The 40,669-nt window shown below is 39.8% G+C and carries 40 protein-coding genes and 2 other annotated features; of the genes, 2 read left to right on the top strand and 38 right to left on the bottom strand.

Annotation, left to right across the window (positions count from 1 at the left end; all coding sequences use genetic code 11):
* Positions 1 to 312: 312 nt before the first annotated feature.
* Genes GPDM_RS13730 through zapA form a run of 5 tightly spaced genes read right to left on the bottom strand, consistent with a single transcriptional unit; the run spans position 313 to position 5,735 of the window.
* Positions 313 to 726, bottom strand: coding sequence for a DUF350 domain-containing protein (locus tag GPDM_RS13730; RefSeq protein WP_008432287.1), 414 nt, complete (start codon positions 724 to 726; stop codon positions 313 to 315).
* A 23-nt stretch (positions 727 to 749) separates the two neighbouring features.
* The gene (locus tag GPDM_RS13725) at positions 750 to 3,110 is read right to left on the bottom strand and encodes an endonuclease MutS2 (protein WP_008432285.1); all 2,361 of its coding nucleotides are present in this window, start codon (positions 3,108 to 3,110) and stop codon (positions 750 to 752) included.
* Between the two features lie 56 nt (positions 3,111 to 3,166).
* The gene (polX, locus tag GPDM_RS13720) at positions 3,167 to 4,876 is read right to left on the bottom strand and encodes a DNA polymerase/3'-5' exonuclease PolX (protein WP_008432284.1); all 1,710 of its coding nucleotides are present in this window, start codon (positions 4,874 to 4,876) and stop codon (positions 3,167 to 3,169) included.
* 56 nt (positions 4,877 to 4,932) lie between these two features.
* The gene (locus GPDM_RS13715) at positions 4,933 to 5,469 is read right to left on the bottom strand and encodes a CvpA family protein (RefSeq protein WP_008432281.1); all 537 of its coding nucleotides are present in this window, start codon (positions 5,467 to 5,469) and stop codon (positions 4,933 to 4,935) included.
* Positions 5,470 to 5,474: 5 nt separating this feature from the next.
* Positions 5,475 to 5,735: a cell division protein ZapA gene (gene zapA / locus GPDM_RS13710; protein WP_008432279.1), complete on the bottom strand. Its 261-nt coding sequence runs from the start codon at positions 5,733 to 5,735 to the stop codon at positions 5,475 to 5,477.
* Positions 5,736 to 5,817: 82 nt separating this feature from the next.
* Between zapA and rnhC the strand changes: the two genes are divergently transcribed.
* Positions 5,818 to 6,747 (top strand): ribonuclease HIII, encoded by a 930-nt coding sequence (gene rnhC / locus GPDM_RS13705; protein ID WP_008432277.1) that lies wholly within the window; start codon positions 5,818 to 5,820, stop codon positions 6,745 to 6,747.
* Positions 6,748 to 6,888: 141 nt separating this feature from the next.
* Here rnhC and GPDM_RS13700 read toward each other — a convergent pair whose 3' ends face one another.
* From GPDM_RS13700 to GPDM_RS13645, 12 genes are all read right to left on the bottom strand, one after another.
* A complete protein-coding gene (locus GPDM_RS13700; protein WP_008432276.1) occupies positions 6,889 to 7,845 on the bottom strand; it encodes a hypothetical protein in 957 nt (318 codons plus the stop codon).
* Between the two features lie 12 nt (positions 7,846 to 7,857).
* The gene (locus tag GPDM_RS13695; protein WP_008432275.1) at positions 7,858 to 8,298 is read right to left on the bottom strand and encodes a type II secretion system protein; all 441 of its coding nucleotides are present in this window, start codon (positions 8,296 to 8,298) and stop codon (positions 7,858 to 7,860) included.
* Positions 8,299 to 8,712 (bottom strand): type IV pilus modification PilV family protein, encoded by a 414-nt coding sequence (locus GPDM_RS13690; protein ID WP_008432273.1) that lies wholly within the window; start codon positions 8,710 to 8,712, stop codon positions 8,299 to 8,301.
* 167 nt (positions 8,713 to 8,879) lie between these two features.
* Positions 8,880 to 11,279, bottom strand: coding sequence for a phenylalanine--tRNA ligase subunit beta (gene pheT, locus GPDM_RS13685; protein WP_008432272.1), 2,400 nt, complete (start codon positions 11,277 to 11,279; stop codon positions 8,880 to 8,882).
* Between the two features lie 14 nt (positions 11,280 to 11,293).
* On the bottom strand, positions 11,294 to 12,331 hold the full coding sequence (pheS, locus tag GPDM_RS13680) for a phenylalanine--tRNA ligase subunit alpha (protein ID WP_008432271.1): 1,038 nt from the start codon (positions 12,329 to 12,331) through the stop codon (positions 11,294 to 11,296).
* Positions 12,332 to 12,369: 38 nt separating this feature from the next.
* Positions 12,370 to 12,596 (bottom strand) — a binding site (T-box leader).
* 45 nt (positions 12,597 to 12,641) lie between these two features.
* Positions 12,642 to 13,409: a TrmH family RNA methyltransferase gene (locus GPDM_RS13675; protein WP_008432268.1), complete on the bottom strand. Its 768-nt coding sequence runs from the start codon at positions 13,407 to 13,409 to the stop codon at positions 12,642 to 12,644.
* Between the two features lie 46 nt (positions 13,410 to 13,455).
* Positions 13,456 to 13,905 carry a small multi-drug export protein gene (locus GPDM_RS13670; RefSeq protein ID WP_008432266.1) on the bottom strand — a complete coding sequence of 150 codons (450 nt, stop codon included), beginning with the start codon at positions 13,903 to 13,905 and terminating at the stop codon, positions 13,456 to 13,458.
* Positions 13,902 to 14,405, bottom strand: a complete 504-nt coding sequence (locus GPDM_RS13665) for a hypothetical protein (RefSeq protein ID WP_008432264.1) — start codon at positions 14,403 to 14,405, stop codon at positions 13,902 to 13,904. The genes GPDM_RS13670 and GPDM_RS13665 overlap by 4 nt, the downstream gene beginning before the upstream one ends.
* On the bottom strand, positions 14,395 to 14,610 hold the full coding sequence (locus GPDM_RS13660) for a helix-turn-helix transcriptional regulator (RefSeq protein WP_039863441.1): 216 nt from the start codon (positions 14,608 to 14,610) through the stop codon (positions 14,395 to 14,397). The genes GPDM_RS13665 and GPDM_RS13660 overlap by 11 nt, the downstream gene beginning before the upstream one ends.
* A 408-nt stretch (positions 14,611 to 15,018) precedes the next feature.
* Positions 15,019 to 15,981, bottom strand: coding sequence for a nuclease-related domain-containing protein (locus GPDM_RS13655; protein ID WP_008432260.1), 963 nt, complete (start codon positions 15,979 to 15,981; stop codon positions 15,019 to 15,021).
* Between the two features lie 258 nt (positions 15,982 to 16,239).
* Complete coding sequence (locus GPDM_RS13650) at positions 16,240 to 17,328, bottom strand: M42 family metallopeptidase (protein WP_008432259.1); 1,089 nt, start codon at positions 17,326 to 17,328, stop codon at positions 16,240 to 16,242.
* Positions 17,329 to 17,403: 75 nt separating this feature from the next.
* The gene (locus GPDM_RS13645; RefSeq protein WP_008432258.1) at positions 17,404 to 17,889 is read right to left on the bottom strand and encodes a dUTP diphosphatase; all 486 of its coding nucleotides are present in this window, start codon (positions 17,887 to 17,889) and stop codon (positions 17,404 to 17,406) included.
* 95 nt (positions 17,890 to 17,984) lie between these two features.
* On the opposite strand from GPDM_RS13645, the gene GPDM_RS13640 reads away from it, so the two are divergent.
* On the top strand, positions 17,985 to 18,371 hold the full coding sequence (locus tag GPDM_RS13640) for a hypothetical protein (RefSeq protein WP_008432256.1): 387 nt from the start codon (positions 17,985 to 17,987) through the stop codon (positions 18,369 to 18,371).
* Positions 18,372 to 18,376: 5 nt separating this feature from the next.
* Here GPDM_RS13640 and GPDM_RS13635 read toward each other — a convergent pair whose 3' ends face one another.
* The 21 genes from GPDM_RS13635 to icd all read right to left on the bottom strand — a co-directional run bounded on the left by GPDM_RS13635 (position 18,377) and on the right by icd (position 40,556).
* Complete coding sequence (locus GPDM_RS13635; protein ID WP_008432255.1) at positions 18,377 to 18,655, bottom strand: DUF1294 domain-containing protein; 279 nt, start codon at positions 18,653 to 18,655, stop codon at positions 18,377 to 18,379.
* 371 nt (positions 18,656 to 19,026) lie between these two features.
* Complete coding sequence (gene rplT, locus GPDM_RS13630; protein ID WP_006831130.1) at positions 19,027 to 19,386, bottom strand: 50S ribosomal protein L20; 360 nt, start codon at positions 19,384 to 19,386, stop codon at positions 19,027 to 19,029.
* Positions 19,387 to 19,552: 166 nt separating this feature from the next.
* Positions 19,553 to 19,753, bottom strand: a complete 201-nt coding sequence (gene rpmI / locus GPDM_RS13625) for a 50S ribosomal protein L35 (protein ID WP_008432253.1) — start codon at positions 19,751 to 19,753, stop codon at positions 19,553 to 19,555.
* A 27-nt stretch (positions 19,754 to 19,780) separates the two neighbouring features.
* Positions 19,781 to 20,287 (bottom strand): translation initiation factor IF-3, encoded by a 507-nt coding sequence (gene infC, locus GPDM_RS13620; RefSeq protein ID WP_039863440.1) that lies wholly within the window; start codon positions 20,285 to 20,287, stop codon positions 19,781 to 19,783.
* Between the two features lie 83 nt (positions 20,288 to 20,370).
* Positions 20,371 to 20,511 (bottom strand) — a sequence feature (ribosomal protein L20 leader region).
* Between the two features lie 57 nt (positions 20,512 to 20,568).
* A complete protein-coding gene (gene thrS, locus GPDM_RS13615) occupies positions 20,569 to 22,497 on the bottom strand; it encodes a threonine--tRNA ligase (RefSeq protein WP_008432251.1) in 1,929 nt (642 codons plus the stop codon).
* A gap of 519 nt (positions 22,498 to 23,016) precedes the next feature.
* Positions 23,017 to 23,952 (bottom strand): primosomal protein DnaI, encoded by a 936-nt coding sequence (dnaI, locus tag GPDM_RS13610; RefSeq protein ID WP_008432250.1) that lies wholly within the window; start codon positions 23,950 to 23,952, stop codon positions 23,017 to 23,019.
* Positions 23,953 to 25,329: a replication initiation and membrane attachment family protein gene (locus GPDM_RS13605; RefSeq protein WP_008432249.1), complete on the bottom strand. Its 1,377-nt coding sequence runs from the start codon at positions 25,327 to 25,329 to the stop codon at positions 23,953 to 23,955.
* An 11-nt stretch (positions 25,330 to 25,340) separates the two neighbouring features.
* Positions 25,341 to 25,817 (bottom strand): transcriptional regulator NrdR, encoded by a 477-nt coding sequence (gene nrdR / locus GPDM_RS13600; protein ID WP_008432247.1) that lies wholly within the window; start codon positions 25,815 to 25,817, stop codon positions 25,341 to 25,343.
* Between the two features lie 113 nt (positions 25,818 to 25,930).
* Positions 25,931 to 26,314, bottom strand: coding sequence for an adenosylmethionine decarboxylase (speD, locus tag GPDM_RS13595; protein ID WP_008432245.1), 384 nt, complete (start codon positions 26,312 to 26,314; stop codon positions 25,931 to 25,933).
* Between the two features lie 315 nt (positions 26,315 to 26,629).
* Positions 26,630 to 27,649, bottom strand: a complete 1,020-nt coding sequence (locus GPDM_RS13590; protein WP_008432244.1) for a glyceraldehyde-3-phosphate dehydrogenase — start codon at positions 27,647 to 27,649, stop codon at positions 26,630 to 26,632.
* 100 nt (positions 27,650 to 27,749) lie between these two features.
* Positions 27,750 to 28,355, bottom strand: a complete 606-nt coding sequence (coaE, locus tag GPDM_RS13585; RefSeq protein WP_008432242.1) for a dephospho-CoA kinase — start codon at positions 28,353 to 28,355, stop codon at positions 27,750 to 27,752.
* A 9-nt stretch (positions 28,356 to 28,364) separates the two neighbouring features.
* Positions 28,365 to 29,234: a bifunctional DNA-formamidopyrimidine glycosylase/DNA-(apurinic or apyrimidinic site) lyase gene (gene mutM / locus GPDM_RS13580; RefSeq protein WP_008432240.1), complete on the bottom strand. Its 870-nt coding sequence runs from the start codon at positions 29,232 to 29,234 to the stop codon at positions 28,365 to 28,367.
* Between the two features lie 15 nt (positions 29,235 to 29,249).
* Positions 29,250 to 31,886 carry a DNA polymerase I gene (polA, locus tag GPDM_RS13575; RefSeq protein WP_008432238.1) on the bottom strand — a complete coding sequence of 879 codons (2,637 nt, stop codon included), beginning with the start codon at positions 31,884 to 31,886 and terminating at the stop codon, positions 29,250 to 29,252.
* A gap of 65 nt (positions 31,887 to 31,951) precedes the next feature.
* Positions 31,952 to 32,923, bottom strand: a complete 972-nt coding sequence (gene hflC / locus GPDM_RS13570; protein ID WP_008432236.1) for a protease modulator HflC — start codon at positions 32,921 to 32,923, stop codon at positions 31,952 to 31,954.
* Positions 32,923 to 33,888: an FtsH protease activity modulator HflK gene (hflK, locus tag GPDM_RS13565; RefSeq protein ID WP_008432235.1), complete on the bottom strand. Its 966-nt coding sequence runs from the start codon at positions 33,886 to 33,888 to the stop codon at positions 32,923 to 32,925. Before hflK ends, hflC begins: the two co-directional genes overlap by 1 nt.
* A gap of 172 nt (positions 33,889 to 34,060) precedes the next feature.
* Entirely contained in the window at positions 34,061 to 35,278 is a 1,218-nt protein-coding gene (locus GPDM_RS13560) for a carboxylate--amine ligase (RefSeq protein WP_008432234.1), read from the bottom strand.
* Positions 35,279 to 35,292: 14 nt separating this feature from the next.
* Positions 35,293 to 36,690, bottom strand: coding sequence for a two-component system histidine kinase PnpS (gene pnpS, locus GPDM_RS13555; RefSeq protein WP_008432233.1), 1,398 nt, complete (start codon positions 36,688 to 36,690; stop codon positions 35,293 to 35,295).
* Complete coding sequence (locus GPDM_RS13550) at positions 36,687 to 37,394, bottom strand: response regulator transcription factor (protein ID WP_008432231.1); 708 nt, start codon at positions 37,392 to 37,394, stop codon at positions 36,687 to 36,689. The genes pnpS and GPDM_RS13550 overlap by 4 nt, the downstream gene beginning before the upstream one ends.
* A gap of 75 nt (positions 37,395 to 37,469) precedes the next feature.
* On the bottom strand, positions 37,470 to 37,916 hold the full coding sequence (locus GPDM_RS13545) for a MaoC/PaaZ C-terminal domain-containing protein (protein WP_008432229.1): 447 nt from the start codon (positions 37,914 to 37,916) through the stop codon (positions 37,470 to 37,472).
* Between the two features lie 157 nt (positions 37,917 to 38,073).
* The gene (gene mdh / locus GPDM_RS13540; RefSeq protein ID WP_008432228.1) at positions 38,074 to 39,012 is read right to left on the bottom strand and encodes a malate dehydrogenase; all 939 of its coding nucleotides are present in this window, start codon (positions 39,010 to 39,012) and stop codon (positions 38,074 to 38,076) included.
* Positions 39,013 to 39,287: 275 nt separating this feature from the next.
* On the bottom strand, positions 39,288 to 40,556 hold the full coding sequence (gene icd, locus GPDM_RS13535) for an NADP-dependent isocitrate dehydrogenase (protein WP_008432226.1): 1,269 nt from the start codon (positions 40,554 to 40,556) through the stop codon (positions 39,288 to 39,290).
* Positions 40,557 to 40,669 lie beyond the last annotated feature (113 nt).

Here is a 40,669-nt window from a genome sequence, read left to right as displayed (position 1 = left end):
TTGCCCGAAGTCCCTTCGGTCACTGACTTTCCTGCGGAGAAACGGAGTGATGAGACCCCGCAGGAGCTTGCGACGAGGAGGCTCAGCACTTCGTCCGCGGAAAGCGTCCGCATGGAGCGAAGGATCCAGTATATAGGATAAGATGAATATTCATTCGTTAACTAACAAAATAATTCTTCTGTCTACAAGCTGAGCCAACTAAAAAGCTGGCTTTAATCCTTATAAAAGAAACAAAAAAATAACTCCTACAATCATAAAGATTGCACAAAAAACAAATAATATTTTAATGAGATTTTCCACAACGTCCAACTCCTATTGAATACTTGCGCCTATCACAAACGACAATCCGACAGAAATAGTTAGTGATATAAATCCAACTGAGCGATTATCTCGTTCAATTTCGTCATCTACTTTAAATTTCGGTGTCAAAAATTCAAACAAAACATAAGCAAAAATCAACAATGTAAAACCGTATATTCCCCATGCGACCATTTCAAACAATGAGTTATGCTGCTCAATTGAAAAACGAAAAATATTGGTTACTCCAAAGATCTTCCCCCCGGTCGCCATTGCTACTGCTAAGTTCCCTTTTTTAATTTGTTCCCAGTTATTGTACTTTGTGACCATTTCAAAAATTACCATGGCAACGATTAAACACAATACGACGACACTGAAATAGCCAGCTGATTCGACTAAAGGGTGTGTCCAAAATCTTGTTTCTGTCATTTCTTATGCTCCTCTTCGGAAACTTACTTTAATTCAGCGACAGTGACACCAGAGCCGCCTTCTCCTGCTTCACCAAAACGATAGCTCTTCACGCGTGGATGCTTTTTCAAATATTGCTGAACACCTTGACGCAAGGCACCTGTTCCTTTTCCGTGAATAATCGATACTTGATGGTAATTTGATAATAACGCATCGTCTAAGTATTTTTCAACACGTGCCAATGCATCTTCGTATCGTTCCCCACGCAAATCAAGTTCCATTTTCACATGGCTATCACGGTCTTTTAGGGTTGCCATCGTTCGCGTTTCTTTTTGTTTTTCAGGTTTAGTGAAAGACAAATCAGATTCAGGTAATTTCATCTTCAATATACCAATTTGAACAATCCACTCATTTTTAGATACTTTTTCAACTAACGTTCCTTTTTGTCCAAAAGAAATAACTTTGACTTCATCATTAGGTTGTAAAGGTTTTGCTTCATTAGCTTTGGCTGCTTTTTTCAAAATACGATTTTCAGGCATCGCCTCATCTAGTCGTTTTTTCGCATTGATCAGTTCATGCTCTTTAACTGATGAGCCTTGATTAAGTTGCATTTTACGCAGTTCCGATATAACGGACTCTGCTTCCGCTCTAGCCTCGTCCACGATTTTCCGCGCTTTTTCTTTTGCTTTTTCTTCTCGTTGCTCTTTTTTCTGCTCATATTCTTCAAGTTGTTGAGCTAGCTCTTTTTTCAATTGCTCTGACTCTGACAACACTTCTTGTGTGCGTTCTGCATCTTGTTCTGCTTCACGACGACTTTTCTCAAGAGATGCAATCATTGAATCGACAGCTTTACTATCGGTTCCCGTAAAGCTTTTCGCATGGCTAATAATATGCTCTGGCAATCCTAGTCGTTTTGAAATCTCAAATGCATTGCTTCGTCCTGGCACACCAATTAATAAGCGGTAAGTCGGACTTAATGTTTCCACGTCAAATTCTACACTTGCGTTCGCAACCCCTGGACGGTTAAACCCATATGCTTTTAGTTCAGGATAATGCGTTGTCGCGATCACACGAGCTCCTCTGCCGTGAACTTCATCTAATAACGAAATAGCGAGTGCAGCTCCTTCTTGAGGGTCTGTACCAGCTCCAAGTTCATCAAAAATAACTAGTGAATTTTCATCAAACTTCGTTAAAATATCAACAATATTGACCATATGAGATGAGAATGTACTCAAACTTTGCTCGATTGACTGTTCGTCACCAATATCTGCAAAAATTTGATCGAATACCGCAAGTTCGGAACCATCAAGTGCCGGCACTGGTAAACCAGATTGCGCCATTAACGTCGCAAGTCCCACTGTTTTCAACGTAACTGTTTTACCACCTGTGTTTGGTCCAGTAATGACAATCGCTGTAATGTCACGACCAAATTCAATATCGTTTGGTACGACTTCCTCTTTTGGAATCATCGGATGACGTGCTTTTTTCAAGTTTATATAGCCTTCAGTATTCATTGTAGGCTTTGTGCCTTTATGCGCGGACCCGTATTTTGCTTTCGCCAAGATCAAGTCAATTTCTCCGAGAACATCTACTAGTACAAATAGCTCGTGAGCAACTTCTTGCACTTGTGCTGACAGCATCATTAAAATACGATCAATTTCTTCTTTTTCTTTCATTTTTAAACGACGGACTTCGTTATTAGCTTGTACGACAGAGTCGGGCTCGATAAACAAAGTTTGCCCAGACGAAGATTGGTCATGAACAATGCCTCCGTAATGGCTACGGTATTCTTGTTTGACCGGAATTACAAATCGATCATTCCGTATGGTTACAATTGAATCCGACAACATTTTCGATGCATTTTTTCCACGCACTAAACTTTCTAAACGTTCACGTACACGGCTTTCTTGCGTTCGCAATTGTTGGCGAATTGAACGCAACTCTGTACTGGCACTGTCTAAAACACCACCATTGTCATCGATGCATACGTTAATCGCGTGTTCAAGTGCCGTTAAAATTGGCATTGATTCTTTTTTCTCTAAAAAATGAGGGATTTGTACAACGCCTTCTTCTTGAATGGTTTCAAAAAACTGACGCAAAATACGGCTTGCACGAACAGTTGATGAAACTTCCATTAATTCCATCGGGCTTAAGCTACCCCCAATTTGCGCTCTTCTCGCTTGAAGGCGAATATCAAAAATACCACCCATTGGGACATTGTTTTTTACACGCAAAACTTGTGCGCCTTCGTCCATTTGCTCTAACAGTCGATTGACTTCATTAATATCCGTAGACGGTAGTAAATTGTCTACGTGTGCTTTTCCGAGTGACGAAGTACAGTAACGAGCCACTTCATCTCGGATTTTATAAAACTCAAGTGTTCTTAATGCGCGTTCTGCGATCATTTAAGAACCTCCTAACTTTGAATATGTGATAAATCTTATCTTGGGTAACTGATTTGTTATTTCGACTTATTGATAAATGCTTTGAATTTCTCCAGTGACCATGTGTTGACTACAGTGTCTTTTTTCAACCATGCTTTTTGAGCATGCTTTACACCCGTTTCCATCACTTCTAATCCTTCAATTGCGTGAGCATCTGTATTAATAGCGACGGGAACGCCTTTTTCTTGCGCCATCACTAAATACGGAACTGCCAAATCTAAGCGATACGGGCTGGCATTTAATTCGACAATTTTGCCGTATTCTTTTGCCCAATCTAAAATCTGTTCAACGTCTGGATTATACCCCTCACGCTGCCCTACTATTCTCCCTGTCGGATGCGCAATCATGTGCACATTTGGGTTTTTCATCGCCGTCAAAATGCGGTCCATAATTTGCTCTTGTGGTTGTTGGAAACTCGAGTGAATACTAGCAATGACAAAGTCCAATTTTTGAAGCATATCGTCATCAAAATCTAAGCTTGCATCCGGTAAAATATCCATTTCTGTCCCCGAGAACACTTCAATTTCTGAGTATTTCTTGTTTAATTCACGAATTTGGCCATTTTGGTCAGTTAATCGTTCTGGTGTTAACCCGTTAGCCACTTTCAAGTATTGTGAATGATCGGTAATGACCATGTATTGGTACGATTTCGCTACACAAGCATCAATCATTTCGGTTAATGAATTAGCGCCGTCTGACCATGTGGTGTGCATATGCAGATCACTTACAATATCTTCAATCGTCACCAATTCAGGTAGTTCTTCTAAACGGTCGAGTTCTCGTCCATCTTCACGAACTGATGGCGGAATAAAAGGCAGACCAAAATGAGCGAAAAATTCGGTTTCAGTTGAAAACGTTTGGATGCTGCCGTCTTCTTGCTCGACACCGTATTCACTAATTTTTTTGTTTTGCGATTTAGCCAATTGGCGCATCTTCACATTATGATCTTTCGATCCGGTAAAATGATGCAGGGCAGTCACAAATTCTTCTGGTGCTACCAATCGAAAATCGACATCAATTGGTTCTAAAACTTCTACAGTGACAGACACTTTTGTGTCTCCAGACGCAATGGTCTCTTGAATTGGCAAAGCTGCTAGCAATTGTTCTTTAACTTTTGCAGGTTCAGCCGTTGCAATAATAAAGTCGATATCTTTACTTGTTTCTTTTGTCCGGCGGAAACTGCCAGCAACTGAAAACTCCGTGACTTCTGCAATCGAAGTTAAGACGTCTTTGATAAACGCCACGGTTTCTTCTGTTTTCCAAATAGGTTGACGGTCAGGTTTTGTTTCAAATTCATTTAGCTCTTTTAAAATTTTCTCTTCTGATTTCGGACCGAACCCTGGCAACTTTTGAATTTCTTCATTTAAACAAGCTGCTTTTAACGCTTCCATTGAGCCGATGCCTAGTTCTTTGTATAATTTGGCAATTTTTTTACCACCTAAGCCTTGAAGCTTCATCATAGGAACGAGCCCTTTTGGCACTTCTTCTTGAAGCTCCTCTAGAACCGTGGATTTATTATCGTTGATGAGTTCAAGAATCACGTCACCTGTTCCTTTGCCGATGCCTTTAAGTTTTGTCACATCTTCAATTTCATCCAAGCTACGCTGATCTAACTCTAACGCTTGCGCGGCTTTTCGAAAAGCCGACACTTTAAACGGGTTTTCCCCTTTAAGTTCCATGTATAACGCAATTTTTTCAAGTGTTCTGATGATGATTTTCTTATTCACCAAAAGCCCTCCCCGTTTCGATTAAAAAAACTTCCCTCGTAAGAGAGAAGTTCCTACTACATATAAATATACCACCATTCTTTTACTTTCTCCGAGAAATAAGGTGTGTGCTCAAGCATCGCTTGGGCAATTCCGGAATTCTCTAACTGGTTTTGCACTGCATCTATTGGAAGCAAGGCAAATACATAGACAAAAATAAATAATAGTATGTATGCTTCGATAAACCCTAATGCTGCACCAAGTATTTTGCTGAAAAAGCCAAGTACCGGTAAATACTTTAAAAAATCAAACATGGATGCAAGCAATTGCAACGCAAACTTAACCACAAAGAAAATAACCGCGAATGCTAATAGTTGATAAAATGTTTGGTCTAAGTCCAATTGATCGACTACTAGCGTAAACTGGGAATTTTCATTGATAGCTGGATATGGAATCCATAGAACAAAGTATTCAGATAAAGGTTTATAGTATTTATAAGCCGCGACTAAAGCAATTACAAAGCCAACCATATGAATCAACTGGACAACAAAACCTCTTTTTGCGCCCACGATGATGCCACCGATCAGTAAGACGAGTAAAAGTATATTAAGCATTCACGTCAACCTTTCAGTTTTTTCAATTCATTTTCTAATTGTTCTACTTGCTCTTTCAGTTTAAGATAGTCATGTACCGCATTTGATGCCGTCAAGACAGCAAGCTTCGCTTGATCTAGTGATGGATTCAAAGCATTAATCTCGCGCATTTTGCTATCCACCATCGATGCTACAAGACGCATATGACCAGAAGTTTCGGTTCCAACCATTTTATAGGTGTTGCCATAGATGTCAACGACCGTGTGAATTTTATGTTGCTCTGACAATGCAATATCCCCCTTTGGAATTCTATAATCCATCATACCATGAACACAAGCCGATTGTGAATCAAAGAAAGGTGACTCGTCCATGTCTAACACAGTTCTGAAACTATCAGAGGAACATCTTCTCCAAGTGATTGACCATTACCAAAAAAACAAAGTAGCATCCAAAAATCCATATGCACGATTCAGCGCAAAATTACCAGACACTGTGGTGACCGTATACACATCTGGAAAAGTCATGTTTCAAGGAAACGGCGCAGACCGTGAAGCCGCAAAATGGGGAACTGCCCCCGCTTCAGACAAAATTGTTTCCACAAAAGGCGATAAACTACCTGAAGGTTTTGCCAAACAGTCTGTTCTCGGATCTGACGAAACCGGTACGGGTGATTTTTTCGGTCCCATCACTGTCGCAGCTTGCTTTGTCCCTTCTGATAAAGTTGAACTCGCTTACGAACTCGGTGTGAAAGATTCTAAACAATTAACGGATGACTGGATGCGCAAAGTTGCGCCAGACTTAAAAAGAGCATTTGCTCATAGTGTGCTTACATTAAAAAACGACAAATACAATAAAGTTCAAGCACAAGGCTGGTCACAAGGAAAGATTAAAGCACTTCTTCACAACCAAGCACTCAAGCACGTACTTGCTAAAATTGCACCCGAGAAACCAGATGCGATTTTGATCGATCAATTTGCTGAACGTTCGATTTACTATAAGCACATTAAAGAAGAAACGGAAATTGTGCGGGAAAATGTCTTATTCTCTACAAAAGCAGAAGGTCTTCATGTATCTGTTGCTTGTGCATCGATCATTGCCCGTGTTGCGTTTCTTGATGAAATGGACCGAATGAGTACAGAAGCTGGCGTTACTTTGCCAAAAGGTGCGGGAAAAATTGTAGATGAAGCCGCTGCGAAGATTTTATTAAAGCATGGAGTAGATTATTTGAAAGGATTAACGAAATTTCATTTTGCGAATACGAAAAAAGCGATTGCGTTAGCTGGAAAGCGTCGGAAGTAAAAAGTCCAAAAAAGCTCTCTTGAACACTATATCAAATGAGCCGGCTACAATATTACGAGCTGGTATTTGATTTAGGCAAGAGAGCTTTTCTGTTTTCTATAAAATAAACTTACTACTGATAACCCCTCGCAGAAATAGTTATCAGTCTACAAAATAATCTACTTCTGTTTCACCATTAAAATCCCATATTGGCGTGAATGTACCTGGGTTAGAGCTAGATAAAATACACGTTTTCCCACTATCATAATACTGACTACCCGATGGAACAGAACTGAACTTTTTAGTGTTCATTTTCACTCCATTTACATATTCATTTCCTGAAACAAAAAACACGTTATTGCTAGAAGTTGCAGAGATACTTTTATAATATACATCCCCATACACAAAAGTATATATTTTATTAATAGATTTAATATCTCCTTTAACAACTAAATCTCCTCGTACTACTAAGCATGCATGATTTGTAAAATCCATATCTCCATTTATATAGAAGTTTCTCTCAATAATAATCCTATTCCCATTACCCTCTTTATTTGTTACATTTTTTTTCATCTGTAAACTTTGAGCAGTCTGTGTATAAGTTCCATTTTCAAAAATATAATTATTATCATTCACTACTTTTAGGGTATCATTATAATCATTTGGCTCTGGTATCTCTCCGGGATCTAATGTGCTTCCTCGCATGTTCTTCACATATAGTTTAGCTCTGATTTTATCTTCTCGATCCAAATAAGTCCCTTTACTCAGTACAGAAATCGAAAAATCTCCATTTGTTAAACTACATTGCACATTCGCTGTATTTACTACATAACCAGACTTGCCATCATCTGATGTCCCAGATACTGCTTTTGTTAAATCCGCGCATGAAAGGTTTACTTTTCGAGGATTCAACCTTATTATTTCTGCAAGTTCTGCTTTATAATGCAAAACACCCATTTCTGCTTGGTGTCTTGCGCCAACTTGTTTTTCTTTCATACTAAATTGTTTTGCTGCATTCATATTCATGGTAAATAAGCCCATCCCCATAATTGTAAAAAGAACAACGAGAAGCATAACAAATAGTAAAGCATAACCTTTCTCATTTCGAATTGGTTTCAATTAACCCACCTCCTATTTCAATTTACTAAACGAAGTTTGCACTTCAAAACATTGATTGTTTGAGCAAGTTTTCAAATAAAATGGCGAAACTTTAGTTCTATCGAAAACGACAACTACGGGTCCTGGTCCCGCCCCTGTCCCCATACTATATTGATAACCTGTCGAAATAATATTTTCATTAGAACCATCAATTTTCGAAATCAACAACTTACTTCCATCAATTCTAACTTTGAATTTTTGTTCAACCGCACTATCCTTTTCGTTCTTCAAATAACTCGCTCGTATTTGTTCAACGATTAAATTAGATTCTTGCTGAAGTTGCTGTCGACTCGCAGTGCGTTCAGATGAATTCGCCCCCGTTGAAAAAACAGACATTATAACAACCATAATGATACTTGTAATTACTAAGACACCTAGAAGTTCTACTAATGTAATTCCATTTTCATTTCTCATCTAGTTCACCTCATAAAACATTTCTGTTGTAAAAGCAGAATTAGGCTTACTGGCATTATTCTTAGCCAATACCACTATTCTCACTTTTTGTAATTTTGATTTAACAACACCTTGTGTTTTTTCAATTGTTATTGTGTATTCTGGATGCAATGTTCCAGAAGTAACTTTTGTAGCGTTTCCTGTGAATTTTTGCTGAGAACCTGTTAACTCAGTCAGTGATTTAACCTCTCTTACTTTAGCTACAACTTCTTCTCCAACCTGTACAGCCGTCAAAGTATCATGATTATTCGCAGTAAACTTTGCTGATTGAGTAAAAAAAGTCATGACGCTAACAAGAACAATTCCTAAAATCACTACTGCAGCTAGTATTTCTACTAAAGATATCCCACTTTCGTTTTTTATTAGCCTCTTCATAAGAGTACCCCCGTAATTCGTATTAGATAAATACTACCACATTTTTTTGCATATTGAAGCAAAAAAGTCCTATAAAAAGTAAATTTATTATACCATCATGCTTAAAATACTAAGAAAGGGAGAATCCAATTGGATTCTCCCTTTTTTTATATAAACTCAAACTTACTTTAGCTTCTTAGTTCTGCTCCAACATCTGTTAAGGCTGCTAATACTTTTTCATGCGCTTTTGTTACTTCTTCGTCCGTCAATGTTTTTTCAGGATCGAAGTACGTTAATGAGAAGGCTACTGACTTTTTGCCTTCTTCCATTTTGTCACCTTCGTAAAGGTCAAATACGCGAACGTCTTTTAATAGTTTACCACCAGCGCTGCGAATAACATTTTCGATCGTTGCAGCTTCTACAAATTTAGAAAGAACTAATGCAACGTCGCGTGACATAGACGGATAACGTGGAACTTGTGTATAAACTAACGCTTCTGTCTCAAGCGTTAATATAGCTGCTAAGTTTAATTCCATCACTACTGTCGTTTTCAAGTCACGCGCTTTTTGCTCAGACGGGTGCAATTGACCAATGACCCCAATACGTTGGCCATTTAATACAACAAACGCAGTTCTGCCTGGGTGCAAGTCGTCCATTTGACCGCGTTCGAATGTTAGCTCAACGCCAAGTTTCGCACTAAGAGCTTCTACAATGCCTTTCAGCACGAAAAAGTCGACTGGTTTTTTCTCGCCTTGCCAGCTATTGTCGAGCCACAGTCCAGTGATTGCCACTGCTAAATGTTCTTGTTCGTTTAATAGTTCGTCGTTGCCTTTTAAGAATACCGCTCCAGTTTCATATAACGCTACCGAATCCATTCTTCTAGCCGTATTATACGTAACTGATTCCAATAAATGCGGCAATAAGCTTTGACGCAAAATGCTACGCTCTTCACTCATTGGCATCAATAAACGTGTCGTTTCTGTTTTTTCCAACGCAAATTGTTTTGCCGACTTTTCAGACGTTAACGAATACGTCGTTGCTTGCAACAACCCTGCGCCTTCTAAAAAGTTACGAACAATGCGGCGTTTTGCTTGATAAGGTGTCAAGCCACCAGGAGTTGTTTCCGCTTCTGGCAATGTTGCAGGAATTTCGTCATAGCCGTGCAATCGCGCAATTTCTTCAATGACGTCTTCAGGAATTTGAATATCTTGACGACGAGTTGGTACAGAAATGACCAATTGACCGTTAACGGCTTCTGTCGTGAATTTCAAACGGTTTAAAATGTCTAACATTTCTTCAAAGGCAATTTTCATACCTAGACGGCTATTAATAAAGTCTGGAGATACTTTAACGATTTTTTCTTCTTTTGACACTTTATCGAATACAACAGAACCTGACAATACTTCGCCACCAGCTAGTTCAGACAATAATTGTGCTGCACGTTCAGCTGCTGGAATGACACGATTTGGATCTACGCCTTTTTCAAAACGTGAACTTGCATCGCTGCGAAGACCATGATCTTTTGAAGTTTGACGAACAGATCCTGACTCAAAATAAGCAGACTCGATTACAACAGTTGTTGTCGCATCACTTACTTCTGAGTTTGCCCCGCCCATTACGCCAGCAATAGCGACTGGTTTTTCACCATTTGTAATAACTAATTGATGAGCAGATAATTTACGCTCCGCGTCGTCTAAAGTTGTAATCATTTCGCCTTCTTTAGCGTGACGAACCGTAATATTGCCTGTTCCCAACAAATCATAGTCAAATGCGTGAAGAGGCTGACCATATTCCATTAGTACGTAGTTTGTAACGTCGACTACATTATTATGCGGACGAACCCCTGCAGCCATTAAACGTTGTTGCAGCCACATTGGCGATTCTTGTACTTTAATATTACGGACCACTTTAGCAACATACAACGGATTGGCTTCAGGTGCATCAACCGTTAACGTTAACATAGAAGCCGCTGTGTCTGCCGATTCTTGGTAGCTGATTTCCGGTAATTTAACTTCTTCAGATAAAATGGCACCAACTTCATAAGCTACACCTAACATGCTCATCGCATCTGCACGGTTTGGTGTTAACCCAAGTTCTAAAACCGTGTCATCTAAATTAAAGTTCGCAATAACATCCGATCCTGTTTCTGCGTCTTTTGGTAATACATAAATACCTTCAGCGTAAGCTTTTGGTACTAGCTTGCCTTCGATGCCAAGTTCTTGAAGCGAACAAATCATGCCATTCGATTCTTCTCCGCGAAGTTTCGCTTTTTTAATTTTTATGCCGCCTGGAAGTTTTGCTCCAGGACGTGCCACAATGACTTTTTGACCTTCTGCAATATTGGGAGCGCCACAAATAATTTGTGCTGTTTCTTCTCCAACATCTACTTGGCAAATTGATAATTTATCAGCTTCGGGGTGTTTAACACAAGATTCAACATAACCCACAACGACATTTGTCATGCCGTGTGAACGGTCGATCACTGCATCTACTTCGATACCTGAACGCGTTATTTTTTCGCCTAATTCAGCAGGTGGTAATTGTTGTGTATTTACATAGTCTTTCAACCAATTTATGGATACGAGCATGTTTTATTTCCTCCTTAAAGTTCTGTACGTTGGAATTGTGATAAAAAGCGAACATCGTTTGTGTAGAAATGACGAATATCTTCGACGCCATATTTTAACATCGCAATACGTTCTGGACCCATACCAAAAGCAAATCCAGTTAAGCGTTTCGAGTCATAACCGGCCATTTCAAGAACATTTGGATGCACCATTCCAGCGCCCAGAATTTCAATCCAGCCTGTTTTTTTGCAAACGTTGCAACCACTGCCTCCACATTTAAAGCATGAAATATCCATTTCAACAGAAGGCTCTGTGAACGGGAAGAAACTTGGACGAAGACGAATTTCACGATCATCGCCAAACATTTTCTTAGCAAATACTGAAAGTGTTCCTTTCAAGTCGCTCATGCGAATATCTTCTCCAATCACCAATCCTTCGATTTGTGTGAATTGGTGTGAGTGCGTCGCGTCGTCGCTATCGCGGCGGTATACTTTACCCGGGCAAATGATTTTAATCGGCTCTCCGCCTTTTGCTTCCATTGTCCGTGCTTGTACAGGAGAAGTATGCGTACGCAGTAAAACATCTTCTGTTATATAGAAGGAATCTTGCATATCACGAGCCGGGTGGCCTTTCGGCAAGTTTAGCGCTTCAAAGTTATAATAATCTTTTTCAACTTCTGGACCTTCTGCCACTTCGTAACCCATTGAAATAAATAAATCTTCAATTTCTTCGACAACACGCGTTAACGGATGTGCGTTCCCTGTTTTCACAGGACGTCCTGGCAATGTGATATCAATCGTTTCACTTTGCAATTTCGCATTGATTGCTTCTTCTTCTAAAAGAACCATGCGAGCTTCTAGTTGCGTTGTTACTTCTTCACGTACTACATTGACTAAAGCACCCATTTTCGGACGTTCTTCAGCTGGTAGTTTCCCCATGCCTTTTAATAAATCCGTAATCGGTCCTTTTTTTCCTAAATACGCAACACGAACATCATTAAGTTCTTTAACCGTTGATGCTTCGGCAATTTTTTCAAGCGCTTGTGTTTTCAATTCCTGCAATTGTGCTTCCATTTTTTCTCCTCCTTAGACAGTAAAAAGCCCCGTCCCAGAAAAGGGACGAGGCATTATTCGCGGTACCACCCTAGTTATTGCAAATCGCAATCACTCATTTACATAACGGCTCTTCACCGGCCCATCTTTACAGTATCACTACTGGTCCCGTTGGGCAGCTCGCGGGGTGAACTTCTGAGGCGTTTACATATCCACACTTCCAGTCAAGGTGCAGAATCTCTGTGATGTAAGGGCGCAACGTACTTTTCCCGTTCTTCGCTTTTACTTATTTACCTCTTCATTATACGAAAGTTCTCCAGTTTTATCAAACTTAGTTTTTTGGAACTAAGCTATACAATAAAATCCCTGTAGCGACTGCTACATTTAACGATTCTGCATTTCCGTATAGCGGAACCATCAAGTTTTGATCGGTTTGTTGCAAGAGAACCGGATCCACACCACTGCCTTCATTGCCAACAATTAACGCAAACTGCTCAAGCGTTTTTGCTTCGTGAACCGGCGTAGAGTTTTGAAGCGCTGTTCCAAAAATGGGAATGCCGCTCGCTTTTGTTTGTTCGGTCCATTCCATCAACTCCCCTTTAACGATGGAAATCTGGAAATGCGACCCTTGTGCCGAACGAACCGTTTTCGGGTTGTACGGATCAGCGCAACCTTTGCCTAGAATAACCGCATCAATGCCGCTCGCTGAAGCTGTACGAATCATGGTTCCGATATTCCCTGGATCTTGTACCGCATCAATCATCAATAGCTTTGTCCATGACTTTTGTTCGTCTTCAGTAAACTCGGGTTGCGCGCAATGTGCGAAAATACCTTGCGTGTGCTCGGTTTCCGAAATTTCTTTCGCCACAGTAGCAGTCACCGAATAATGTGCAACGCCTTCAATATCCCAGCCTTCTGGAATATCTACGCCTTCGCGCACGATTAGTGATTTCACAAGATCTTTTTTACGCAGTGCTTCTTCAGTTAAATGAAATCCTTCTACTAAGAATTCCGCGAATTTATCGCGCTCTTTCCGTGTAGTGCTAAGCTTTTTCCAATGCTTAACGAGTGAGTTTTGATTTGATTCAATTCTTTTCATTATACGTTCACGCCTTTATTTCAGAATAGCTCAAGTATAGCACAGCTTATATTTTATCCGTGAAGAAATCAAAACCAAGTGCTGTTAATAGGCCAAATGCTAGCGTCCACGCAGCAATGCTAATTGTTAGCCAAACAGTCGTGTTCTTTTTGGTTGCACCAAGTGTCATGCCGATAAATGCGGCAATATGGGTACCAATCAAAATGGGGCCAAGCAGCGCAAGACCTGGCAAGCCATATCGGTTCCAGATTTTTTTAGCACGCTCACTTTTTTTAGATGCTGCTTTGCCTTTTGCTTCTTGACGTTTCGTATACCAAACTTTGAAACGATCAAAGCCAACGATTAAAGCGAGCACTGTTGCCATGTTACCGACAAACGCCAAAACCATTACCCAAAATGGTGACAGTCCCCAAACGATGCCGAGCGGAATGACTACGGCGATTTCAAACCAAGGAATGGCTGCGCCTAAAAAGACTAAAAAGTATTCGGTAATCATTCATCTTCCTCCCTTAAATGCTTGCGAATTTCTCGGTAGTAAATGACGTATTGCAAAAATGCGACTACCAAAATAGCAAGCACAGTGTAAATACGGGATAGCGGTGAAAACATCGCAAATACCGCAAGTCCCGGTAAACTCCACGTCATAAATGTATAGACTTTTTGAGAGGCTTTTCGTGTAATATGGGTCATCCCTTCATCTTGTTCTAAATATTCGGGTGGGCGAATTGCAAAAGACGGGATTTTTTGTGTCGGATTCATTTTGTTATGTCGTCTTATTTTCATGTAAAAGACAAACAACATGATGAGGTATAAAACAATGGATCCTAAAATAATAAATCCTTGCACCAGTCCATATTCAACAAGGAAGCTTTGTTCAGTCTCAGTATTAACAATTTCAGTTGTTTCTGGTGAATTAACTCCAAACAAAAATAACCCCAATACCACAATAAACCCCATCATCCACAACGGATACTGCATGCGAAAATCATTTTTCATGTTTCTCGTCCTCCTCTAACCAAAATAAGTCGTTGACGTTTGTTTGTAACGCTTTTGCTAGTTTTAGCGAAAGTGTAATAGAAGGTGAAAATTCCCCTTTTTCAATAAAAGCAATAGTTTGACGCGTGACATCTACTTGTTTGCCGAGATCACTTTGTGTGAAGCCGTACCGAGCCCTGAGTTCTTTCACACGATTTTTGAGCATCTGCTTCATCCTTCCTTCTTGTATGTTCGGTTTATATAACATAATGTATACTATACTTAACATTAAGTCAATAATTATGTACATTTTTTTGTTTAGGATTTGTTTGTTTGTTTGTGGGATAAGTGAGTTTGTTTGCAGGATAGATGCCGTTGTTTGCGCTATCCATTCAGTTGTTTGCAACATATGGCAGTTTGTTTGCGCGATCCGACACTTTGTTTGCAAAACGCAAAAAAACTTGTCTTTACTCTTACTTGATAGGCTCTATTGCGCTATCTCTATCAATTCTAGTTTGAGAGTTTCATTGTTTGCGAGATGAGTGAGTTTGTTTGTGGGATAAACGCCGTTGTTTGCGCGATCCGATTCTTTGTTTGCAAAACACATAAAAAAGCTTCTCACCGGAGTGAGAAGCTAGTTTTTATTCTTTAATTGATAAGTTCGGTTGCGTAATGCTCCAGCCGCTTCAAAATCAAAAGTTGCTAACAAACGTGACGCAACAAATGAGGAGTCGATATTACAAAACTGCCTCAACTGTTTATTACTTATGTGAGTATGAACAAGCGAGAAATATTCTTGAACCGTAGTTTCAAGCGCGAGTGGGTCTACCGATTTACACAACTCACATACCCAACCGCATCGATTTTTCCGGATCATCTGATGGTTTTTGCAAGTAGCACAATAAATACCGGTTCGTAGCTCAGAAAAAGCTATCGTATATAACTGACATAAAGGGATGCGCTTATAAGGGGAGTGATGTTTTTGAAGAATTTTTTCGATTTTTGACAAATGGGGATGGGTAGCCAGGTCGGGGAAAGAGTTGAGTATATTGAATAGATAATCAATCAATTGATAGGTTTTGCAAACCGTATTATTTTGCGGCTTCGCAATAAATTCACATTGTTTGGAAGTGAAAACGACGATTCCTTTGATTGGCAAATTGATTTTATGGAGTTTAAAGAATTTTGTAAGAAAGCGAATATTTTTATTTAATTGAGTCGTGGGATCTTCCATCACTGTTCGTATACCTTCTAAATCGGTTCGGGAAAATTCACTTGTTTGGTTATCGAAATACAGTTGACCGCTAATGTTTTTCGACTCCATAATAATCGCGCCGCGTTCTGTCAGCAATAATCCATCTATTTGGATTTTCCATTCGCCAAGCGACAAGCAAACATTCTGCATAAAACGGTAATTTTCTTCTGGACTAAATTCAACTAACTTTCGTGCAAGTCTGTCCTCTCCTCGCTTTCCTGCAGCACTTCGGTACAACTCGATTTGTAGAAATTGGCGTTGCGGGTGATGTTCAGGCAACCGATGTAATAACCTTTCAAGCGACTCGGCTTGAGTGAGTAAAACGAGTTCTTTTTTGTGCATAGAGTACCTCCTATCAGAATAAATTGAGTATAGCATCTTTTTGAAAACCTGAAAATCTCCAAATAGTTGCTTTTCGCAAGCGAAAAGCGAAAAATCTATAGTTATTTGCGGGATTAAGTTAATTGTTTGCGGTATAGCCAATGTTCTTTGCGCTACTTCGCTGTTTGTTTGCGGCAATACAGTCTTTGTTTGCGCATAGTACTACTTTGTTTGCAAAACACACAAAAACCCTTCACCGAGGCGAAGGGTTTTCTGAATTTATTCAAATGTAATACGTGCGACTGTGTCTTTGTCGAGTTTTTTAATCACTTCAATGACCAACTTCACTGCGTTTTCATAATCGTCGCGGTGCAGTATGCCTGCATGCGAATGAATGTAACGCGTCGCTACACCGATAGCGAGAGCAGGAACGCCGTTCGCTGTTAAGTGAATCGATCCAGCGTCTGTTCCACCAGCTGCAATGGTTTCAAATTGATACGGTATACCCGCTTCTTCAGCAGTATCAACCACAAGTTCGCGTAAGCCGCGATGAGATACCATAGAAGCATCAAATAATAGCAATTGCGGGCCGTCACCCATTTTGCTAGTTGATTCTTTGCTAGTGATTCCTGGCGTGTCTCCAGCAATCCCTACGTCAACTGCAAAACCGATATCTGGTTGGATTTTAGCAGTTGCAGTTTTAGCCCCGCGCAAACCAATTTCCTCTTGGACTGTGCCAACTCCGTATACAACGTTCGGGTGGTCCACACCTTTCAGTCCTTTTAACACATCAATCGCGATAGCGCAGCCGATACGGTTATCCCAAGCTTTTGCCATCAATAGTTTGTCGTTGTTCATCACTGTGAATTCAAAATAAGGTGTTACCATGTCTCCAGGTGTAACCCCCCATTCTTTCACTTCTTCACGAGAAGATGCACCAATATCAATAAACATGTCTTTAATTTCAACAGGTTTTTTACGTGCTTCAGGAGTTAGAATATGAGGTGGTTTTGAACCAATAACACCCGTAATTTCTTTTCCACTACGCGTTGTAATCGTCACTCGTTGCGCTAGCATGACTTGTGACCACCAGCCGCCTACTGGTTGGAATTTCAAAAAGCCTTTTTCATCAATTTGCGTAATCATAAAACCAACTTCGTCTAAATGACCCGCTACCATAATTTTTGGTCCACCAGCTAATCCTTCTTTTTTAGCAATCAAACTTCCAAGACCATCCGTTTCAATTGAATCGGCAAATGGTTCTATGTATTTCTTCATCACTTCGCGCGATTGGCGTTCATTCCCCGGGATGCCATTGGCGTCGGTCAATTCTTTTAACATTAATTGTGTTTCATCCAATTTTGTCATTATTTCGACCTCCTAAATAATCCATTGCTTGTTTATTATAAAGGAATAACTACCAATTATCAAAACATTCGTTTATTAATAGCCGTCCTGCTGGCGATCGTAATTGGTTTTGTTTTTTTGTATATATGCTTCCAAGACGTCTTCATAGTTAAATTCAAGCGCACGAGCTAATCCGCCGTAACAACTCCATACTTCCATGTAATTGGACATCGAGTAATTTTCAAGAAATTTTTGAATAGCTTGTTGTGTGCGAAGGAATAACTCAGTCAGCTCTTTTTCGGCTATTGGATCTGGCCAGCTTTCTAACGTATTTAAGTTTTTCTCAATGCCGAGTGACAGCAAGAAATGGATAGAATCTACGTATTCTTCTAAAATAACAGAGCGTTCTGATGCGCCTTTCGTGCTCCAAAATTTAAAGCAGCGCGTTTCATTGGCAAGTTCTGCAAGCTCTACTAATAAAGCCAAACCTTTTTTTCGGAACACATCTTCATTAATATTTTGAGTTGATTGGATAAAGCGATCGAGTTCTTCTTGCATTTTAAACAATTCTTGCAATTTCATACTAACCTCTCCTTTATTCTATTAAATCGTGAAACCTATTTACTTTCAACTCGTATACTAATTAGTAGAAATATGTAAAACAGGAGGTAATTCAAATGGCTTTTCTTATACGCCTCATTGTATTGGCATTAATCATCTATTTATTTTATCGATTGATCCGTTATATCGTGGATCCGAAAAGGAAATTGGATGCCGCACTTGAAGCAGGAAATTATTATTTTTTAGATGATGTAAAAAACGTACAAAAAAACTTTTTCATCGCCCTTCGTGGTGTCTTGTTCGAAGGCGAAAAATATTTGGGCACTACAGAACAATCTTTTGAAGTGGTATCGATTTTCGTCTGGGTTTCGAACCCCGATCAATTGCAGGGCTTCACAAAAGAAGATTTCCATTTTCTCGAAAAGGAAATTTTGATGAACTATCCAGAAGCGCACATTAGCTGGAAAAATCCAATTGAGCGATTAATGAAACAAGATGAATAAAACATTTATTTCGTAAAGAAGTTTTGATAACTCCAAATTAAAAATGCACCATCGAGTATCGCTAAAACTAAAAACCCTATACGAAAATTGGTATGCTTAGTTTTATGGCGAAAAGCCATCATGCCAAGATACGCCCCAATTCCGCCTCCGAAAATAGCGACTGTCCACAAGTTTTTTTCAGGAATTCGCTGCCCTCGATGTTGCGCTTGGTGTTTATCAATTTTCATCATCACAAAAGCCATCGTTGTCAAAATCGCCATATACACAAAGATAATCAAAAACATTGGATTTTCCTCCATAAGAAAAGACTGACGAAAAATCGTCAGTCTTTTTTATTGTTGCGTTAAATGCCTATGCATCGCAGCTTTCTAGTTGTGTGAGGTCTATGGACTGCAATGAACAGGCACTTCCGCTTTTATTATCTAGCTGCAATGACCTGCTCCTCGGGTCATAAGCTGCCCTTCCTACGCGGCTAAAGCCACTAGGAAAGTTCATCTTATGCCTATCGGAGCAAAACGGTCATTTCCGCTTTTATTATCTAGCTGCAGTGCCTAGACCCTCGGGACTTAAGTCAGCCCACCTGTGCGGCAAAAAAACGCCGCTTCGGTGGTCCGTCTTAAGCCTGTCGGGTCTGAACAGGCACTTTCGCTTTTAATTACTTAGTTACTGCTTTTTTCGCTTGGTCAACCAATGCTGTGAATGCAGCTGCATCAGATACAGCGATTTCAGCTAGCATTTTGCGGTTGATGTCGATGCCTGCAACTTTTAATCCGTGCATTAAACGGCTGTATGAAATTTCGTTCATACGAGCTGCTGCGTTGATACGTGTGATCCAAAGTCTACGGAAATCACGTTTTTTGTTACGACGGTCACGGTAAGCATAGTTACCTGACTTCATTACCTGTTGGTTTGCTACTTTGAAAAGGATGTGCTTTGCACCATAATAACCTTTTGCTAATTTAATGACCTTTTTACGACGCTGGCGCGTCACTGTTCCACCTTTTACGCGTGGCATATCACATTACCTCCTGCTGAATATAAATAATTCGATTTTTTGTTGCATGTCTAGACTCAAGCACCCAGATTCTCGGGGTCATAAGTCAAAGTGGCTGTGCGGCAAAAACGCTGCTTCGCCCCTTCGCCTTATACCCGTCGAATCTATACGGGTGCATTAGCTTTTCTTATTTCATGTTATAGATTAATGATTTGATGCGTTTCAAGTCGCCTGAAGAAACAAGTTTCCCTTTGCGAAGTTTACGCTTTTGTTTTGTTGATTTGTTTGCAAATAAGTGGCTAGTGTGTGAGCTGTGGCGTCTTACTTTACCAGTACCCGTTTTTTTGAAACGTTTTGATGCACCGCTATGGCTTTTCATTTTCGGCATTTCGAATTCCTCCTAAACAATGATCTCTTATTCTTTTTCGTTAACTGGTGCAAGCATCAAGAACATGCTGCGACCATCCATTTTCGGGCGCTGCTCAACTGTTGCAACTTCTTTGCACGCTTCTGCGAAACGTTCAAGTACACGTTGTCCAATTTCTTTGTGCGTAATCGCACGGCCTTTAAAACGAATAGAAGCTTTCACTTTGTCGCCTTTTTCAAGGAACTTGATTGCATTGCGAAGTTTCGTGTTGAAATCGTGATCGTCAATTGAAGGGCTTAAGCGTACTTCTTTGACGACAATCACTTTCTGATTTTTACGGATTTCACGATCTTTCTTTTGCTGCTCAAACTTGAATTTACCATGGTCCATGATCCGAGCAACCGGCGGCTTAGCTTGAGGAGCCACAAGAACAAGATCCAAGTTGACACGAGCTGCAATTTCAAGTGCTTCGATACGTGTTTTGATGCCAAGTTGTTCACCGTTTTGATCAATAACTCGCAACTCACGTGCACGAATACCGTCATTTACATTAATGTCTTTGCTAATAGTAATCCACCTCCGGATAGTGTCGCGAATAGCTTAAATGTGTGAACCGGCCGAACCGGTTTACAGGGTTCCGATCAAAACAAAAGCGGGTGAACCACAGAGGTTCACCCGCAAATATGACAACACGCGTCTTTCTGCGTGTAAAAGTCAATCGTGTATACCTGCCAACAATCGGTCGATCAGGTGAGAAGCGGGTGCTCCTGCTTGCACATATAAGTATTCTATAACCTTATTCATAGTATCATGTGTTGCAAACACTGTCAAGCTGATTAACGAAGTTCGCTTTGAACCAGTTTCACAAAGTCTTCAAACGGCATGCTTTCTGATTTCTGCTCGCCGTATTTACGAACATTTACAGAACCATCTTCTAATTCTTTATCGCCAAGCACTAACATGTACGGTACTTTTTGCATTTGTGCTTCACGAATCTTATAGCCTAACTTCTCATCGCGCTCATCAATATCTACGCGAATTTTGTGAGACTGCAATTTTTCTTGAAGTTCTTTTGTATAGGCACTATGCGCATCAAGCGATACTGGAATCAGTTCGACTTGAACTGGTGCTAGCCATGTTGGGAATGCCCCTTTGTATTCTTCGATTAAGAATGCGACAAAACGTTCCATTGTTGAAACGACTCCGCGGTGAATAACGACTGGACGGTGCTGTTTGCCATCTTCGCCGATATACGACAAGTCAAAACGCTCTGGTAGTAGGAAATCTAGTTGAACAGTCGACAATGTTTCTTCTTTACCAAGTGCTGTTTTCACTTGAACATCAACTTTAGGTCCGTAAAATGCTGCTTCGCCTTCTACTTCAATATAGTCAACATCCAACTCATCCATCGCTTCTTTTAACATTGCTTGTGCACGGTTCCACATTGCATCGTCATCAAAGTATTTTTCTTTGTCTTCTGGATCGCGATAAGACAAACGGAATGAATAATCATTTATATTAAAATCTTTATATACTTCAACAATTAAATTAACAACACGTTTAAATTCTTCTTTTATTTGGTCTGGGCGAACAAATAAATGCGCGTCATTTAAAGTCATTCCGCGAACACGCTGAAGTCCTGATAATGCGCCTGACATTTCATAACGGTGCATAAGGCCAAGCTCTGCAATACGGACTGGCATTTGACGATACGAATGAATGCCTTGTTTGAAAATCATCATGTGATGCGGGCAGTTCATAGGACGTAGCACCAATTCCTCGTTGTCCATTTTCATTACTGGGAACATATCTTCTTGGTAATGATCCCAATGTCCACTTGTTTTATACAATTCCACGCTCCCCATTACTGGAGTATACACGTGGTCGTATCCAAGACGTTCTTCTTTATCCACGATATAACGCTCAATAATACGACGAATTGTCGCACCTTTTGGAAGCCACATTGGCAAGCCTTGTCCAACTTTTTGAGAGTTCATGAATAAATTCAATTCTTTCCCGATTTTACGGTGATCGCGTTCTTTTGCTTCTTCAAGCATTTCAAGATGTGCTTTTAAATCTTCTTTTTTGAAAAAGGCAGTTCCGTAAATGCGTTGAAGCATTTTGTTGTCACTGTTCCCTCTCCAATAGGCACCGGCCACGCTTAGCAATTTAAATTCTTTTAATTTACCAGTTGAGGGCACATGAACACCACGGCAAAGATCGAAAAAGTCGCCTTGTTCATAAATCGATACTTGATCGCCATCAGGAATTGCTTCAAGCAGTTCTAATTTGTAAGGATCTTCAATTGCTGCAAATCGCTCTTGTGCTTCTGCGCGAGTTACGTCATGACGAATAACTTCAACATTTTCGTTAATGATTTGTTTCATTTCTTTTTCAATCAACGGCAAGTCTTCTGAAGTAATCGCTGTTTCTGTGTCGATGTCGTAATAAAAACCATGTTCGATTACTGGACCAATACCAAGTTTTGCATCTGGGTACATGCGCTTGATCGCTTGAGCTAATAAATGCGCACTACTGTGGCGTAAAATTTCCAATGCTTCATCTGATTCTGGTGTCACAATGGCGATTTCACCATCTTCAGTTAACGGCGTACGCAAATCGACTAACTTGCCGTCTACTTTACCAGCTAATGCTTTTTTGCGTAATCCTGGGCTGATCGACTGTGCAATCTCTTCAGTTGTCACGCCTTGCTCAAATTCTTTTACTGCCCCATCAGGGAACTTTAGTTGAATCATGTCTGCCATGCCAATCTCTCCTTTTAATTAAATCTAGTGAAATGCCTAAACCACAGGGTCTGGTAGACATTTCTTTATTCTTGTCTAGCTGCAATGGCCTGCTCCTCGGGTCATAAACTGTCCTTCCTGTACAGCAAAAGCGCCGCTTCGAAAGTCCACCTTACACCTGTCAGAGCAAAACGGCCATTTCCGCTTTTCTTTTTTTCCACAGAAAAAAGCCCCATCCCAAAAGGGACGAAGCTTTAGCTCGTGGTTCCACCCTTCTTCACTTCAACATAGACAAGTCTATATTGAAAGAAGCTCTGCATCGGCTAACGGGCCGGTACCGTCAGCTGCTAGTTAGAAAACTGTTCACAGCTGCTGCTCAAAGGGGGTAAGTGGAAGAACGATACTTAAGAAGCTCACAGCCAAGGCTTCTCTCTCTGAAAGTCGTATATGTCCACTCATGTCCTTGTCAAGGCATGTAAAATCTTGGTTCGATTGTTACTACTATAAACCGAATTGTTCCAAAAGGCAATAGTTCCGCGGTTAATTTCGTCGGTTACGACCATCTAGTTTTACTGGCGTTGTTAACGCGCGAATTCGTTCCATAATACGCGCTGCTTTTAAATCTTCTTTTTCGCCGCGCTGTGAATATGTTAAGTGGTATTCGAGTTCCGAATAACTAAAATTAGAAGACATAAATGTCGGCAATTTTTCTGACATGCGGTAATGCAAGATGGTGCCGAGCACTTCATCACGTGTCCAGCTCGACATCGCTTCAGCGCCAATATCGTCTAGCATCAAAACATCTGCTTTTTTCACGTAATCTACTTTTTCTTGCAAAGTTTGATCGCCAATTGCTTGTTTCATTTCCCGCATAAATTCCGGTACAAACACGAGAACCGATTTCACATTGATCTCAGCTAGCTCATTGGCAACTGCACTCAGTAAATACGATTTCCCGATACCGAATTGTCCATAAAGATACAATCCTTTTTCAGGCAAATTGTCAGGTCCTGTTGCTTGATCGAGGAAATCCCCAACAGCACGGAACGCCGCCATACGGCTATCGTCCAAATCAAAGCCTGAAAGTGTTGCTTGCATCACTTCTTTTGGCATATACATGCTGTGGATTAATGAAGAAGCGTGACGTTTGTTATCATTCGCTTCTTTCAGGCGGCATTTTGTGTAGGAAATGCCAATCGTTCCACGTTCTAACACTAAATTTGGTTCAAAGCCTTTTAGATGATTGATGCAAGCATCTAAGCTCGGACATTTATTGCAGTCGTGAGATTGATCGATATACTCATACAATTTCCCAAGCCCTCGATCGATTGTTGGGGCATCGATTTCTTCTGAATGATCTTCTAGAAATTTTTGAACGCCAGGATGCGCTAGCACTTCTTTACGCATTTCACTATAACGCTCAGAAAAAGCAGGCGCATTGACCACACGTTTTAAGGTTTCGCGAATCGGTTCCATTTAACCACCTTTTCCTTTCTTCAGCGCCAGTTTTGCTAGGAGCTTTTGTTTTTCTACTTCTAAACTTTCGTTTTTCGGTTCAACTTTAGGAGCGGGTGTTTGATCTTTTTTATGGAACCATTCCGGAAGTTTTTCTTCACGTACCGGTTTGCGGTTTCCATTGCCCGTAAACGGTTTTGCTACAGTGGTAGGAGATCCTTCTGACTTCCACTTCATGTATTGAGTATGCTCAACACGCGCAATTTCCATCGCTTCTTTTGCCGTAGTCACGTTTTTTCGTAACCAATGCGAAGCAATCTTTTCTACATACGCTTTTGTTAGTTTCATATCGGTACGCAATAACACATACTGCAGTAGCACATTAACGACCGCTGGCTTCATGCCATGCGTGATGACCAATTGATTGGCTAACTCAACATCCGCTGGCAACGGTTCACTGCCGTTCGCAATATCTCGTAACACTTGAATCGGCGGAGCCGTTTCCAAGTACCCGAGTAATTCGTCTTGTTTTGTTTTTGGCGTATCTACTGCGTCAATTTGCTTTTCAGTTGCTTTATGCACTTGAACAAGCTGTGGTGCTGTTGTAGAGACCGTTAGTTTATAATACTCAGACGCTGACTTTTTCAAACCCTCGACTGTTAATTTATAATCATCTTCAATTGCCAATAAGATGACTTTTTGCATCTCTAGCGGTCCCCAGCTATATAAATAAGACAGTTTCGTTATAAAGTCTTTAATCGTAGCCGTTAATACTTTTTTAGGCACTAATTGCTCGGATAAGCCTTGTCTGAGTAAATCAAAATCAAATTCAGAATCAGCTTCGTAATTGCCTTTTTTGCGTTCTTGTAAATCTTTTTTAACGGACGGATAGCCAGCTTTAGCGTGTACTGGCTGAAAAATATCCGTAAAAGTACGTGATACTTCTTCGTAATCCGTCGGAATTTCTGTATATACTAAAAAGCGATTTCGGACTCTTCTATAGGAGGATTCTCCAATTTTACTGAATAAGAACATCGACAACAACGGATCCATAAAAAATGTTTTCGGATCGAGTGGTGGACATAATTCATAAATAAAAGAACGGTCTCCTTCATTACTTCTATAAGTTTTTAATAACCCGATAGCTTCAAGTTGAATTCTTGCATCAAAAATTTTCGCAATCGGATTTCCTAATGTGTTCATTAACGTATAATGAGTTGTTTCTTCTCGCGATGCTTCGCCTTCAGCCCACAACGTTAAATACAATGCGATTGCCTCAGCACCAATCATCGGTTGATACAATAGCGTCAAAAGCTGACGATCATAATTGGAAAATGGATAAGGCAACCGAATGCGATATGGATCAGCAGGCTGCAACTCCTTATAATACGCAGTCATAAGTCACCACCTCAATCGATTTTCTTGCCTTCTGGTCCTTTATTTAATAAATCTTTTAGTTCATCGATAAAAACAGTAATGTCTTTAAATTGACGATACACTGATGCAAAGCGAACATAGGCCACTTCATCAATGGTTGCTAATCGGTTCATAACCAATTCGCCAACTTCTTCAGACTTTACTTCTGGATTGCCTTCGCGCCGAAGGTCTTTTTCAATTGTGAATACCACTTCTTCCAGCACTTCTAGAGATACCGGCCGCTTTTCACACGCACGAATTAACCCACGTAAAACTTTTTCGCGGCTAAACTCTTCACGCGAGCCATCTTTTTTGACGACAATCAGTGGCATTTCTTCCACTTTTTCAAAAGTGGTAAAGCGATATCCGCAAGCTTCGCATTCTCTTCTTCTTCTGATTGACTTCATTTCGTCTATTGGCCTTGAATCGACAACGCGTGTGCCGTTATGTTGGCAAGCTGGACATTTCATTTTGACATCTCCCTAACTTCTCTATCTAGTCTATATAGTATAACAAAAATTCTTTAGAAAAATAGAAAAAGCAGAGGATTTTATCCTCTGCTTACGTGTTTTTGTTAAATGGATTATGCTGTTACTGAAACTTTGGATTTTTCAACACTTACTGGCCCCATACCGCGTGGTATTTCTACAAGCTCGCGTGATGTTGAACCTAGTGCTTCTGCGATATATTCCGCTGCAATAGTCGGATCTAAATCGCCACAAGTGTAAACATCTACACTCGCATAGCCGTGTTCTGGGAAACTGTGGATAGTTAAGTGAGATTCTGAGATAATCACAACTCCGCTAACACCTTGTGGTGCGAATTTATGAAAAGCTACCTCTCTTACTTCAGCTCCAGATTTGAGTGCTGCATCAACAAAAGTTTGTTCGATAAAATCCATATCGTTTAATTTGTCAAAATCACACTGCCAAAGTTCTGCAATTACGTGACGTCCCATTGTTTCCATGGTTCGTTTTCCCCCTTTGATATCATTTTGGTTTTTGCGCAAAATATTCAAAGTTGACTACCACGGGGGAAAGTTAGTCCAAAGAGATCCTAACCCTTTAAGCAGTCATGTGAATAAAAAATCTTACGCTCCTAATTCCTAGTTACTTTGATGGAAAGTCAGAAGTGGTAGTCGTTTTTCAACTACGATTCATAGTATAAAACGTATTTATAGTAAATGCAATAATAATATCTTATCATTCCTCAATTCCCCCAAATAAACCCATAATAAAAACCCTATTTTTCCCTTTAAACAGCGGAAAATAGGGTTTTTATTTTATTTTGATACTAGCACTAACGCATTCGCAACTTTTTTTGTTAAATCAATAACACGTGCGGAATAACCCCACTCATTATCGTACCAAGCCAACACCTTCACTTTGCGTTCTCCAATTACCATCGTTGATAACCCATCAACAATGGCTGATTGAGGATTGCTGTTAAAATCAACCGAAACTAACGGCTCCATTGTGAATCCTAAAATTCCTTCTAAGCCATTTAACGATGCTTCTTCGAAAGCTTGGTTCACGTCTTCGATTGTAACCGCTGTCTCTAAGTCGACAACCAAATCAACTAACGATACATTCGGAGTCGGCACTCTTAATGCCATCCCATGGAGTTTCCCTTGCAATTCTGGCAACACTAATGACAGCGCTTTCGCGGCACCCGTAGAAGTAGGAATGATCGATTGAGCACAAGCACGAGCACGACGAAGATCTTTGTGTGGATTGTCCAAATTTTGTTGATCGTTTGTGTATGAATGGATTGTTGTCATTAAACCGTTTTCAATACCAAATCTATCATTCAACACTTTTACGACTGGCGCTAAACAGTTTGTTGTACAACTTGCATTGGAAATTACGTCGTGATGCTCAATATCTAACTTGTCATCGTTCACACCCATAACAATTGTAATATCTTCTTGTTTGCCTGGTGCGGTAAGGATTACTTTTTTAGCTCCTGCTTCCAAATGAAGAGCCGCTTTTTCACGAGAATTGAACTTTCCAGTCGCTTCGATAACGATGTCAATGCCCATTTCTCTCCATGGCAGATTCAAAGGGTCGCGTTCGCTGACTAACTGAACTCGTTTCCCGTTAACAATTAATGCATCTTCTTCAGAAGATACGTCACCAGTGAAGGTGCCGTGATTTGTGTCATACTTAATTAAATGCGCAAGGGTCTCAGCTGGATATGAGGCATTAACTGCTGTAATTGTGACGTCATCCATCATTATCGCCTGTCTGAAAACCATACGGCCAATACGGCCAAACCCGTTAATTGCAATAGAAACTGTCATGTAGGAATCCTCCATTTGTAATTAAGTTATACTTATGTTTTTAATTTCTAATATAGTATAACACAATTGCATATTTAGAGAACCTTAAAAAGCATATCTTTTATTCTTTTTCAGGAGTGGCTTGCCAATTTTCTAATATTCGACTTAATTGTTGTTTCGTTTCTTCAAAAGTTCCATTGTTATAAATAACCGCATCTGCCCCATCTTCCTTCACAGACATTGGCAATTGGGAATTGATACGCGCTCTTGCTTCTTTTTCCGTAAAGCTATTTCTTTCAACTAGTCGTTTAAATTGATTTTCTTCTGTAACGCTAACGACTAAAATTTTATCTACTAAATATTGTAGACGGCTTTCGAATAACAACGGGATATCCATAATAATCGTTTTAAACCCTTGCTCAATCAACTCAAAGCGTTGCTTGAGCATTTCTTGTCGAATAGCTGGATGAATAATATCATTTAAGGTTTTTCGACTAACCGGATCATTAAAAATAATTTCTCCTACTTTTGCTCGATTCATAGAGCCGTCTGGACTAATAACTTCAGGTCCAAACGCTTGCTTGATTTGTTCAAGTGTTTCAGAACCTGGTTCGACTACTAATCTTGCTACAAGGTCCGCATCAATAATTGGATACCCTTCGTCTTTTAACATTTTGGATACTGTACTTTTTCCACTGGCGATACTGCCTGTTAACCCTATGATCATAGTCTTTCCTCATTTCTGACAGGTCGGGCAATACACGGAAGCTCGACCGCCAATTTTCAAGGTTTTTGTCGCTGTGCCACAATCTGCACATTGTTTTTTTCCATACATGCCGAAACGATTTTGCATGCTTCCTGATTCGCCGTTAATATCACGATAATCTGAAATTGTACTACCTCCTGCTCTAATGCTTTCTTGCAAAATGGCAACAATCGATTCAAACAGTTCTACTTTTCGCTTTCGGCTAATGCGGCTAGCAGCACGTTTTGGATGAATTTTCATCTTAAACAAAGCTTCTGTTGCATATATATTGCCGCAACCAGAAATAATTTGACCATCCATAATGATTTCCTTGATCGCTTTATTTTTATATTTTGGACTTTCTGCCATAGTTAGAAAATGCTCAAGTGCACTTTCATGAAAAGGTTCAGGAGCCATTAACAATAAAGGAGGAAAATCTCCTTCTTCTTGCAAGACTCGCATTTCTCCAAAACGACGAATGTCTGAAAACGCTAACAAGTTTCCACTACTTAAAGTCAACACAATGTGGACATGGCGTCGAAATTTATCTTCAGGAATCGACTGAAGCTGGTCGACATAAAACCAAGCTCCAGACATCCCTAAATGATTAACTAACAAAAATTCATTGTCTTTTCGCAATGTGAAATAAATGTATTTGCTACGTCGTTCTACGCGGACGATTTGTGCGCCGGTTAAGCGCTTAATAAAACCGTCAGCTTCTATTCGTTTAATAATAGCTTCTTTGCCATTTTCTTTTGATAAGCGGATCACGTCCGACACCGCTACAGCCTCAATTTTCTTGCCAATCGAAACGGGGCGGATTTGCCGAACGACTCCTTCAACTTCTGGAAGTTCAGGCATATCGATGCCCTCCTATCATTTAGTATCGTACCAAGTGGAACCGTGAGCAATATCCACTTTTAATGGGACACTTAACTTCACAGCGTTTTCCATAACTTCAGGTACTAATTTCATCAAGTGATCTAATTCTTCAGGTGGTGCTTCAAAAATCAATTCATCGTGAACTTGTAAAAGCATGCGCGCTTGTAATCCTTCACGCTCTATTGCTGCATCCATATCAATCATGGCTTTTTTAATAATATCTGCCGCACTGCCTTGAATTGGTGTATTCATCGCCGTGCGTTCTGCAAAGCTTCTTAAATTAAAGTTTGAACTTGTGATGTCTGGTAAATAACGGCGACGATTCATCAAAGTTGTGACAAAGCCATCACGCTTGGCATCAGCCACAATGTTCGTCATATAACTTTTTACGCCTGGGAAGCTAGCAAAATAACGCTCAATAAATGCCGCTGCTTCTTTACGTGGAATATTTAAATTTTGAGACAAGCCGTAATCGCTAATTCCGTAAACAATTCCAAAGTTAACCGCTTTAGCGGCTCGGCGCATATCGCTCGTTACTTCTTCTTCAGTTACATGGAAAACATCGCTCGCAGTAGTCGTATGAATATCACGATCGTCTTTAAAAGCTTGTACGAGTCGTTCATCTTCGGACATATCAGCCAGTACGCGCAATTCAATTTGAGAATAATCGGCCGCTACCATCACCCAACCCGGTTCTGATGGCACGAACGCTTTACGGATTTTGCGTCCTTCCTCTAGACGAACAGGAATGTTTTGCAAGTTTGGATTAATTGAACTTAACCGTCCAGTGGTTGTGAGCGCTTGTTGAAAGCGCGTATGAATTTTGCCATCTTCATGAATTTCTTTTAATAAACCTTCAATATAAGTAGACAATAATTTACCTAATTGGCGATACATCAAAATATGAGAAATAATTTCGTGCTGCCCTTCTAATTTTTCTAAAACATCCGCTGCTGTCGAATAACCCGTCTTAGTTTTCTTTAAAGCTGGCAATCCTAATTTCTCAAATAAAATAACGCCCAATTGTTTCGGTGAATTAATATTAAATTCTTGCCCCGCTAGTCCATGAATATCGCTCTCGATTTTCTCTAGTTTATGAGCCAACTCTTTGCCCATTTCGACTAATTGGTCTCGGTTTACCATTACACCAAGAGATTCCATTTGCCCTAAGACTGTCGCAAGTGGCAATTCTAATTTATCGTATAAATCGAATTGCTCGTTGTCTTCAAGTTTTGCCATAATGAGTGGACGAACTTTCCAAATGGTGCGGGCTTTTCTCGCAATATGTTCATGTAAAATAGCGTCTTCTGGTACTTTCTTTTTAGCACCTTTGCCGTAAATTTGTTCATTTGTCGACACATCATTATGACCATATTCTTGAACAATGCTTGCCATATCTGTATAAGTTAACGAAGGGTTAACGATATAAGCCCCTAGCATTAAGTCGAAATCAACACCTCTTAGTTCAACGCCAAAGCGTAAGAACGCGGCCGTTGCTGCTTTAGAGTCTGACATGAATTTTTTCTTTGTCGAATCTTTACACCATGCACGGAACTCTTCTGACCGCTCTACAACATCCATCGGAATAACGTACGTATCCCTTTCAGTCGCGAGTGACACCCCTAGTAAATCACAGCTATGATAATGCTCATCGTAAAGTTCAAGGTGAACGGCCATTTCATCTTTTAATATAGAGGGATCAAGCGTTGTCAGCACTTCAAATTTCAATTCTTCTTTTACCGTTTCCTCTGCCGTGTACTCCATTTTTTCTAACAAAGATTTAAACGCAAGCTCTTTCCAGACTTTCACTAACTCGTCTTGATCTGGTCCAGAATAACTCAATTCATCAATTTGAATTTCAATCGGGGCTTGTCGCTCAATGGTTGCTAATTGCTTGCTAATATAAGCAAGGTCTTCATTGGCGATTAGTTTTTCCTTCATCTTGCCTTTTTGTTGCTCAATGGCTTCATAAACGCCTTCTACTGAACCGTGCGCCGCTAATAACTTCAGTGCTGTTTTTTCTCCAACCCCTGGAACACCTGGAATATTATCTGACGCATCGCCCATTAGGCCTTTCATATCAATAATTTGAAGAGGGGTTAAGCCATACTTTTCTTTAATGTGTTCTACTGTATATTTTTCGATATCCGTAATGCCTTTTCGCGTAATATAAACAGTCGTCGTCGGAGACGCTAATTGCGTTAAATCTTTATCTCCGGAAATGACGACTACTTCGTCACCTTCCCGCTCAGCTTCTAAACTTAAAGTACCGATAATGTCATCTGCCTCGTAGTTTTCTAATTCATAGCGTTTGATCCCGTAAGCATCAATTAATTTGCGAAGGTATGGAAATTGCTCCGATAACTCAGGCGGCGTTTTTTGTCTTCCACCTTTGTATTCGCTAAACGTTTTATGGCGAAATGTTGTTTTTCCCGCATCAAAAGCCACAATCATATGTGTAGGCTGTTCTTCATCAAGTATTTTTTGAAGCATCATAGTAAATCCGTATACGGCATTCGTATGAATGCCATGTTCATTGGTTAATAGCGGTAAAGCAAAAAACGCGCGATACGCCAAACTATTCCCATCTAATAAAAGTATTTTCTTTGCCACAAAAATTACCCCTTCCATAAAAAAGCCGTCATTCCCTTTATTTTACCACGCGGGCAAATAGAAGAGAAATGACGGCCTCGACCTTAATTGTAATTACCAGACAAGATATCTGCATACGGTGAATCTGACGGCAAAATAATAACTGTGTCATCACCAATTGTTTTCTTATACGATTCTAACGATCGATACAATTCGTAAAACTCTGGGTCTTTTGAGAAAGATTCGTTGTAAATTTTAGCTGCTTCGGATTCGCCTTCTGCTTGGATCAATGCAGCTTCTTTGCGAGCAGTCGCAATAACTTCTTGCGCTTCACGGTCTGCTTGTGCTTCCATTTCCCGTTTTTTCGCGTCTCCTTGAGACAAATATTCTTGAGCCGTAGACTCACGTTCTGAAATCATTCGTGTATAAACAGATTGTTCGTTTTCCTCTGGTAAATCTGTTCGTTTAATGCGAACATCCATAACTTGAATGCCGTATTTATCTTTGTCGAGTAGTTCGTTTACTTTCGCTGTTACCGCATCATTTATGCTACCGCGAGATGAGTTTTCATCATTGATGATTTCATCGTAATCTAATTGCCCAAGTTCTGTCCGGACAACCGAGTAGATAAACTCTTCCATTCGAGATTCTGCATTGACGATTGTTCCGGCATTTGAAATCAATTCTAGTGGATTGACCACATGCCAAACAGCGTAATTATCAATAATGATGCGTTTTTTATCTTTAGTATTGATTTCGGCTTCAGATACATCATACGTCATTTGATATTTTGGCAATGTTGTCACGCTTTGAATAAATGGGATTTTCATTTGAAGACCTGGCTCTTCTTGAATTTTCACCACTTCACCAAATTGACGAACCACCCGGTACTCGCTTTCTTTCACAACATACACATTTGTCAGCAAGATTAGCAAAAGAACAAATGCAACAACTAAACCAACAATCAATTTCCAATATTTCTTAAAATCAATTGGATCTCTCGGTTCTCTAGTCTTTTTTGGTCGTTCGTAAGGATTAAACTTTTTCACTTCACCTAAAGGTTTGTTGGGTTCCATTAGTTGCCACTCCCTTCTGTGCTTTCTTCAGCTGGTGGAATCGTTGTCTGTAAGCCTTCTAGCGGTAAATACTTCATCGTGCCGCCTTCATCGTTCATAATATATAATTTCGCGTTTGGTAAGACAGATTCTAAGGTTTCCATAATAATTCGCTGTTTTGTAACTTCTGGATTGCTTTCATATTCTTTGTACAGCTTATCAAATAACGCAACATCTCCCGTTGCCTGCTGAACTCGTGTTACTTTCTGTCCTTCAGCTCGGGAATTGATAGCTGCTTTTTCACCTAACGCTTCGTTGCGTTTTTGGTTTTCGTATTTTTTGGCTTCGTTAATTTTTGTGTTCATCGTCTCACGAGCATCCGTTACGTTCGTAAATGCCGCGCGTACTTCCTCGTTCGGCAGCTCGACGTCTTGCAATTTTACAGCTAAAACCGTAATGCCGATATCGTATTTTTCAATTAATGAAGCTAGTAAATCCCGGGTTTCAGCTTCAATTTCAGCTTTACCAGAAGTTAATGCGTCATCGATTAATGAGTTCCCGATAATCGAACGAATCGAAGCTGAAGTGGCATCGTGCAAAATGTCTTGCGGTGCTTCTGCATTGAATAAGTATTTTTTGGGATCTGTGATTTTCCATTGAACAACGAGATCCGTTAAGACGATGTTTTCGTCTCCGGTAATCATTTTTGTTTCTTTGTCGAATGCGACAATTTCACCTTCTGCGTTTTGGTTATAGCCGAATTGCAGACTATAAGTTTCTTTTGATAAAATTTCTGCTTTTTGAATTGGCCACGGCATCTTTAAATGTAAGCCTGCTTCAGTAATCGTTTCATTTGCTACACCAAACGTGATGATGACCGCCTGTTCTGATTCGTCTACTGTATACCAAGAAGTAAAAACTGCTACGAGCAGTAGTATCCCTGCAATAGATAAACCGATCACTGTCAGCAATTTTTTCGTTGTCATGATGGGTCCCCCTTTTTGTTGTTATCTTGTAATACGGAATAATAGTGAAATAGTTTCATAAAATAAGAAAAAGAGTCCCGGGGAAGGGACTCTTTTCAAATTATGCGGTTGAAAGGGGGTTCTAGTTAACTTTAACACCCAAGTATGAAGCTAGTGTTAAGCTTCTGTAAACTTACCATTGATTGTTTTTATACTTCTTATAATAGTTAAACTGACGTGCCAATAAATACAGTTTACGCTTTAAATGTTTGTCTTTTTTATAAAATAGCGGATTGCCATACTGGCCATTTTTGATTAAACGTTTGATGTCTTTGAGTACCGCTTTATTATGAACAAAGTTACGCAAAACAGCTTTTGGAACAACTGTAAATAAGAAGTCTTCATTCAAATAAGTGACCGGCTTTTCTGTTTGATAAATTAAGTCATCCACAAAATACTCCGCCATGTTGTGACCAAGAGCTGTTACGTAATAACTTGAACGACCTTGGCGAATGTTTACTTCAAATACTTTGAATTTCTTGTCTCGAGCATCGTATTTCAAATCGAAGTTTGCAAATCCTTGATAGCCAACCGCTTCAAGGAAATTTTGCAACTTAACCATCATGTCTTTGTCAAAACGTGTAATCAATGCTGTGTAGTTTCCGATTGCCGTTACCGTATGTTCTTGCAATACCACTTGTGCAAAGGTTACTAATTGTGTTTTTCCTTTAGAATTGGCATAAATCACTGAATCCCACATAAATGTGTCGTCTCCAGGGATATAATCTTGGATGATCAATTCATCGCGGTAGCCGCCTGATTTAATCTGTTGGATGACTTCATGCAACTCTTTCGGGCTGTCCACTTTATACACTTTTTGTTGGCCTTCAAATTTGTTTCGGCTGTATTCAATGCCATTACTCGGCTTGATGATCACCGGGAACATCATTTCTTCTTCAAACGGTTCTTTTGAATTGCAATCATAAAAGAATGTTGTCGGCGTATCAATGCCATGAACTTTACAAAGCTCGTAAAAATTAGCTTTGACTTGCAGCTGATTCATCAAATCTTCGTTAATATAATTAAACACATAATGCTCACGCAAAATTTTTGCATTTTCAATAATTAATCGAACATAAAGATCGTTCGTACCAATGAGTAAAAGAGTTTTTCCAGGTGCTCTGTATTTATCTGCAATATCCATTAAAATATTCGCAAATTGAGCATCATCTGCCAAACCAGAACGCAATTCAACCGTTTCAGTAATGGTGCTTAATGACGTAAAGGATAAAGGTTCTTTCCCGACCAAAATCGGCTTAATGCCATATGCTTCGTGAAATGAAATGGCCATGTTGTATGCGTTCATATCTGTGCCGACGATAATCGGTAAAAATGGGTGTTTAGTTTCCATGCTTTCCTCCTAGATTAAATAGCCAAAGGCAAATAGATTGTAAATGTGGTGCCAACTCCGACTGTACTGTCGACTTCCACATGTCCATGATGCGCCTCGATTAAGTGTTTAACAATAGATAGTCCAAGTCCGGTGCCCCCAGAATTGCGGCTTCGCGCACGATCTACACGATAAAAACGTTCAAATAATCTGCCGATTTCTGAACTTTCGATGCCGATTCCTTGATCTTCTACTTGTATAATGGCGCGATTGTCTTTTCTAAAGAGCCGGATGGTGATTTCTGTATAGTTGCTTGAATATGTAACAGCATTGATCAACAAATTCATCATTACTTGAATTAAACGGTTGGCATCCCCTAAAACAGTTACTGGCTGAATCTCCAGTTTTAACTGAATGGATTTTTCGTCAATTTTAGGTTGTATCATTTCTCTAGCACGTTTAATGACGGCTTCCATATTTGTAGGTTGCGCATTTACCCTAAAGCCACTTTGTTCCACTTTCGACAAATCAAGCAAGTCATTAATAAGCATCTCTAATCGATTGCTTTCGGTATGCATAATTTCCAAAAATGACAATAAAGTTTCCGTATCTTTATAAGCACCATCTAACAAAGTTTCAGAAAATCCTTTAATAGAAGTTACGGGCGTACGAAGTTCGTGAGACACATTGGCAACAAAATCTTTGCGAATTTGTTCCAGCTTTTTGAGTTCAGTAATATCTTGAAAAACAATGACAATGCCTAACCAACGCTCATGTTCTCCAATTACCGGTGCCCCGTACACATTAAAGTTTTTCATTTTTAATCCTGATAAAAATTCGATTTGAACTCGCGAATGCGTTTCTGTCATAAACACACTTTCAATGAAATTTTCAACTTCTATCGGAACTTGAATTTCTTTATAAAATTTCCCAAGTACAATTTCCGGAGACAACCCAAATTCTTCTGAGAAAGGTTTATTTACTAGAGACACCGCACCTTGCTTATCAATCATGATTAACGCACTGCCCATGTTTTCAATAAGCGTCTTTAACCGCTCTTGTTCCATAACACGAATTGCGGTAATTTCTTGCAAATTACGTGCCAATACATTGATTGTACGACTCAACTCGATGCTGTTGTAAGCATTAGATTCAGATGCGCGCGCCACATAATTGCCTTTAGCAAGTTCCATCGCAGTTTCTGTAGCATTTTCAATCGGCTTGATCGCCACTCCAATAATTCGACTGCCAACAATCGCCGATAATACTAACGCTACAAAAAAGGAAATAAACAAAAATATCCAAATTTCGGATTTGTCTTCAGCATTTTCGTAAATCGGCAATAGTTGTAAGACGATGATAAACAACCCCGCTAACATCATACCAATCCAGACCAGTAATGTGGTTAGTAAGCGATGACGTAAAAAACTCATACCTCTTTTGGTTCCTCAAACTTATAGCCAAGCCCCCGGATTGTTTTAATAAATGCAGGTTTTCGGCTATTTTCTTCTATCTTCTCACGTAAATGACTAATGTGAACATCAACAATGCGCGTATCACCCGCAAAATCGTATTTCCACACTGCACTCAGTAACTGATCACGTGTCAGTACGCGATTTTTGTTTTCCATTAAATAAACGAGCAACTCAAATTCTTTTGGTGTGAATTCTAGCTGCTCTTTATTAAGAAAGACTTCAAATCGATCCGGATAAACATCCAGTTTACCAAGTGAGATGGGTTGAGAAGCATCTTGTTGTGGCGTTGGCACGTTGCTTGCTCTTCTCAATACCGCTTTTATACGTGCCACAACTTCTCGCGGACTAAAAGGCTTTGTCATATAATCATCTGCGCCAAGTTCTAACCCCAACACTTTATCAAATTCATCGCCTTTTGCTGTCAACATAATGATTGGTGTATTGACTTTTTGCTGACGTAACGATTTGCAAACTTCAACACCATCCATTGATGGCAACATTAAATCCAGCACAATTAGTGAAGGCTTTTCACTCAGTGCCAGTTCATAACCTTGTTTGCCATCATTAGCAATCATGGTTTCAAAACCTGCTTGGACCAAATTATAAGATAGTAATGTCGCGATTGAATGTTCATCTTCGATTATTAATATTTTCTTTAGCATTTTACATCCTCCACACTCAGTTTGAAACCCCCATCTCAAACCGCGTTAAACACCATTTGTTGCATGAGTCGTCAATTATTCAATTGTTCGCGGTGGGTTAGCAGTAATTTGTCCTTGAACTACAATTACACCTTGCTCGTCGATTCCTTCAACTTGGACGATGACACTATTGTGCACGATATCTACTTCGATAACTTCCAATGTAAAGTCGACTGTTGCATAATGATAGACCGGTTTTAGAAAATTCAACTGTTGGCTAGTAATGTACGATCCAGGTCCAGGTATATATTTAGATATCGCAGACGTTAAAATACCCGTCAACATAATATTCGGCACAACAGGCTTTTCAAAAGCTGTTTGTGACGCGAAATCATGTTGAATATATAGCGGATTGCTATCATTCGTTAAACCAAGATAAAGAAGAAGATCTTTGTCTTCAATCTTTTCAGTCAGCTTTAAATTTTCACCAATTTTTATGTCTTCCACACGTCGACCTAATTTCCGCTTTTTCCCAAGCAACAAACAACATCCCTCCATTTTCTTGATATACCTATAGTATCAATTTAGCCAATGAAAGTGCAAGCGCCTAAGGTAGTAGGAAAATAAGAGCTACCCTTTCATGTGTAGATAACTTTATAAAAAAAGTGGGCAGGAAATCCCCCTGCCCACTTTTAATCATTTAAGCTAATACTTTCATAACAGCCTTCACCGACTCGGCTGATTGAGCTAACAACGCCCTTTCTTCCTCATTTAAATCAATTTCAATAATTTTCTCAATGCCGCCTGCCCCTAAGATGGTTGGCACACCTAGATAAATGCCTTCCATACCATATTCGCCTTCTAAATACGCGATAGACGGCATAATACGACGCTGGTCTTTTATAATGGTTTCTGCCATTTCTACAAGTGACGCAGCTGGCGCATAATAAGCAGATCCATTTCCTAACAAGTTAACAATTTCGGCACCACCTTTACGGGTTCTAGCAACAATTTCGTCTAAACGGTCTTTCGCGATTAACGATTCCAACGGCACACCTCCGGCATAAGAATACCGAACAAGTGGGACCATATCATCTCCATGACCACCTAAAACAAACCCAGTAACATCTTTAACCGAGACATCTAGTTCCTCAGCCACAAATGTTCTAAAACGTGCCGTATCTAAAACCCCAGACTGCCCAATCACACGCTCTTTTGGCAATCCAGATGCTTTAAATACTGTATATGTCATCGCATCAACTGGATTTGTTAAAACGATAATGGTTGTTTCAGGAGAGTATTTCATAATATCAGCTGTTACAGATTTCATTACTTTTTGGTTGGTTTGAACCAAATCGTCCCGGCTCATACCTGGCTTACGCGCGATTCCAGCGGTAATAATAACCAAATCAGAGTCTTTTGTGTCTTCGTAATTCGCTGTACCTTTTATGCGCGCATCAAACCCAAGCACAGGACCAGCTTCTGCCATATCTAAAGCTTTGCCTTTAGCCGGGTCTTCCATATTCGGAATATCAACTAACACGACATCACCTAATTCTTTTTGAGCCAGCAAGAAAGCTGCTGTCGCACCAGTGAAACCAGAGCCGATTACGGAAATCTTTGTACGTTTGAATGTCATAAAATATCTCTCCTTTTAACGTATTTATACTTAATTAGAACTTAGTATTTTGTAATACACCTTTGTCTAGCTGCAAACTAGTAAGAGATTGATTTTAAAAGAATAAGTGAAGAGGCTGTGAACTCACTTACTCTTCACCGCCACACAACTTCTTTAAAAATAGCTGGCGAGTGCAAAATTTTCGTTCTCATTATTTATACCCTTAACAAAATAATATTTAACTTATTTTTAGGTACAAAAAAAGAGGGGAATTTCCCCTCTCTTAGTTTTTACTCTTATAAGTTTTTGATTAATTCGTCAGCAAACTCAGAGCATTTCACTTCTGTAGCGCCGTCCATTAGACGTGCAAAGTCATAAGTTACAACTTTAGAAGCGATTGTTTTCTCCATAGAGTTTGTGATCATTTTAGCAGCTTCAGCCCATCCTAAGTGCTCAAGCATTAATACGCCTGATAGGATAACAGATGATGGGTTTACTTTATCAAGACCAGCGTATTTAGGAGCTGTTCCGTGAGTCGCTTCGAAAATCGCATGTCCAGTATCGTAGTTGATGTTCGCTCCAGGAGCGATACCAATTCCACCTACTTGAGCAGCTAAAGCATCAGAAACGTAATCTCCGTTTAAGTTCATTGTTGCAACAACATCGAACTCGCTTGGACGTGTAAGGATTTGTTGTAAGAAGATATCAGCGATTGAATCTTTAACAAGAATTTTACCTGAAGCAAGAGCTTCTTCTTGTGCTTTGTTCGCAGCGTCTGTACCTTTTTCGTCTTTAATTGCATCGTATTCGTTCCAAGTAAATACTTTATCGCCGAATTCTTGCTCAGCCACTTCATAGCCCCAGTTTTTGAAAGCTCCTTCAGTGAACTTCATGATGTTACCTTTATGAACAAGTGTCAATGATTCGCGGCCTTCAGTGATTGCATAGTTGATTGCAGCACGAACTAAACGTTTTGTTCCTTCTTCTGAAATTGGTTTAATACCAATACCTGAAGACTCAGGGAAACGGATGTTTTTAACGCCCATTTCGTCTTGTAGGAATGCGATCAATTTTTTCACTTCGTCCGAACCGTTTGCGTATTCAATACCAGCGTAGATATCTTCAGTGTTTTCACGGAAAATAACCATGTCAGTATCTTCAGGACGCTTAACTGGTGAAGGTACACCTTCAAAGTAGCGAACTGGACGCAAGCAAGTGTATAGATCTAATTCTTGACGTAATGCTACGTTCAATGAACGGATACCGCCGCCGATTGGCGTTGTCAAAGGACCTTTGATTGCGATCAAGTATTCACGGATAACTTCAAGAGTTTCTTCTGGAAGCCATTCGCCAGTTTCGTCAAACGCTTTTTGTCCTGCTAAAACTTCTTTCCAAACAATTGATTTTTCGCCGTTATATGCTTTTGTTACTGCTTCTTCTAAAACGCGTGATGCTGCGTTCCAAATATCGGGTCCAGTTCCATCACCAATAATGTATGGAATAACTGCATTGTTAGGTACGTTCAAAACACCGTTTTCTACTGAAATTTTTTCGCCGTTAGTCATGTTAAATTTCCTCCTGTAGTCAAAGTCATAGGGCTGCACGGAATGCAAGCCCTATAAGTTGTATTTTTTTATCGTACGAATAGATGAAAACTTCTTATCTTTCTTCAACAGGT

The sequence above is a fragment of the Planococcus donghaensis MPA1U2 genome (assembly GCF_000189395.1).
GTDB lineage: Bacteria > Bacillota > Bacilli > Bacillales_A > Planococcaceae > Planococcus > Planococcus donghaensis_B.
Note: the sequence above shows the minus strand (reverse complement) of the source record. Positions and strands in the feature narration are given on the sequence as shown.

Excerpts from the sequence above, each read along its gene's own strand:
- GPDM_RS13730 (WP_008432287.1), bottom strand. The coding sequence starts at position 726 with ATGACAGAAACAAGATTTTGGACACACCCTTTAGTCGAATCAGCTGGC.
- GPDM_RS13725 (WP_008432285.1), bottom strand. The coding sequence starts at position 3,110 with ATGATCGCAGAACGCGCATTAAGAACACTTGAGTTTTATAAAATCCGA.
- GPDM_RS13715 (WP_008432281.1), bottom strand. The coding sequence starts at position 5,469 with ATGCTTAATATACTTTTACTCGTCTTACTGATCGGTGGCATCATCGTG.
- rnhC (WP_008432277.1), top strand. The coding sequence starts at position 5,818 with ATGTCTAACACAGTTCTGAAACTATCAGAGGAACATCTTCTCCAAGTG.
- GPDM_RS13695 (WP_008432275.1), bottom strand. The coding sequence starts at position 8,298 with ATGAGAAATGAAAATGGAATTACATTAGTAGAACTTCTAGGTGTCTTA.
- GPDM_RS13690 (WP_008432273.1), bottom strand. The coding sequence starts at position 8,712 with ATGAAGAGGCTAATAAAAAACGAAAGTGGGATATCTTTAGTAGAAATA.
- pheT (WP_008432272.1), bottom strand. The coding sequence starts at position 11,279 with ATGCTCGTATCCATAAATTGGTTGAAAGACTATGTAAATACACAACAA.
- pheS (WP_008432271.1), bottom strand. The coding sequence starts at position 12,331 with ATGGAAGCACAATTGCAGGAATTGAAAACACAAGCGCTTGAAAAAATT.
- GPDM_RS13675 (WP_008432268.1), bottom strand. The coding sequence starts at position 13,409 with ATGAAAAGAATTGAATCAAATCAAAACTCACTCGTTAAGCATTGGAAA.
- GPDM_RS13670 (WP_008432266.1), bottom strand. The coding sequence starts at position 13,905 with ATGATTACCGAATACTTTTTAGTCTTTTTAGGCGCAGCCATTCCTTGG.
- GPDM_RS13665 (WP_008432264.1), bottom strand. The coding sequence starts at position 14,405 with ATGAAAAATGATTTTCGCATGCAGTATCCGTTGTGGATGATGGGGTTT.
- GPDM_RS13660 (WP_039863441.1), bottom strand. The coding sequence starts at position 14,610 with ATGCTCAAAAATCGTGTGAAAGAACTCAGGGCTCGGTACGGCTTCACA.
- GPDM_RS13655 (WP_008432260.1), bottom strand. The coding sequence starts at position 15,981 with ATGCACAAAAAAGAACTCGTTTTACTCACTCAAGCCGAGTCGCTTGAA.
- GPDM_RS13650 (WP_008432259.1), bottom strand. The coding sequence starts at position 17,328 with ATGACAAAATTGGATGAAACACAATTAATGTTAAAAGAATTGACCGAC.
- GPDM_RS13645 (WP_008432258.1), bottom strand. The coding sequence starts at position 17,889 with ATGAAATTGCAAGAATTGTTTAAAATGCAAGAAGAACTCGATCGCTTT.
- GPDM_RS13640 (WP_008432256.1), top strand. The coding sequence starts at position 17,985 with ATGGCTTTTCTTATACGCCTCATTGTATTGGCATTAATCATCTATTTA.
- GPDM_RS13635 (WP_008432255.1), bottom strand. The coding sequence starts at position 18,655 with ATGTTTTTGATTATCTTTGTGTATATGGCGATTTTGACAACGATGGCT.
- rplT (WP_006831130.1), bottom strand. The coding sequence starts at position 19,386 with ATGCCACGCGTAAAAGGTGGAACAGTGACGCGCCAGCGTCGTAAAAAG.
- rpmI (WP_008432253.1), bottom strand. The coding sequence starts at position 19,753 with ATGCCGAAAATGAAAAGCCATAGCGGTGCATCAAAACGTTTCAAAAAA.
- thrS (WP_008432251.1), bottom strand. The coding sequence starts at position 22,497 with ATGGCAGACATGATTCAACTAAAGTTCCCTGATGGGGCAGTAAAAGAA.
- dnaI (WP_008432250.1), bottom strand. The coding sequence starts at position 23,952 with ATGGAACCGATTCGCGAAACCTTAAAACGTGTGGTCAATGCGCCTGCT.
- GPDM_RS13605 (WP_008432249.1), bottom strand. The coding sequence starts at position 25,329 with ATGACTGCGTATTATAAGGAGTTGCAGCCTGCTGATCCATATCGCATT.
- nrdR (WP_008432247.1), bottom strand. The coding sequence starts at position 25,817 with ATGAAATGTCCAGCTTGCCAACATAACGGCACACGCGTTGTCGATTCA.
- speD (WP_008432245.1), bottom strand. The coding sequence starts at position 26,314 with ATGGAAACAATGGGACGTCACGTAATTGCAGAACTTTGGCAGTGTGAT.
- GPDM_RS13590 (WP_008432244.1), bottom strand. The coding sequence starts at position 27,649 with ATGACAGTTTCTATTGCAATTAACGGGTTTGGCCGTATTGGCCGTATG.
- coaE (WP_008432242.1), bottom strand. The coding sequence starts at position 28,355 with ATGATCATAGGGTTAACAGGCAGTATCGCCAGTGGAAAAAGTACAGTA.
- mutM (WP_008432240.1), bottom strand. The coding sequence starts at position 29,234 with ATGCCTGAACTTCCAGAAGTTGAAGGAGTCGTTCGGCAAATCCGCCCC.
- polA (WP_008432238.1), bottom strand. The coding sequence starts at position 31,886 with ATGGAAGGGGTAATTTTTGTGGCAAAGAAAATACTTTTATTAGATGGG.
- hflC (WP_008432236.1), bottom strand. The coding sequence starts at position 32,923 with ATGGAACCCAACAAACCTTTAGGTGAAGTGAAAAAGTTTAATCCTTAC.
- hflK (WP_008432235.1), bottom strand. The coding sequence starts at position 33,888 with ATGACAACGAAAAAATTGCTGACAGTGATCGGTTTATCTATTGCAGGG.
- GPDM_RS13560 (WP_008432234.1), bottom strand. The coding sequence starts at position 35,278 with ATGGAAACTAAACACCCATTTTTACCGATTATCGTCGGCACAGATATG.
- pnpS (WP_008432233.1), bottom strand. The coding sequence starts at position 36,690 with ATGAGTTTTTTACGTCATCGCTTACTAACCACATTACTGGTCTGGATT.
- GPDM_RS13550 (WP_008432231.1), bottom strand. The coding sequence starts at position 37,394 with ATGCTAAAGAAAATATTAATAATCGAAGATGAACATTCAATCGCGACA.
- mdh (WP_008432228.1), bottom strand. The coding sequence starts at position 39,012 with ATGACATTCAAACGTACAAAGATTTCCGTAATCGGCTCTGGTTTCACT.
- icd (WP_008432226.1), bottom strand. The coding sequence starts at position 40,556 with ATGACTAACGGCGAAAAAATTTCAGTAGAAAACGGTGTTTTGAACGTA.